General features: G+C 53.7%; 61 protein-coding genes (1 of these 61 cut by a window edge). 10 read left to right on the top strand and 51 right to left on the bottom strand.

Features of this window, described 5'->3' with window-relative positions; genetic code table 11:
• The 19 genes from KRAC_RS59955 to KRAC_RS59865 all read right to left on the bottom strand — a co-directional run.
• Positions 1-298, bottom strand: partial view of a hypothetical protein gene (locus KRAC_RS59955; RefSeq protein ID WP_007923650.1) — the 5' portion only. 218 nt of this gene lie to the left of the window's left edge; 298 of the gene's 516 nt are visible here — the first part of the coding sequence; its start codon is at positions 296-298; its stop codon lies off the left edge, out of view.
• Positions 299-691: 393 nt separating this feature from the next.
• Complete coding sequence (locus tag KRAC_RS59950) at positions 692-1879, bottom strand: coiled-coil domain-containing protein (RefSeq protein ID WP_007923637.1); 1188 nt, start codon at positions 1877-1879, stop codon at positions 692-694.
• Positions 1880-2436: 557 nt separating this feature from the next.
• The gene (locus KRAC_RS59945; protein WP_007923636.1) at positions 2437-3435 is read right to left on the bottom strand and encodes a hypothetical protein; all 999 of its coding nucleotides are present in this window, start codon (positions 3433-3435) and stop codon (positions 2437-2439) included.
• 389 nt (positions 3436-3824) lie between these two features.
• The gene (locus KRAC_RS64895; protein WP_007923635.1) at positions 3825-5402 is read right to left on the bottom strand and encodes a helix-turn-helix domain-containing protein; all 1578 of its coding nucleotides are present in this window, start codon (positions 5400-5402) and stop codon (positions 3825-3827) included.
• A gap of 151 nt (positions 5403-5553) precedes the next feature.
• A complete protein-coding gene (locus KRAC_RS59935) occupies positions 5554-5844 on the bottom strand; it encodes a hypothetical protein (RefSeq protein WP_007923634.1) in 291 nt (96 codons plus the stop codon).
• Between the two features lie 180 nt (positions 5845-6024).
• Positions 6025-6969 carry a phage antirepressor N-terminal domain-containing protein gene (locus KRAC_RS59930; RefSeq protein ID WP_040449010.1) on the bottom strand — a complete coding sequence of 315 codons (945 nt, stop codon included), beginning with the start codon at positions 6967-6969 and terminating at the stop codon, positions 6025-6027.
• A gap of 334 nt (positions 6970-7303) precedes the next feature.
• Positions 7304-7612, bottom strand: a complete 309-nt coding sequence (locus KRAC_RS59925; protein WP_007923632.1) for a hypothetical protein — start codon at positions 7610-7612, stop codon at positions 7304-7306.
• Positions 7613-7627: 15 nt separating this feature from the next.
• On the bottom strand, positions 7628-8065 hold the full coding sequence (locus tag KRAC_RS59920; protein ID WP_007923631.1) for a hypothetical protein: 438 nt from the start codon (positions 8063-8065) through the stop codon (positions 7628-7630).
• A gap of 14 nt (positions 8066-8079) precedes the next feature.
• Positions 8080-9183 (bottom strand): ParM/StbA family protein, encoded by a 1104-nt coding sequence (locus KRAC_RS59915; protein ID WP_157508438.1) that lies wholly within the window; start codon positions 9181-9183, stop codon positions 8080-8082.
• A 462-nt stretch (positions 9184-9645) separates the two neighbouring features.
• Positions 9646-9855 carry a hypothetical protein gene (locus tag KRAC_RS59910; RefSeq protein ID WP_007923625.1) on the bottom strand — a complete coding sequence of 70 codons (210 nt, stop codon included), beginning with the start codon at positions 9853-9855 and terminating at the stop codon, positions 9646-9648.
• Complete coding sequence (locus KRAC_RS59905) at positions 9852-10343, bottom strand: hypothetical protein (RefSeq protein WP_007923624.1); 492 nt, start codon at positions 10341-10343, stop codon at positions 9852-9854. Before KRAC_RS59905 ends, KRAC_RS59910 begins: the two co-directional genes overlap by 4 nt.
• Positions 10340-10846: a hypothetical protein gene (locus KRAC_RS59900; RefSeq protein WP_007923622.1), complete on the bottom strand. Its 507-nt coding sequence runs from the start codon at positions 10844-10846 to the stop codon at positions 10340-10342. Before KRAC_RS59900 ends, KRAC_RS59905 begins: the two co-directional genes overlap by 4 nt.
• On the bottom strand, positions 10843-11322 hold the full coding sequence (locus KRAC_RS59895; RefSeq protein ID WP_007923621.1) for a hypothetical protein: 480 nt from the start codon (positions 11320-11322) through the stop codon (positions 10843-10845). The genes KRAC_RS59900 and KRAC_RS59895 overlap by 4 nt, the downstream gene beginning before the upstream one ends.
• Positions 11322-11564 carry a hypothetical protein gene (locus KRAC_RS59890; RefSeq protein ID WP_007923620.1) on the bottom strand — a complete coding sequence of 81 codons (243 nt, stop codon included), beginning with the start codon at positions 11562-11564 and terminating at the stop codon, positions 11322-11324. The genes KRAC_RS59895 and KRAC_RS59890 overlap by 1 nt, the downstream gene beginning before the upstream one ends.
• Entirely contained in the window at positions 11561-12172 is a 612-nt protein-coding gene (locus KRAC_RS59885; protein ID WP_007923619.1) for a hypothetical protein, read from the bottom strand. Before KRAC_RS59885 ends, KRAC_RS59890 begins: the two co-directional genes overlap by 4 nt.
• A gap of 3 nt (positions 12173-12175) precedes the next feature.
• Positions 12176-13213: a hypothetical protein gene (locus KRAC_RS59880; RefSeq protein ID WP_007923618.1), complete on the bottom strand. Its 1038-nt coding sequence runs from the start codon at positions 13211-13213 to the stop codon at positions 12176-12178.
• Complete coding sequence (locus KRAC_RS59875; RefSeq protein ID WP_007923617.1) at positions 13213-13455, bottom strand: hypothetical protein; 243 nt, start codon at positions 13453-13455, stop codon at positions 13213-13215. Before KRAC_RS59875 ends, KRAC_RS59880 begins: the two co-directional genes overlap by 1 nt.
• 253 nt (positions 13456-13708) lie before the next feature.
• A complete protein-coding gene (locus tag KRAC_RS59870) occupies positions 13709-14494 on the bottom strand; it encodes a GntR family transcriptional regulator (protein ID WP_007923616.1) in 786 nt (261 codons plus the stop codon).
• Between the two features lie 237 nt (positions 14495-14731).
• Entirely contained in the window at positions 14732-15319 is a 588-nt protein-coding gene (locus tag KRAC_RS59865; protein WP_007923615.1) for a helix-turn-helix domain-containing protein, read from the bottom strand.
• A 566-nt stretch (positions 15320-15885) separates the two neighbouring features.
• Here KRAC_RS59865 and KRAC_RS59860 point away from each other — a divergent pair.
• Both KRAC_RS59860 and KRAC_RS59855 read left to right on the top strand, forming a co-directional pair.
• Positions 15886-16191, top strand: coding sequence for a hypothetical protein (locus KRAC_RS59860; RefSeq protein WP_007923614.1), 306 nt, complete (start codon positions 15886-15888; stop codon positions 16189-16191).
• A gap of 1229 nt (positions 16192-17420) precedes the next feature.
• Positions 17421-17603: a hypothetical protein gene (locus KRAC_RS59855; protein ID WP_007923612.1), complete on the top strand. Its 183-nt coding sequence runs from the start codon at positions 17421-17423 to the stop codon at positions 17601-17603.
• A gap of 39 nt (positions 17604-17642) precedes the next feature.
• On the opposite strand, the gene KRAC_RS59850 is transcribed toward KRAC_RS59855, so the two are convergent.
• The 19 genes from KRAC_RS59850 to KRAC_RS59775 form a co-directional block, all read right to left on the bottom strand.
• Positions 17643-18386, bottom strand: a complete 744-nt coding sequence (locus tag KRAC_RS59850; protein ID WP_169461088.1) for a nucleotidyltransferase domain-containing protein — start codon at positions 18384-18386, stop codon at positions 17643-17645.
• 353 nt (positions 18387-18739) lie between these two features.
• Complete coding sequence (locus tag KRAC_RS59845; RefSeq protein ID WP_007923595.1) at positions 18740-19789, bottom strand: hypothetical protein; 1050 nt, start codon at positions 19787-19789, stop codon at positions 18740-18742.
• 134 nt (positions 19790-19923) lie between these two features.
• The gene (locus KRAC_RS59840) at positions 19924-20676 is read right to left on the bottom strand and encodes a hypothetical protein (RefSeq protein WP_007923593.1); all 753 of its coding nucleotides are present in this window, start codon (positions 20674-20676) and stop codon (positions 19924-19926) included.
• Between the two features lie 248 nt (positions 20677-20924).
• Positions 20925-21413: a hypothetical protein gene (locus KRAC_RS59835; RefSeq protein WP_007923586.1), complete on the bottom strand. Its 489-nt coding sequence runs from the start codon at positions 21411-21413 to the stop codon at positions 20925-20927.
• Between the two features lie 110 nt (positions 21414-21523).
• Positions 21524-22123 carry a hypothetical protein gene (locus KRAC_RS59830; protein ID WP_007923585.1) on the bottom strand — a complete coding sequence of 200 codons (600 nt, stop codon included), beginning with the start codon at positions 22121-22123 and terminating at the stop codon, positions 21524-21526.
• Between the two features lie 619 nt (positions 22124-22742).
• Complete coding sequence (locus tag KRAC_RS73480; protein ID WP_157508436.1) at positions 22743-22952, bottom strand: hypothetical protein; 210 nt, start codon at positions 22950-22952, stop codon at positions 22743-22745.
• Positions 22953-22967: 15 nt separating this feature from the next.
• The gene (locus KRAC_RS59825; RefSeq protein WP_007923583.1) at positions 22968-23198 is read right to left on the bottom strand and encodes a hypothetical protein; all 231 of its coding nucleotides are present in this window, start codon (positions 23196-23198) and stop codon (positions 22968-22970) included.
• 15 nt (positions 23199-23213) lie between these two features.
• The gene (locus KRAC_RS59820) at positions 23214-24059 is read right to left on the bottom strand and encodes a hypothetical protein (protein WP_007923582.1); all 846 of its coding nucleotides are present in this window, start codon (positions 24057-24059) and stop codon (positions 23214-23216) included.
• Positions 24060-24152: 93 nt separating this feature from the next.
• Complete coding sequence (locus KRAC_RS59815; protein ID WP_007923581.1) at positions 24153-24617, bottom strand: ArdC family protein; 465 nt, start codon at positions 24615-24617, stop codon at positions 24153-24155.
• Between the two features lie 77 nt (positions 24618-24694).
• Entirely contained in the window at positions 24695-24949 is a 255-nt protein-coding gene (locus tag KRAC_RS59810; RefSeq protein WP_007923580.1) for a hypothetical protein, read from the bottom strand.
• Positions 24950-25074: 125 nt separating this feature from the next.
• Positions 25075-25497: a hypothetical protein gene (locus tag KRAC_RS73475; protein ID WP_157508434.1), complete on the bottom strand. Its 423-nt coding sequence runs from the start codon at positions 25495-25497 to the stop codon at positions 25075-25077.
• 47 nt (positions 25498-25544) lie between these two features.
• Complete coding sequence (locus tag KRAC_RS59805) at positions 25545-26603, bottom strand: hypothetical protein (protein WP_040449002.1); 1059 nt, start codon at positions 26601-26603, stop codon at positions 25545-25547.
• Positions 26604-26682: 79 nt separating this feature from the next.
• Complete coding sequence (locus tag KRAC_RS59800) at positions 26683-27198, bottom strand: hypothetical protein (RefSeq protein ID WP_007923578.1); 516 nt, start codon at positions 27196-27198, stop codon at positions 26683-26685.
• Between the two features lie 104 nt (positions 27199-27302).
• On the bottom strand, positions 27303-27551 hold the full coding sequence (locus tag KRAC_RS59795; protein ID WP_007923577.1) for a hypothetical protein: 249 nt from the start codon (positions 27549-27551) through the stop codon (positions 27303-27305).
• A gap of 119 nt (positions 27552-27670) precedes the next feature.
• Positions 27671-28075 (bottom strand): hypothetical protein, encoded by a 405-nt coding sequence (locus tag KRAC_RS59790; RefSeq protein WP_007923576.1) that lies wholly within the window; start codon positions 28073-28075, stop codon positions 27671-27673.
• A gap of 95 nt (positions 28076-28170) precedes the next feature.
• Positions 28171-28521, bottom strand: coding sequence for a hypothetical protein (locus tag KRAC_RS59785; protein ID WP_007923575.1), 351 nt, complete (start codon positions 28519-28521; stop codon positions 28171-28173).
• 95 nt (positions 28522-28616) lie between these two features.
• A complete protein-coding gene (locus tag KRAC_RS59780) occupies positions 28617-29246 on the bottom strand; it encodes a hypothetical protein (protein WP_169461087.1) in 630 nt (209 codons plus the stop codon).
• A 96-nt stretch (positions 29247-29342) separates the two neighbouring features.
• Entirely contained in the window at positions 29343-29861 is a 519-nt protein-coding gene (locus tag KRAC_RS73470) for a hypothetical protein (RefSeq protein WP_157508430.1), read from the bottom strand.
• 365 nt (positions 29862-30226) lie between these two features.
• On the bottom strand, positions 30227-30493 hold the full coding sequence (locus tag KRAC_RS59775) for a hypothetical protein (RefSeq protein WP_157508429.1): 267 nt from the start codon (positions 30491-30493) through the stop codon (positions 30227-30229).
• Positions 30494-30734: 241 nt separating this feature from the next.
• Between KRAC_RS59775 and KRAC_RS59770 the strand changes: the two genes are divergently transcribed.
• The 3 genes from KRAC_RS59770 to KRAC_RS59760 all read left to right on the top strand — a co-directional run bounded on the left by KRAC_RS59770 (position 30735) and on the right by KRAC_RS59760 (position 33450).
• Positions 30735-31061: a helix-turn-helix domain-containing protein gene (locus KRAC_RS59770; protein ID WP_040449000.1), complete on the top strand. Its 327-nt coding sequence runs from the start codon at positions 30735-30737 to the stop codon at positions 31059-31061.
• 85 nt (positions 31062-31146) lie between these two features.
• Complete coding sequence (locus KRAC_RS59765) at positions 31147-31686, top strand: hypothetical protein (RefSeq protein ID WP_007923569.1); 540 nt, start codon at positions 31147-31149, stop codon at positions 31684-31686.
• A gap of 348 nt (positions 31687-32034) precedes the next feature.
• Positions 32035-33450: a 3'-5' exonuclease gene (locus tag KRAC_RS59760; protein WP_007923568.1), complete on the top strand. Its 1416-nt coding sequence runs from the start codon at positions 32035-32037 to the stop codon at positions 33448-33450.
• Between the two features lie 547 nt (positions 33451-33997).
• Here the strand turns inward: KRAC_RS59760 and KRAC_RS59755 are convergent.
• From KRAC_RS59755 to KRAC_RS78970, 3 genes are all read right to left on the bottom strand, one after another.
• Positions 33998-34204, bottom strand: a complete 207-nt coding sequence (locus KRAC_RS59755) for a hypothetical protein (RefSeq protein WP_007923566.1) — start codon at positions 34202-34204, stop codon at positions 33998-34000.
• A 471-nt stretch (positions 34205-34675) separates the two neighbouring features.
• Positions 34676-37735: an Eco57I restriction-modification methylase domain-containing protein gene (locus tag KRAC_RS59750; protein ID WP_007923565.1), complete on the bottom strand. Its 3060-nt coding sequence runs from the start codon at positions 37733-37735 to the stop codon at positions 34676-34678.
• Positions 37736-37826: 91 nt separating this feature from the next.
• On the bottom strand, positions 37827-39530 hold the full coding sequence (locus KRAC_RS78970; RefSeq protein ID WP_007923564.1) for a DNA methyltransferase: 1704 nt from the start codon (positions 39528-39530) through the stop codon (positions 37827-37829).
• Positions 39531-39823: 293 nt separating this feature from the next.
• Between KRAC_RS78970 and KRAC_RS59740 the strand changes: the two genes are divergently transcribed.
• The gene (locus KRAC_RS59740; RefSeq protein WP_007923563.1) at positions 39824-40441 is read left to right on the top strand and encodes a hypothetical protein; all 618 of its coding nucleotides are present in this window, start codon (positions 39824-39826) and stop codon (positions 40439-40441) included.
• A gap of 24 nt (positions 40442-40465) precedes the next feature.
• On the opposite strand, the gene KRAC_RS59735 is transcribed toward KRAC_RS59740, so the two are convergent.
• On the bottom strand, positions 40466-40684 hold the full coding sequence (locus KRAC_RS59735) for a hypothetical protein (RefSeq protein WP_007923562.1): 219 nt from the start codon (positions 40682-40684) through the stop codon (positions 40466-40468).
• Positions 40685-41257: 573 nt separating this feature from the next.
• Here KRAC_RS59735 and KRAC_RS59725 point away from each other — a divergent pair.
• On the top strand, positions 41258-41539 hold the full coding sequence (locus KRAC_RS59725) for a hypothetical protein (RefSeq protein WP_169461086.1): 282 nt from the start codon (positions 41258-41260) through the stop codon (positions 41537-41539).
• Between the two features lie 230 nt (positions 41540-41769).
• Here the strand turns inward: KRAC_RS59725 and KRAC_RS59720 are convergent, their stop codons facing one another.
• Positions 41770-42351: a recombinase family protein gene (locus KRAC_RS59720; RefSeq protein WP_007923560.1), complete on the bottom strand. Its 582-nt coding sequence runs from the start codon at positions 42349-42351 to the stop codon at positions 41770-41772.
• A 175-nt stretch (positions 42352-42526) separates the two neighbouring features.
• Here KRAC_RS59720 and KRAC_RS59715 point away from each other — a divergent pair, with 175 nt between their 5' ends.
• Positions 42527-47596, top strand: a complete 5070-nt coding sequence (locus KRAC_RS59715; protein ID WP_083815307.1) for an SDR family NAD(P)-dependent oxidoreductase — start codon at positions 42527-42529, stop codon at positions 47594-47596.
• A 116-nt stretch (positions 47597-47712) separates the two neighbouring features.
• On the opposite strand, the gene KRAC_RS64890 is transcribed toward KRAC_RS59715, so the two are convergent.
• The 8 genes from KRAC_RS64890 to KRAC_RS59675 form a co-directional block, all read right to left on the bottom strand.
• On the bottom strand, positions 47713-48150 hold the full coding sequence (locus tag KRAC_RS64890; protein WP_007923556.1) for an ester cyclase: 438 nt from the start codon (positions 48148-48150) through the stop codon (positions 47713-47715).
• Between the two features lie 274 nt (positions 48151-48424).
• Complete coding sequence (locus tag KRAC_RS59705; protein WP_007923554.1) at positions 48425-48625, bottom strand: MarR family transcriptional regulator; 201 nt, start codon at positions 48623-48625, stop codon at positions 48425-48427.
• Between the two features lie 153 nt (positions 48626-48778).
• Positions 48779-49933 carry a hypothetical protein gene (locus KRAC_RS59700; protein ID WP_157508427.1) on the bottom strand — a complete coding sequence of 385 codons (1155 nt, stop codon included), beginning with the start codon at positions 49931-49933 and terminating at the stop codon, positions 48779-48781.
• A 28-nt stretch (positions 49934-49961) separates the two neighbouring features.
• Entirely contained in the window at positions 49962-50639 is a 678-nt protein-coding gene (locus KRAC_RS59695) for a hypothetical protein (protein ID WP_007923550.1), read from the bottom strand.
• A gap of 109 nt (positions 50640-50748) precedes the next feature.
• Positions 50749-51090: a YciI family protein gene (locus KRAC_RS59690; RefSeq protein ID WP_007923549.1), complete on the bottom strand. Its 342-nt coding sequence runs from the start codon at positions 51088-51090 to the stop codon at positions 50749-50751.
• 56 nt (positions 51091-51146) lie between these two features.
• The gene (locus KRAC_RS59685; RefSeq protein WP_007923548.1) at positions 51147-51476 is read right to left on the bottom strand and encodes a YciI family protein; all 330 of its coding nucleotides are present in this window, start codon (positions 51474-51476) and stop codon (positions 51147-51149) included.
• A gap of 81 nt (positions 51477-51557) precedes the next feature.
• A complete protein-coding gene (locus KRAC_RS59680) occupies positions 51558-52322 on the bottom strand; it encodes an SDR family NAD(P)-dependent oxidoreductase (RefSeq protein ID WP_007923546.1) in 765 nt (254 codons plus the stop codon).
• A 123-nt stretch (positions 52323-52445) separates the two neighbouring features.
• Positions 52446-53579 carry a hypothetical protein gene (locus KRAC_RS59675; RefSeq protein WP_007923545.1) on the bottom strand — a complete coding sequence of 378 codons (1134 nt, stop codon included), beginning with the start codon at positions 53577-53579 and terminating at the stop codon, positions 52446-52448.
• A gap of 649 nt (positions 53580-54228) precedes the next feature.
• Between KRAC_RS59675 and KRAC_RS59670 the strand changes: the two genes are divergently transcribed.
• Together KRAC_RS59670 and KRAC_RS64885 are read left to right on the top strand one after the other, a co-directional pair.
• A complete protein-coding gene (locus KRAC_RS59670) occupies positions 54229-55350 on the top strand; it encodes a hypothetical protein (RefSeq protein ID WP_007923543.1) in 1122 nt (373 codons plus the stop codon).
• A gap of 177 nt (positions 55351-55527) precedes the next feature.
• A complete protein-coding gene (locus tag KRAC_RS64885) occupies positions 55528-56736 on the top strand; it encodes a lytic transglycosylase domain-containing protein (protein WP_007923538.1) in 1209 nt (402 codons plus the stop codon).
• Positions 56737-56749: the final 13 nt, after the last annotated feature.

Genomic DNA, 56749 nt, shown 5'->3' with positions numbered 1-56749 from the left:
GGGCGGCTTTGACCGTAAGGGCTGCAAGCCGGTCGGTATCGCGGCGGCTGATCTGCTGCACATCCTGATGTATCTGCGCGGTCAACGTCTCCATACTTCGCTGCATCTCCTCACGGATCGCGGCGCGGATCACAGGGACGGTGCTCGCCTCAATGGTTGCGCCCTTATCCCTGGCAAGCCCTTCACTGATATAACGCTCAAGCACCTGTGTTAGCGGTTGCCCCGCCTCGTTTGCCCGGTCCTGCAACGCACGTTTTAACGTCGTGTCCAGGCGCACATTAAATTGTTCCTTTGGCATTCACTACCCCTTCAAAGGCAAGATAGAGGTAGTATAGCATTAGCTATACAGGCGCTTCTAGCCACTATACAATTTGCTAGCAGCATAGACCACTCTATAAGCTCACTCCCACATCAAAGCTATACATCCTGCTATACAGGCCATGCCCTCTTTATCTTGCCTTACCAGACGGGCCTCAGCCCGGAGGGGTCCCGCTGCCTGGGGTCGGTGGAGTGGGCCGTGTTGCCCGGTGCAACGTGGCGCTCTCTCCGCTCCCCCTCGGCGCGGGGAAGTCTCGTCGTAGCGTGTGACTGCGGATCGGGTGTCACATGGTGGCCGGCCAGGTGCATGTGTGACTCCTGGTATCCGTCACCTCGTCGGTGCTCCTGGTTGTGTCGGTGCGCTGGGCTAATGTCACGCCTGGGGATCGCCCGGTGTGGTCTTCTTGCCACCCCGCTGTTTGCGTGTAGTAGGGGATGGCTGGCTCGCCTGGGTGGCCTGAAGTTGCTTGAGGCGTTGCTCTAGCTCGGTACGGGCGGCCTGCTCGCGTTGGAGCTGTTGCTGCAAGCCCTCAACCTCCTGCACGGCGACGGCGGCGGCGGTCCTGGCCTTCTCCACAATGTCGAGCAGGGTCGTGTTTTCGCGGGTATGTTGGGCCTCTCGCGCCTGCATCCTGCGCTCAACCTCGGCAAGCAGGTCGCGCTGCAAGGCGGCAAGCGCCTGCTCCTGGCTCCGTTGGGCGGCCTCCTGGGCCTCCTGCACCTGAGCGTGTAGGCGCTGCTCCGCCTCTCGCGTCTGGGCACTGAGACGTTGCTCCGCCTGCTGCTGCTCCCGGTGCGCGGCCTCCTGGGCCTTCTCCCCCGCGTCAATGCGCTGGGCCTGCTGCTCAAGCCTCGCCTCTAGGTCGCTAAGCCGTTGGCTCTGCGCCTCAATGGTTGCTCTGGCCTCGTCCAGCATGGCACGCTGCTCCTCGGCCTGAGTCTGCAAGGTCCCTAGCTCCTGTGCGAACTGCTGGCCCTGCTGCTCAAGGCGTGCCTTCAGGGTGCCTAGCTCCTGCCGCTGCGCATCAAGGCGCTCGTTGGCCTGCTGCTGCTGGCGGGTGGCCTCCTCCGATACCTCGCGCAAGCGGATATCCTCCGCGATCAGGGCCTCTATGTTCTGCTTCGTTTGCAGTTCGTGCGTGATCAGTCTGATTGCTTCCTGCTCGGCCTGCTCGCGGGCCTGCTGCTGGCGGGTCTGCTGGGCCTCTAGCCCGCCCTGTATGACCTCCTGCCGGGTGCTGAGGGTGTCCAGGCTGGCCCGTAGCTCCTGGGCCTCCTGTTGGGCCTCTGCAAGTTGCTCAAGCAGGAGCTTGTACGCCTGGGCCGGGACAAGCTCAGGCTGGTGCTCCTCCTCTGACACCTGTGGCGGCCACGGTCGGCCATAAATTCGTGCCAGGTGCTCAAGCTGCTCATGGGTGAGATATTTGATGCGCTCGTCAGCGCGGCTGCGCTCCGGCTGCATGTTGGCGTCAGTGAGCCAGCGCCGGAAGGTCTTTGGGTGAATGTCAAGCGCGCTATAGCACTCTTCGAGCGTATAACGCGGCTTCCGCACGAATGCCACGGGTGCGACCTCCTATCAAGAAATAACAGGGAAGAACAGGTATAAACAGGACACAGTATACCAGAGAGATCTCCGGCCTGCAATCCGCGCCTGCCTTTGCCCGCTGACTTGTGACTGGAAAAGCTTAATAGTAACCCTAATTCGATACTTAGGGCTGATAAACATATTTTTAATCCCTTATATATCCCTGTTATTTACTGATATTCCCTGTTATTTAATGTGCTTATTTAGGGCTGTATATAGTATTTTTTAGCCCTAATTTATTGATGAGCTTATTTTGTGCCTATAAATACCTGCTATTCCCTGTTATTTAATGTGCTTATTTAGGGCTGTATAATTTATTTATTAGTCACAAGTATGGTAAAAATGGTCATTTTTTGGCCTTTTTTTGGGGTAAAGGCTCTGAGTTAGGGCTATATAGCTTATTTATCAGTCACAAGTAAGCGGGTAATGCGGGCGCGTGCTCTGCTGGGTGATAGGATCAATGCACCCTAAATAACAGGGATTGCGGATCGCCCTAAGCGTGCGTTTTCGTTCCATTAATACTCAGAGGCCCCCTAGAAGATGGGCGGCTCAGTGCTAAACTTGGAATCGTCGCCTCGCACGTGACCTAAGCCGATGCTATAGCGCTCCTTGCCCTCCCACCAACGGTACCGGAGATATGGCCCCCAGACGCCGGGTTCCTCCTCCTCCTCAAACTCCTGCATGCCCTCTGGTAGCGCCTCACCGCGTGCCAGAAGCTCAGCGGCCTCCCGCGTGCGCACCTTTGGCTTCGGGATGTAGTACCATTCAAAGGACCCGCGTGCATCCCCGATGGCGTTACGCATGATACGCGCCCGCTCCTCGTAGGCTGCCAGCGCGGCGCGGGTGGTCGTGGCGTCGTCTCCACCGCTCGCGCTCTGCATAAGCGCGTGGCGCTGCTCCGCCTGTGGGTCCGGCTGCTCCTCAGGTGGTGCGGCCTGCTCCTGGGCTTCCTTCTCGGTGGCCTCGCCCTCCTGGGTGCCTGGGGCTTCTCCTGGCACTGGTGGCGGCGGGCCATGCAACGCTAGGGCATGCGCCTGGGCCTGCGCGATGGTCTGCTGTAGGAGTGGCAAGAGTCCCGCGTCGGCAGTCAAAAAGGCGCGGGCCTGCTCTAGCGCGGCCTCGGCGGCCTGCAATCGTTGGAGCAGGCGACGGCGGCGCGCTGCAATAAAGGTAGCGAGAATGTGCTCACGGTGCTTGCGCGTGCCGTACATGCGCCAGAGTAGCTTGCTGATGGCCTGCTCCTCGCGGCTGATTGCGGCCCCTGGGTCGTCGAGCTGTGCCAGATCATGCACAAGGCCCTGGAGCTGCTCTAGCTGCTGGGTGATTGCCTCGCGCAACTGGCCCGCCTCCTCAATCTGGGCATCCATCGGGTGGGGGTCCCCTGGCTTAAAGGACATGCGGCCCTCGCCAACTGGCTCTATGCGCCGCTGCTCCCTGGTCCACTTCCGGGGCCTGCCCCGCTTGCGCGTGGTGGGTTGCTCCTCCTGCGGCGGCGGCTCCTGGCCCTGGTCGTCGATGGGTGGCTCATTCATGGCGGTTTCTCCTTCTCCTTACTCTTCGCCCCTTTTAGGACTGCTATACCTTATTATAAGTCACAAGTCAGCGGCGGCGGGTACGCGGCCTGCGATCACTCTCCTCGGTGCGCTGATCGCCGCCAGCGACGTGACGCGGAGCTGGATGTCACGCATGCGTCTGGCCGGCATCCACGTGACAATACCCAACAGTCACACGTCAGTGCTCCAGCTCGCGGTGTGACTGCCGGTCCGGGGTCACATCTCGCAGACCTGGCGGAGTGTGTGACATTGCTCGGGTGTCCCACATCGCAGTTGGAGGTCTCCACTGTGACGCCTACGGCCGGTCACATGCGCGGCGCCTGGCGCTGAGTGTGACTCTTGGCCACGCGTCACGCACTCCACCAGGATCACGCGCTACCACGGCGGCGCGCCCTGATGCGAGCTAGCACATCGGCAGCAACCGGGTTGATCTCGCGCAAGTCAACGCGCTGCGACTCCTGGCTTGGCTGGTATTCAACGGTGTAGCCTCCCTGGTAGGGTTGCTCCTGGGCCTCTGGCTCCTGATGCGGGGCTTCCTGCTCGGCCTCCTGGGCCTCTGGCTCCTGGCTTGGAGCTGGCGCGGTCGTTGGCTCTGGCTCCTGGGCCTCGGTGTCGTCCTGGCGTGGGCATTCCTGCTCCGGCTGGTAGGTTGGCTCTTGGGCCTCCGGCTCTGGCGCTAGCTGCTCGGCCTGGGCCTGGGATTGTAGGTCCTGGATCACGGCGTCATAGGCGGCGCGCTCCTGCTCGGCCTTTCCTACTAACCCCTCCAGGCAGGAGAAGAAGTACGGCATTGCAACCTTCCTGCCTTTGACCACTTTCGTTATGCCCGCCTCACCGGGACGCTGAAGCTTGGCAACGGTCGCGGCCTCGGCGGCTGCTATCCAGTAGGGTTCAGGGCTATCAGTGCTGCCCACGAACTCGTATTCGTCCAGGCATCCAGCAGCGCGGGCGCGGTGGTATAGCTTGGCGGCTCGCGTCCGGCTGGCTTTGGGTTGCAGGTCGTTAAACCGCTCGGAGAGCCGGGCTAGATAGGTTTCTACATAGATCGGGCAAGGCGGCGCGGCGGGCCTTTCCTGAGAGGCTACCGTATTTCGATTTTCGGGTTTCGGTTCCTGGGTTGCGGGTTCGGGTTCCCTCGTACCTGTTTCGGTGGTGATATCCTCATCTCTTCGTATAGTCTCGGGCCGGGTGTAAAACTCTTCCTTTTTTGGCTCTGCGCCTCTGGCGCTTCGAGAACTATCAAGAGTATGTTTCCCTTGAATATGGTTGCTTTTCGTATGTTTTGGGTGACATTCTGACACCTCCTGATGTGACATCGTGTCACTTCCAGAAGTGTCATTTTGACACATGCTTTGTAACATATGCTCTAGCGCAGGATCGGGCGCTGGTGGAAGCTGGGAAATATCCACACGGCGGGCCTGGTTGTCGGCTGCCAACACGGCAACACTTGGCTCCTCCCGATGGGTACGTCGGAAAGATCGGGCGAATGAGATAGGATTCACAAAATACACATTGGTACGACAGAGGCCGCGCCGCCACTTCTCGATATGCCCGCGCTGGTACAATTCCTCGCAGGCACGTATGACCGTGCGGCGGCTGATACCTAGCGCTTCGGCAATGGTGGTCTGCGAGGGCCAACATCGATCAGTCTTCAGCCACATATAGGAAAGTAGTTGCTCATAGACAAGCTTCGCGCTGTTACCGAGGTCTGGGTCATTTCTCACTGCGTCCGGCATCTGGCAATATCCGCCTATCCAGTTGGCAGATAGTTCACGGCGCAATGCTTCCGTGAACTCCGCATAGGCGCGCTGGTCGTCGCTCTGCTCATCGAGAGCGGGCTGCTGCTCATGGGAATGGGTTGTATTTTCGGTCGCTATAGGAAATTCAGCGACGGAAAAGAGTCTCCCCCCTTGCATGGTGCTAGGCAAGGCTGCTATACTAGACATGATAAATTAAACCTCACAGTCAATGAGTTTTAGAGAGCAGCGGCACCGTTTATGTTTGGCAGACTCGACGGTGTCGCTGTTCTTTTATTGTGATGTTGCTAATATACGCCCCTTCTGTAGCGGCGTCAAGATATCATTACTACTACTGTTTCTACTTGTCTGCTGCCCTGCTGACGAGTTCAACGATATCTGAGGCGTAGATCACGATGGGGAATCCCCCGAACCGGGGTAACACGTAAAAAGAGGTAGGATGTACCACACCTCCTCTGACCCCCTCGCCGGGTGCTCTCACAAAAATAAGCTTGCCCTGCTGTAGCTTGTCGCTCTGGCGGTTATGCGGATCAAGGTATTTTACGATGTCCCCTGCCTCATAATCAGCCTGCCCTGCTGGGCCGTACAGGGCGGCTTCTCGCTCTCTCTTCTGCTGCTCTTCATTGGTCATAGCTTCTACTCCTCGCTCTCCCTGTTTCGTTACGCATGGATGTAACGTTATTCTCGCCCCCTGCCGCGTCGGTGTGACTGTGGATCCACGGTCACGCTGTGAGCTGGAGCTGCAACCTGTGACTTGTCTCGGGCGTCACTCTTTCGCCTGGTGGCGTGGGTTGTGACCCTTGGTTGGGCGTCACGCTCGCCCTTTGCGTTGCTTTGCTGCTTCGATACGTTTCCTAAACCACTCAAACACGGCTGGGTACTGGCTCTCTAGAAGCTCCTCATAGCGGGGCGCTTGAAACGCCTGCGCAAGCTCCCAGTAGATGGTCTGGTACGGTGTGCCAGTAAGGTCACTCAGCCGCTTGACCATGCCTCGTATGGTGGTCTGATGCTCTGTGCTAAGCTTCTCCGGCCCTAACCGCTCTAGCACCTCTGGGATGAGTGATAGTAGCTCCTTCTCACTCTCCAGGCGGGCCTCAACTGAGCCGCGCCATGTGTCGATCTCTCCACGCCATTCCTCCGCGTGGTGGTCGGCCTGCCAACGATGCCACAAGGCCATAGCAGCATGATATGTTGCTAGCTCCGCGTGCGTCGCGTTTGGTGGTGGCGCGCTCGGCTGAACGGGTATAATGCTTGCTACACTGCTGCTACTAGGAAGTGGGAGAGCCGGGTGGCTGTGGCTTTCCGCTCTCTGCATAAAGTGAGAGTACAGTACATCTATCGCTTCCTGCTGGTAGGCTCTAATCATCTCACGTATATGCTCGGCCTGCGCTGGGTTGCCGGGGTCTTCTTCCACCTCGCCGGGGTTAATCCCTAGAATCCAGGGAGAGAACCCGCGCAACGTGAGCACAGGCATGATCTGCGCTCCACCGCCACGCCGGGGCTTTTCTGCCCTGGCACGGGGCTGCACCCTTACCCGAAGTAACTCGCCTGCGATGGTTGCCGTCCTCTGGATACGCTGTACCTGGCCGGAGGGGTCCAGATTCAGCGCTTCACACACCCAGCGCAAGACTACGGCATAACGCCCGTCTGCGAGCTTGACGGCTGTAATCGTATGATCTCGGAACGGTACTTCCTCTTGTAGCACTGGCTCTAGTGCCTGCTGTGGGGGCTGCCCGCCTTTGGTGCCTTCCTCCATACGGATCTCCTCTACATCCTCTCCTAAAAGGGGTCTGCAACGTACAGACTCCTTTTTCATATCCTTTCTCTCCATCGTCCGGGCGTCCGTGGCTATCCGCCTCAACGGTTACGCAGTTGCGCGGGTATCCGTGGCTATCCGCCTCAACGGTTACGCAGTTGCGCGGGTATCCGTGGCTATCCGTGCCTCCTGCTCACACTCCGCGTCGGTCGTCCGTGGCTGTCCGTGTGACCCGGAGCTGGATGTCACACCCGGCGCGCCTGGCGCTGGTTGTGACCGTTGGCCGGGCGTCACACTCGCGGGAGTGACCACCTCCGCTTCCCGCTCGCAGGTGCTACGATGGTTGCGGCTCTGGCTGGTCGCCCTGGCCCTGGCCTTCTTGTACCTCAATCATGGCGCGCAACTCCTGCAACCCCTGTGCTAGCTCCTCGGCTTCTCGCAGAAAGGCCGTGTACTGTCGGTCGATGCGGGTCCCCTCACCTTGCCAGCCTCGGTGCTTGCGCTGTACCTCCCGGCGCTGCAAGTAGGGCGCAACGACATCACAGGAGAAGCTTTCAACTGCGGCCCGGCGATGGTCAAGCCATGCCTGCAACTCGTCGGGCGTCATCACTGCGAGGGGTTTACGCTCCTTCCTCGTCGTCATCGGCTCCCTTTCCTACTAGTCCTCGTCCATGTCCCAGAAGTTCAACGCCTCTTCGGCGTTGGCGTCGGCGTTTTCTGACTCACCGATGGTTTCAATCTGTGGCTCTGGCTCGGCTTGAGCGAGAGGCACGGTGTTCGCGCTCTCTCGCCTGCCGTTCATTGGTTGAGAGGACTGCATCATAGCTCCGTTACCGTTGGCACCCATGAGGGGCAACGGTGCGGGTACTGCGGCCTGGATCGGTGGGTACTGTTGCTGCATCATGGCAGTCGCCCCTGGCATGATAACGCCGCGCTCGACGAGCTTATAGTACTCCGTGAGTCGGAGCACCATAAGCTTTGCCATCTGATCGGACATTTGATGCAGCTCTGCATCTTGTTCCAACTGTTTTAATGTCCAGCTATCCCACTCGATACCCGCAGTTAGGTAGCGATACTTCTTACTATCCTTGGGCATCTTGCCTTGCTCCTCTACGCTTGGGCCTGGGCGCTGCTGGTTTCTGTGGCCTTCTTCGCCATGTACTTCTCTGCCATCTTGGCGTAGCCTCTGGCATTGGCATACACCGGGTCATCCTCTGGCCTGATAAGATGGGGAATGCTCTTCTTCAACCGCTCATAGAAGTAGTAAGTCCCTCCGCCAATCATAAGCACCGGGCTAAACTGGGCCGCGATTTTCGAGGAGCTATCATTCTGCCGCCACGCTCCAGACACGAACGCTTCTAGCTCTTCGGCGGTCTGCATGGTTGCCTCGTTCATCAGGCGGTCTAACACCTCTGCCTCTACCGGCTTCCCAAAGATCGACAGGGGCGGGTACTTCTTCTTGCGTCCTGGTGCTGCCCATGCATGGAGAATGTTCCGGGCGTCCAGGTCCTCTAGAGGAAAGTCATAGGTCGCCTCAAATCCCTGCTTCAACATCTCCATCACAGACACGACACCTATAGGCTTGCCCTTACAGTATTCAATCCTGGGCTGCTGCCCACGGGCAACATACAGGTCTGTGGTTCTGCCTCCCACGTCAATCACGCCTGCACCCTGGGGGCTTCCGTCTTTTCCGCCGTAAGCGATAAGCGCACCCGCGCCTTCCATGATGACCGTAGCAACTGAGACATGCGCAACCCTCCATGTCTTGCCCTGGTCCAGCGTAAACTTGTGCGTCCCTTGAAGGGCGGCCTTGATCTCCTTGCGTAGTCCCTGATTCTTCATGTAGGTTTCTGCCGGGAGTCCAGTCACAACTTCAAGCTCATATTCCTTATCAGTGATGAGCGAGCCGCTAACCGCAAGCAGACCACGCAAGCTATAGCTTGTTGCGTAGCGCTGGATGTAGCCACGTCCCGTCCAGGGGTCTTTACTCTGCGCTAACGCAACTGGGCCAACTCCGTAGGACGTGGTTTCGCCGTCCATCTGGATGATAAGGCTTTCTGCCATTTCAACGCCTAGCCCTTTCATGGCATTGGTGTCGATCTTGGCGAATGCAGTAGGGATACTTCGCGTGAGAACTTGATTGCTGCTCTTTGTCAACACACCGCCAATCTCGGCATTACCAAAGTCGTGACCATACGCATATTTTTTGACCATTGCCTCGTTCTCTCCTTCTGCGGCTATTTCTATATCTGCTATACTATCCGAATTAGTACCTAACTGTTTCATTACTTGTTCCTCACTAGTCCCGTACTGATTTGCCCCCTCTGCTTTTAGTAACGAACTTATTAGGAACTTGTAACGTACTTTTCTAGAACTAGTTCTACCGTCTAGTAGGCCGGTAAAACCTGGATGTTTCGGGTGAGCGAGCATCCAGGTCAAACATCTGTGTACGCTGCGGATATCCGGGGCTGTCCGGCTTGCCCTCGCTATATCAATTTCGGGTGTCCGGGGCTGTCCGTCTTCCTCCTTTTGATCTCCAACACTGAGGCTGGCGGTCGTCCGGGGCTGTCCGCCTTGCCCTCGTTTCATCCCTGCGGCTCCTCCTCCTTCCTTGGTAGATCGGCGTCCAGGTCGGGCGGCTGGCTAGCTCGCCTGACCTGGCGCTGGCTGTTACCGCTATCTCGTAAGGTTTCGGTATAGCTTGGCGCGCATTCTAGTGCGCTCTTTACGCACTACGGGTAAGCACTTCTGACAACAGAGGGCCGTGTGTCCGTTGGGCAAGCCTACGCGCTGTAGGTTGGCTGTCTCCCGCTTGCACTGGGGGCAAGTCTCCAGGTCGAAGAGACTCCCCTGCTCTGGCTGCGGCTGCTCCTGGCTGCTGCTCATACCTGCCCTCCTTCCTCGGCGGCTGTCTCCGTGGTAGGGACAAGGCGCAAGTATGCGGGGCGCTCACGTCGTGGGCGCTGCGGCTGTGGTGTCTGGGTCGGCGTGTCGCCTGCCGCCTGCACCATGTCTTGCGCCGCTTTGGCAAAGTCTGCGTACTTCTTCGCCACATCCTGGCGCTGGCGGAGGTAGCGCCTAGCTGTGCGCTCACGGTTAGGTGCATAGACTGCAAGCCGCAAGCGTGCGTCCTCCCCCTGCTCTAAGGCGTAGTACAGTGGCACGCTCATTGCATCATGGATGATAGCGACGGGTCCTTGCTGCTCCATGATCGCCGCAACTGCTTCAAGCGCGCTCTCTAGTTCCTTTGCGGCATTCGTCGCCGCCTCACAATCCGTCGCACTCAGAGGATAATCAAAGGTTGCAAGGGTTCTGGCGGCCTGCTGAACGGCTGGCAGGGCCTTACGTACCGCCTCAATCGGGGCGCCTATCATAGCTGCACCTCCGGCTCTTGCAACTGAAGCAGCTCCGCAATGGTCGGCTTTGCCCATTCGGGGATATCAGGATCACAGCGCAAGTCCTCCAGGTCACTCACGAGAAACTGATTGACGATATGCAACCACCCATACGCACCGTCACACATGGGTGCATGCAACTGATGGTCAGCTTTGATCGCTGCTCTCACTTCCCGATAACCAGCATCGCTAAGCTTGATCTGCTTGACTTGGCGGCATAGGTCGCAATACCAGACTTGTTGAGGGTGGCGCATCCACCGCTCGACATGGTCGTAGCATAGGGGAAGGGTATAGGATGGTTCTCGGTGATGGTGTCGCTCTATCCAAAGCTGGATTGCCTCTTCAGGTGTGTTGCCTACCTGCCAGAGTCCAGATTGCGCGATAGGGTCGGCAAGCTCTGCGTACCATCTGGAACGGCGCTGTATGGTGATAAGCAACGGCTTGACGCTATTGGCGTCTCTGGTCTTCGTCCTGGTCGTCATGCCTGCACCTCGCCCTCTGCTTCGGCTCCGGCTGGCTCCTGGGTGTCCTTGTCCTCCTTGGGGACAGGACCAAGAAGGGCAACTAGGGCGCGGGCCTCCTCGTCTTCAACGCACCACCAGGCGCTTCGCAGCATGCCAACCTCTTCGGCATACTCATGCTTGAACGCTTCGGACAGACTGTTGATAATCGTAGTGGCGTGTTGAAGCTGATAGGCAAACAACAATATAGATTTCTCGGCGTCAGTAAAGCCACGAGCCTGCTGACGGTCGTACACCAGCAAGCCAACCTCGCCGGTCCCTGTATGCTCCGCCAATGTGGCCCACTCGTCGCCGCTCTCAAACAACATGCAAGGATCTTCCAGAATGTTGTAGCCATGTGGAATGGGTGGGGGCATGATCGCCCCCACGGCTTCGGCATCCGGCTCTTGCTTCTCCTGCTGCCTGGAACGACAACGAAACGAGGAGGTATGGTGCATTATGCGGTCGCCTCCTGCCTCTGCTGGCGCATGGCGCGCATGGCTGCGGCGCAGTCGGGACACATGGATGATGACCAAGACTGCGGGTATGCTTGGTTGGGGTGCCTTTGGGGCCAACACCACATACACCGTTCGCGGCGCTCGGCCTCGTTGGCTGGGAAGCTCGCCGATCGTGGCGAGCTCTCCAGCACGAGGGCGGCAACAGTGGAGGTAGAGGTTAGCGATGGCTGTGGCTGCGTCATGCCTGCGCCCTCCCTTCCTTCGGCTGGCATAGCTGGCGCATCCGGGCGTCATAGGCACGGAGGGTTGCGCGGGCGTTGCTGGTCGCAACTACAAGCCGTTTCAGGGCCTCCGCGCTGCACATGTGATAAAACCACCAGTCGTCAGACTCCGGGGTCCCTCTCATCTCCTCAAAGAGGGCTAGCTTGATTAGGGCCTCGGCGGCCCTCCCGGCTACCTCGTCTAAGAGAAGCATCACATTGCGCGGCTCTGGCTCGGACTGCAAGACATTGAGTACCTGGTAAATCTGGATAGCTCGGCGGCGCAACCATCGAACGCGCTTCTTGAGCTGAGCCAGTTTGTAGCGGGTAACGTTAGCGCGCCGGGATCGCTTCGCCTGCTGGGAAAACCAGTAAGAGGTACGCGCTACGGTGCGCGCTGGTAGGGCTAGGTCCTCCTGGGCGCGATGGAGAGCAAAGAGGGCAGCGGAGGTCGCATCAAAGTACACGGCTTCGCTGCGGCTGCTGCGCTGGTCCTGCTGGCTCTGCGGTAGTGCCGGGGCCTGGGCCACGCTTCGGGGGCGTGGCTCCTGGCTCTGGCGGCGCTGGTAGGGGAGAGAACGGTCAAGCATAGCCTACTTCCCTCCCTGGTCAATCGTGCTGGTGGTGCTGCTCCCAGCAAATTTCAATTCTTTGCCGTCATTGATGAGCGTCCAGCGCATCACCTGCGGATGAGGAGAGAAGAACGTACCCGGCGCGATTTGGACATTGATAAGCACATCGGGCTTGCCGTCGCCTTTCAGGTCCAGCACCTCAAGCGTGATGTCCTGATCGGTCACGTGCGCGGCGTCCTCGTAGCCGCTCTCGCGCAGGTCGGCAGTGGCGTACACATGCGATTTGCTGGGGTCGGCGGCGAACACTTCCGCAATCATCACTTTATGGTCCTGCACAAAGGCCGTGATCGTCTCATCCCCGCGCCCAAAGTTCGCATGGATCATATGACGCGCTTGATAGGTGTTCACGGCTGCGGTAGTGGTCTGCCCAACAACAAAAATGAGCACTGCTACCAGGATCAGGATAAAGGCAAGTGTAAGTGAACCAGCAAGTATCCAGAAACGCCTAGCTCGCGCCTTACGCTGTCGGGTCGGGTTGCGGGTGTCCTCCGCAAGCCAGATTTCAGCATGCGGGTTGCTGCGGTTCTGGAAGCTATAGGGATTCTCAGCAGGCACAACATTTTGTGTATAACGGCTGCTGCGGCGCTGGTCCTCGCGCTGCTGGGATCGGCGGCGCGCCGTCAAGGCTTGCTCTATATCGGCGTCAAACTCGGACTCGTCGCCGGTCGTGATCGCCTCATCCTCGGATGTCTCCGGGGCTGACGCTTCGGCCCGGCGCTGCTGCTCGGCTGCGATGAATTGGGCGTTCAGGCGCTTAGCACGCTGGGCGCGCTGCGAGGTAGAAGGGAGACCACCCGATGCTGCTATTAGTTCCTCTTTCGCTTCAGTGGCATAGGGGGCTTTTACCACATTGCTGCGGCTCTTGCGCGGTCCATCCTCTAGCAGTACTGGGACAGGTCCGGCGGTTGGGTCAATCGTGGCGGTCGCGTTCTTCCTGGTACGAGCTACGTTTTTCGTGGTGTCGGCTGCGGCTCCTGCGCGTGATTTGCTGTTTGCCATTACCGGGCCTCCTTTCGAGACGCTGAGGCCCATGCAACACTACGGCTGCGCTTCATCTGGCGCTCAATGCGGTCGGTCAGATTGCGATATACAGTACGCTGCCGGTTGGGGTCTTCGCCGGGACACAATACAAAAGTGGATGGGGGGAAATTGCCACGTCCGGCGCTGCCGGTCTGCGTGGCTGGTGCGCAGTTCGCGCTGCGGGGGCTGTCGGAGGACAGCATAAGAGTAGGACTTGTCACTGCAAGGACATCCTTTCCTTGACTTGTGACACCTCACCGCATATTATGCGGTAATGGGTGTCTAGGGTTGCTGTAAACGGTTCTAGACGCCTGTTAGTGGCCGGTGTTGGTAGCACTGGCCTCTTTCATCGGCGGTCGGTGTTGGTAGCATCGACCTTCTTTTATAAGTATAAACTACACTAGTGTACTCTGTCAAGTCATTAATGCTAGTGTAGTTTATCCGATGTTTGGAATGATAGAAACAGAGAGGGAACTACATGGAGATGGGATAATCAAATTCAAAGGTAAATTTATTTGCAACGGCCACAATACGGTTAAACATAATGAGCGTGTCATCGTCGGCATAGCACATCCTGTAGTGCTCAACTACTGGCGTTTGAAAGGTGATCTCAAGCAGACTTTGCTCGTCCGGGTTTGGAAAGCGGGTGATGAGTTCAGAATGAGCATGGGTAATCTGCTTCCCGGTCGCCTCCTTGATGGCGTCAATAAGCACAAATTTAGGATGTTGCCGGATAGCTTCCAGCCATTCATCACGTACTAACTCGCGGAGATAATAGGTTTCAGCGAGCCGATACCATGAGAGATGATTCTGTCGCTTGGCTCCTTGCAAGCGTAGACGCTTAATCGCCTGTGTTCCTGCTGGCAGGCGAAAGCGGGCGGCCTGACTCCCTTCAAGCGAGATAACTTCGGGTGTGCCAACGTTTGCCATCTCCGGGGTTAGCCCCTGCTCGGTCAGGTAGCGATCAAAGGATGATGTTACTCCTGGCAACTTGAGATTGAGCATACCAACAAGCACATGGCGGCCTTTGGGTTGTGCTTCAACTAAACCCATAGCACGCAAGTGGAGAATAGCGCGTCCTACTGTCTCAGGCGAGACGCTAAAGCGATCTTTAAGCTGGTTACGGGAGGGAATAATTCCTGCTCCGCTCTGCCCATACATTCCGGATTCAATCTCAGTCTTCAGCGTCTCTACAATATAGTTCACCTTGCTTGCAGTGTCTACTTTCTTTGCAGAGGTATCTTTCTTTTTCTCTGGCATTTATAAGCCTCCAATTAAACAATAAAACTACACTAGTGCGATTATACCATTGCAATCACACTAGTGTAAATACCTCAATGCAAATAAAAGTACTTCAGACTATTAAGGAATATAATGATAAGTGTGACCCGGAGCTGGGTGTCACATCTGCGCCTGGTCGCGCTGGTTGTGACTGCGGATCTCCGGTCACACTCGCGGGGATGATCGGCTGTGGAGGTAGTTTCTACCGGGCTCCTACTACTGTTGCCAGGGAAGCAACTTTATCCGGCGCGGTCCCTTTCCCTGGTCCTTCACCTCGGCCTTCAACTGGTCGCGCTCCTGCTCCAAGTGGGCCACGCGCTCGCGCAAGCGTGCCGCTTCTCGCTCTAGCTCTTCGTTGCGCCCTGCCTGTCGCCCGGCTTCAAGGGCCAAACGCTCAATAGTTGCCTGGGCCTCGGTCAATGCCTGGGAACGGCGTTCCAACTCAGCAGCGATAATTCCTACAGTGGTGGTGAGGGCTTGGCTCTCCTCGGCCCTTGTCAATCCGGCTTCCTGGCCCTCGGTTGCGGCGCGGTCCCGCTCCTGCTTAAACGCATCTAAGTCAGATTGATATATTTGCCATTCCTGGCCTCTGGCGCTCTTGACCTGCCGGGCTTTTAGTCGCCGCTCGGTAATGTAGCGTCGCACGGTACGAGCGTCCACATCCAACTGGGCAGCAGCTTGGGTCGTGGTCAGACTCACCTCACTCTGTGATGCCTGCACCTCGTTTGTGGTCTCCATCTCCGCCTCCTGAGCTGGGGCTGGCTGCTCTTCTACTATCGTCGGCTGTCCGGGGTCGTCCGTCATACTGCTGCCCTCCTTATCCTCTCGCGCCGTCTCTTACAAATAGTACCATAAATCTGCAACGCATCATACTCGCGGGCGTCCGTGGCTGTCCGTGTACACTGCCCGCGCTGGCCCTGGTCAATTGGAGGTAGGCCCGGAGTGGCAAATCTACCAATCTGATCTAGATGCGTTTAAGGGGGAGAGGGACCGCGACGCAGGTTATACCGTTGGATTCTAAAACAACGTAATCAGTAAACTGCTGCTTGCCAAATCATTATTGTTGTGTTATCATATCTTAACCGGTGCCCATCACCGAATCTTAGACAAATCTACTCGTTTCCGATGCTAAACCTACCATTGACACAATTAAATACATTGAGTTTGCTTTCAACGCAATTTTGCCGATTGCTTCTGTCTAAGGCCCACGCTAAGTGGGGAAAATAAGCGAGTAGATCAGAGAAAGAAACTCCTTTTGTTATCGAACTGAGTTCGTTACGAGAGCCAAAGGATACGCTATAGGCGTACCCTTATCCTTTATGGTGCTCTTTGATAACGATACTCTCTTCCTTAATTTGAAGGAGTTTTATATGGCACCCAAAAACTCAACTGTTGGGCCAAAGCGAAACAGCAAAACCTCACCACAACCAAAAACAGCAAACGTCGAACTCGCTCGTATGCGTGTTCTCATTCTCACAGCTTTTCTTTTCCTCACTCCAACATCGATGATCGTCGGTGTAGTGGTATTCTTCTTGAGTAAAAATATAGAAGCTGCTGCTGTCTTCCAGCTCCCCGTCTTTCTCTGCTTATACAAGGTCATAAGTTTTCTTTTCCCGACCTCAGAAAACCAGTCTCCATTTCTCGAATTCATACACCTCTTCTTAAAAAGAAAATGAGCAAGAAATTGCCCTCAGTTGCAGAGGTAGCGGAGAGAGGCCAGGATACGTGTAAAAACCTATCACTATGAGTGGTTTTTACACGTATCCTGGCCTCCCTCCAATTGGAGAAAAAGCGAGAAGAGTAGGCGCTGCGCATCCTGTGACTAGTACCGGTAGGTCACACACTCACCTGGCCGCGCGCAAAGTGACCGGGCGCTGGCGTCACGTTTGGGGATCGTAACACCTGCTGCCCGGTCGGCTATATCGTTACATGTTGTGATTTGCCATTGATCTTGACCAAGCTGATCTTTCGAGAAAAAAACGCAGAATCCGCTTCTATCCGTGCTTCTTCGTTCTTTCTGCTGGTTAAGAACGAAACGAGAATGCGCCTCGTTCAGCTTGAGAACGTTAACGTGACGTTTAACGTTCTCAAAAGAATAGTGAAAGAACGAATGTTTTAACGTCGTAACGTAAACGTTTCTTTCGTTTTTTACCGTGTGATTTTGTCTAAAAAGAACAAACTGGACAAGATATGTGTCATTAATACCATAACCTGTGCATTCTCATGATTGCTGTCGCCATCCAATCATATAAACGTTCATTAGTTTTGCGTAAGACAGCTTGTAGCGCTGCGTTAAGCCTTGCAAGTGGCACTCTCTTTTCTCAGATAAATTTTCCAGGTCGTGCGGGCGCATTTTGGCAGGCCCAAACAGACAATTTTTCTCAGATAAATTTTCGCTGACAGGGTTTCGCACCGCTCTACAGGCCAACGAAAATTTATGCGAGAAAGTTATTTGTCAGAAATGTAACAGTTTGCGCCAGCGCTGGATCGCGCCAAGAAAATTTATGCGAGAAAGTATGCTCGTTCTACTTGTATTGTATATCTACGCAACGAATTTTTATCTGAGAATGGCGACTGGAATTATGAGAATCCACATAACCTCGCCGAAACGGGCCTTTATGCGTCAGAAGTCAAAACTGGCGAAGATATGTGTCAGTCTCTCAATGAAGGACTGGCCTTGTTTCATGGCGTTTGTACCCGTTTGCCTTGCCTTTATGCCTATGTGTTGTCAGCACCGATCTGGAAAAGGTCGCCGCAGCCTTCCCGGCAATGATTCGTGGCAGAAAGGAGCGAAAGGACCATGTCATCGCCAGTTTGACTCATATCATCGCCCATTTTAGGCGATCTGCCATGATTTTACGTGGGATATCAACGTTTTTCTGTGCTCGCCTAAAAAGGCGGGGTTATGAGTCAATTTGTGATTCGGGCGAAGTTATGCGTCAGTAAATCAAAGAACAAGTATTCTAATCAAGCTCAATTAGCTGGCGATTTTATGGGTCAAAAGTGGCGATTTTATGCGCCTACTGACAATATGGGTCAAAAATCAGGTGGACAAGATATGGGTCAATATCTTGTTGTGCTTCATTGAGGCCTACTTTTGAGCCAGCATAATTGCGCAACCTGTGCTTTAAAAGCCATATCGCTGTAAGAGTGGAATCAATTCTTGACGTGAACAGTGTAAGCAGTGAAGCAATGCCTGTTTATTTGCTGTTGGCTGCACATATAAGGTGAAGAGATCGCAAATACGCTCTTTATATTCTGGTAGCGTGTGAAGAAGTTGCTTATGAATATTTTCTATGGTTTTCTCATATATCCCCTGCTCAACAATAAGAATATATCTAAGGCACCTCAGAAGATCTTTTCCGATGACTCGGCTCATTTGCCTTAGCGCCTCCTTGCTCTCAAGCAAGTGGATAGCGTCGGTATATTCCTGTACAAGAGCGGTAATATTTGGAGTGACCAATGAGGCTAAATGTTCTCTTTTGATCATCTGAACTTTTTTTGTGAACTCATCCTTTCCATAAATGCTCAAAGAGTCACTTGATAACACAAAGCGTTGAAATGGCGAGAGAGATGCCACGTCAAAGCAATCCAGATCAACCTGAGAAACAAAGAGATAGGTAGATTGAAGTCTTCGAGAAGATTCCTGTAGCAAGGAAAGAGAAGCCTCTCGTGATTTTTCTCGTATGAGGGCCATGAAATCAATATCAGAAGATCCTGGATGAGCTTCTCCCCTTGGAACTGAGCCGAGAAGCCGTATCTCAATGAGCGCATCCTGGAAGATTTCTTGATAGATTGACAGCGCTTCATCAATGAGGGGAAAATAGAGGCTCTCTATTTTCTCTGTAGACGTCTCATTGTTAATGATCATAGTCATCTATTTCTGCTCACTAGCCATTTGAGAACAACCAAAACAGGCTACTGTCCTTCACTTTATCATAGTACGTTTACGCAGGCTCATAATGTGTCCGCTTTGACGCATATCCGTGTTAGCTAGTTCACCACTGCAAGGTAAAAAGCTGCCGAAATCACCTTAAATGAACTGCTGGACACCTTATGCTTCTAATTATGGACTGCTGGTCATGATATGCGTCAAAAGCTGAACTTTAGTTTCTGAATACGGTGTGATGAGATGAGGTGTGAGGCTAAGTGCTGGACAACATATGGTTCACACTGGAGGACAGAAGCTTTGTCAAATCACACATGTGGCTGTAACGTTTCTGGCTAGCCCTGGTTGTCCGGCTGCTGGTAGGGGCGGCTCAATTCCTCCATCTTGCGGCGCGCCTGCTCGCGCTGGGCTTCGCGCTGCTGGAGGTCCCAAAGATAGAGTTTCAAATCTCGCAGAAAGTTCAAGGTTGCATTGCCGACAATGTTGGTCCATCCCTCAAACCCTGCGGGCACTCGAAAATCATCGTGTCGGATCTCAGGATAACCGATAGCCTCACCTCTCGATAGCACCTCATCTATCAACCTGAATTGCTCCTGACTCCCGGCCTCCTGCTGTGCTGCTAGAGCAACAAGTACGGCATCGGTCGCGGCGCGGGCTGCCTTCTTGCCATGCTGTAACAAGATTTCTTGCAGACGTGCCAACACCTCACCACGGATGTTATGAAGCTGCCAGTAGGCGCGTAGCTCGCCGTGATACCGTAAGGTTTCCTCCCGCTTGGCCTCTCGCTGGCGCTGGCGGTGGTGTGCTACTCGGCATTTATCGCTACAGTAACGCCGATCTCTCCCGCCTTCTGTTTCGATTAGGCCGATATCAACGGTGCATTCCGGGTTCTGGCAAGCCCCCGCATAGTATGACCGATATATGGTGTACTGGCGACGTTTGCGCTTGGATGGCTCCTGCTGGGCCTCCTCATTGCGAAACAGGTCAAGAAGGGTGCCCTGCCCTGTGTCTTCCGGCTGTGACGTGGGCGGCTCTGGCTCTGGCTCTGGTTCCTGGATGTTGAAAAGGTTTAGAGACTGGCGGTAAAATCCACGCTGCTCGTCGCGGATCTCCGCTATAAGGTCTGCGAGGTCAAAGAGCACAAAGCACCGCGTATCACCAACGCGGGTGACTAACATCTGGTCTGGTCTGATGGTCCTGGTCCGGTCCTCCTGGTCCTGCACCTTGCCTCCCTGCGCGCCGATCTGGGCATCATAGGTAGGCTGATGGGTTGTCATATGCCCGCCTGCAAGCTCTTCACGTGTCCAGCCCTCTATAACATAGTGCCTGATAAAGTCTTTCGCACACTCCCGCGCTGTGCTGGGTTGGTGGTTCTCCTGCTGCATCTTGCTCTCTCCTTCCTGGTCGTCCTGGTGACTGTGACGCGGAGCTGGGTGTCACACGTTGCACCTGGCGCTTCGATTGTGACCGCTGGCCGGGCGTCACATCGGTGGGGATGATCGGCCCGGCTCTGGTACGCTTACTCCTCCTCGTCGCGGTCCTCATCGCCCTCGTCGCTGTATTCCCCTAGCTCCTCGCCCTCTTCTTCTTCCTCCTCTTCCTGGCCTGTATAGGGCTTGATGTTGGCTTGAGCAAGAATAGACGGCACTCGCGCCCGGTCGGGGTCGCTCTCCTCCTCCTGTTCCTGGGGCGCTGGTCGCTCTTCTGGCTTCTGGGGGTCGGGCTGCTTCTCAAGTTGCCGTTCCGCGATACCATGGATGGTATTTTCAAGAGACTGATACAGCCTCAACTCCTCCTCTAGCTCCGCGATACGCTCTTTTAGCTGGCGTTCGCTCGCCTCCCTCTGCCGGTTGGCAAGCTTGGCGTAGGCTTCAAGCTGCGCGATGCGGTCATGCTTGCATCGCTTTTCTTCAATGACCTTCACCACCTGCTCCGCGATCTGGTGGCCTTCGTCATAACTGTAGTTCATGAGCAGATCACACATATCCATGACACTGCGGCGCTGGTCCATGGTAAGATGCTGTTCACAGTATTTCAACATCCTCTCGCGGGCGTTGGCGCGGTTCTGGCGCTTGCGCTCCGCGATATTTTGACGGCTCGCGGCCTTCCTGCACTTGTCTTTGCCGCAGTGATATTTCGGTTTGTCCCATGGGCCTAAGTTCTGGTTGATCTCCTCATGACAATGAGGGCATGTCTTGGGGGCAGTTTCGCGCTCCTTGGCGCGGCGCTGGGCCTCGCTCTCATAGCTTCTATAGCTGCTGTAATCTTCCATTGTGTTATACTCCTCTTCGTGGTTCGGGGTGGCTCTCACTCTGACGTTGCGGGGGCCTGCGTCTTGACGGTCTCAGGCTCCCGGCCTCTTCTTATTATAATGTCTCGAAACATTATTTTCAAGAGAGGAGATAGTACCGGGAAGATAGTACTATGCATGCTTTTACGGGGGAAAAGGCAAACAAAAAAGCGGGGCCGGTGGTCGGCGGCTCCGCTCTCTAACACTGCTCCTGCTGCTGATGGGGATTGCTATGCTATTCTTCTTCTACGTCCATGACGCCCGGTGTGCTCATATTTGTTGAGATAGGTACGATCTCCACAAAAAACATTATGCTTTGTGAACTTCTCCGGGGTTGTTTGGCGAAGTTCTTCCTGCACTTCAGGCAGGTCGGCACTAATATCATAATACCAGGGATAGTCTAGGGAATAGCGAGGGTCGTGTACCCAGTCGGGACAGGAAAGATCGTATTTCGCGCACAGATACTCAACCGAAGCTGCGCAAAAGGCTGCCCATTGACGCTGCTCCTGGTCCGGCTGCTCTGGCATCTCGATGGGATCTCTTACCAACTCATCCCGGCGATGTTTATAGTATCCAAAGAACTGATGCATAAAAATGCCAAGGGGCAACCACGGTTCCTCGCCTGCACATATCTGCGCGAACGAGCGCTGAAACGTCTGCAAAGGTACGCCCTCTTCATCCTGTTCAAGCATTGCCGCCTGATCTTCTTGCGTTATCATATTTGCTATCCCTCCTTTCCGCCTCAATTATACCATGAAAGAGGAACGAGCGAGACACACGAAAAGGCGACTTCTAAGAAGTCGCCCTATCTGGATGGAGGACAGTAGCCTTACTTACGGAATAAGCGTTTCAGCTTTTTGTCCACCTCCCAAAATTCTTGGGCATCTGGCAACAAAAACTTATCGAGAATAGCCTGTGCCTCTGCCCGCGTCTGGATATTCAATTCTTGTTTCAATACTTGAATATCTTTTATGTCTTTTTGGCGATATGCCGCAACCTTCGCTGCAAACATATATGCAAAAGAAGGTAAGTAGACATAAAGGACATTATTGAAATTACGCCAAAATCGCACCTCTGCGAAAGGAGCGTCGTCGTAATAGTACACGGCTGCCTCATCGTTCATCCAGTCCTCGGCCAAACCCTTATGCTGGCTCGCCACAAACTCTATGGCTCGCTTGAACTTTTTTCCATAAGGGGTTTTGGATACCTCGGTCCGTTGCACAGCGATCTGGAATGTTCCTTGTGTTGGTATCCGTAGAGGATTGGGATTTTCGATAAGAACAAAGTCAATGTCTAACGTGAGTTGACGTTTCCCTTGCAAGAGCATAAAAGCGCCCCCTGGTACGAGGATATGAATGCTAGGAGCACCCAGTTGACTCAATGCCTGGGACAACTCTTCAAGGTACTGCACGATTTGTTTGCTATTCATGTGGGGTCCTTCCTTTCTATCGCTTACTCTCCTAAGCAACCCTCCAAAAAACACACAGCGATAGAACGGTGGTTGCTCCCTACATGCGGGTTGACCTCCTTTCTATCGCTAACAAGCGACCGACTAAAAGATTGAATAAGTTTGATACGTTGGTTGCGATGACTTCCGGCGCAAATTCACAAGAGAAGGAATTCACAGCGGCGGCAAAGTCTTTTTTTGCTCTCCTCTACACGCTCTGAAGAACTCCCAGCGACAGATAAAGCAGGATAACCTACCTCCGGCGAAAGTCACAAAGACATATAAAAGAGAGCGGAATACCATAATAGTAGCATATATCAATCTTTCTCTCAGGAATTATTGGTACTATTCACTCATCACTTGGCGGCAGTGGTCACGCTCTCCGCCAGGTGCTTTGATTGTGACGGCTGCGGCTGGCCACGCTCACACCTCTCAGCTGCAAGGTGTGACGGTGCTCGGGTGTCACGTTCTCCACCTGGTGCGCAGGATGTGACGCGTGGCCAAGGGTCACACTCGCCGGGGTGATCGTCTCCCTCTCTCCCTCTTCGGTTCCGGGTCCTGGCTGCGGCTGGTGGTCCTGCTCGCCGTCCTGCAGAACGCATTATTTGCGAGGTGGGGCGTGGGTCGTGGGGCCTTCAACGGGGCGGCGCGTGGGCGGGTGGGAATCAGGCGTGAGCCTGCCGGGCGGTAGCCCGGTCGCGGCTCCACGCCTCGGCGGGTCTGCGCTTTCTGCTCCTGCTGCGGTCTCGCTCCCTCGCTGCGGGTCTCCTGCAAAGGGCGCGGGCGTGACGGTCTGCCTCGCAGTCGCCACGCTCGCGCCTTCCTGTTAGATTGAGTAAAAAACACGCCCGCTCTCGTCGCGGTCCCAGGAGGAAAGCTTGATAGCGATGCTCCAAGCGATTCCCCATACACATCGGTATTGCTCCTGATAGGTTTTCACTGCGTCTTGAAAGAGGGCATCAGGAACAATCAACCGGCCTCCGTGAAAACGATCATAGATGTATGCCTGCAAGTCACGATCATAATAAAGCTCTGGAACAACAGAGTACTGACTCATGTTAGGGTATCCTTTCTAGCGGCTCGCTGCTGCGCTGTGGGCTTCCTCGTTGGCTTCCTCGCTCTCCTCGTCTGCGCTGTGCTCGTCGGGGGCTTCGGTGTTACTCGTGGCCTCCTGCAAGATTTCGCCAACTTTGCGCGCAACCAATCGGTATACATCGCTCTCATAGATGCTATACTGCTCCTCACCATCTATTAAGTACATATTGCCTCTGCGCATACCTTCAAGCTCGGCGCGTGCTTCTGCCAGGAGGGCGCGGTGCATCGGCTTGCGTCGGCTGATCTGGATAGCTTGCCCGTGGCGCTTCACAATAAAAAGTATTTCGTCCTTGCGCCATGAGCTTCCATGCTGGATCATTACCACGTCATCCGTCCGGGGGGTGCCGTGGATCGTCCAATGCCAATGGCTCGCGTCAACGGTTTGCCCGTTCGACATGGCGGCTTGTACAGGGCGGGGAAAGTGCCAGTATTTGAGGGTTGCATTTTCATTTTGGGTTACGTCCTCCTTCTCTCCTGGGCCTCCCTTGGTGGTGTACACATGGCCCTGACCGTCTAAAAAGAAGTAGGCTTTGCTATCGTAGGGGGTGTATAGTCTCCTGGTTGGCTGCTCGCCCAAATCGGGGGTAAGTAACCCCTGATAGGTGAGTCCCTTTCTATCCTCTGCCAGAAAGCAATGCAGACAGAGCAAGCCTGCAACGTTGGGGGCCTCTTCGCTGTAACGCTGCCCACACTTGCGACAAACGGCTTCGGCCTGCACTATTTCAATGATGCGCCGATATGCCTCCGGGCCTACCTTGATTTCGTAATCATTCCACCCCAGATAGACATTGTGCATCTCCGGGCGCTCTTGCTGGCTTGGCATACTGTATTCTCCTTGGTGGTCTTCGTCGGGCCTGTGCCTCGGCTCGCTGCGTCGAGCGAGCGAGACACAAGCCCACATCGTAGTAAGGGCTATTTAATCAGCAGCAGGCGCGGGGGCTGGCTGGTTGTCCTGGTCCTGGGGTGCTGCTCCTGGCTCCGGGGTCTGCTCGTCGGTGGTGATGGGGTCAACCTGCGATTTATCAAAAACATACATACGATGAAAACCAACTGTACCGGCGTCCTCGCCCTGTGGGGCCTTCGCGTGTGGGGCACGTATTGCTATGCCCTTCTCACCCTTGCGTACCTGAAACCCCAAGTCCTTCCACTCCACATAGCCGTGTACTACTGTGACATGGGGGCATTGTGTAAGAATAAGAAGCTGATTGAGTGGACTATACCGGGCAATGCTCGTTGACTCCTGGCGCGCTTTCTTGAGGCGTTGTTCGTGCTTGCCTTCCTTCAACTCGCCATCTAACAGGGCCGCCATCTGGCGGAATGCTGCGGCCTGCTCGGCCTTCTTGGGGTCGTCCTGGAGGGTGCGTTTGGTGGTCTTGGTCATAGTAAAGACTCCTTTGCTGTCTGCTGGCTGGTGCGAGCTTGGGCCGGGTCTCAAGCGTCCCAAGCTCGCTACATCGTTTAGTGGGTGTTAATGGGGCGGGTCTCGATATCTCCGCCAAAGAGATGCTTTAGCACGCAGGTGTGATAAAAGATGATGTTAAGGGCGTGTTTCGTGTCGTGTGCGTAGATCAGCTCTCTCACGGTGCCGTGCTCATCCTTGAACACGACAACGAGCCTTGCCGCGCTTTGTGGGCAACATTCAGGTGCGGGGAAGATATAGCCTTCTCCGTCATCGGTTGGGGGAAAAGGGAGAGAAATGGTCACATCTGGCATGATAGTATCCTTCCTTGCGGCTCCTCGCCGCGCTCCGTGTACCACTCAACTGGTACACTTCAATTATAATGTCTCGAAGCATTATTTTCAAGTGAGATATTAGTACTGTCCCAGGCCATTATTTTTTAGTACTTTTGTTTTTGGGTGGGCACGCTCCGCTTCGGGTCCCCTCCGGCTCTGGCTGGTGTGTGACTCGCAGGGACCAAGTAATGCGCGGCGGCTGCGAGGTGGCGCGGCGGTGGCTGGGCGTCCCCGAAGGGGCCGGGCGTACTCGCCCGGCTCGCGCTCCTTCCCTGGTCCGGCTTCTGACTCGTGGCTTCTGGCTTGTGGTCGGGCAAGTGTGACTGTGAGCTGGGTGTCACATTGTCGGCCAGGCGGCGCGCCTGTGACGGCGGCGACTGGTCACGCCCGCGGGGGTGATCGGCTCGCAGTTGGGCGCATGCTGGCGCAGATATGCTATACTTGGTGTATCGCGGCGGGGTCTCCTTCTGGTGGCTCTGCTGTCTGCTGGGCGGGCATGCTGGCCGGGTCTCAAGCTTTAGCGTCAAGCATGCCCGTTCTCTCGTCTTCTTGCCTCCCTGCTCCTCGCTTTCGTCTATGCGGCTGCGGTCGCCTTCTCTCCTCCGCTCGGCTCCGGCTGGTCTGCTATTCGGTCGCATTGGCTGATGTCGAAAAGACACTGCGGCCTAAACTGTGGTGCGTGCGCTCCTCCTTCCATACTGGAGGCGGGTTTCGCAATTCTGATGGCCTTCTCTCCTTTGCGTACCTGATAACCGTGCTGTAGCCATACCTTATAGGTCGTAAGATGCGTAGCTCTGGGGCGCTGTGACAAGATACGCTTTCGGTTGCGGGCGCTAAATCGCTCTACCTTGATACTCTCCAACCATGCGGCGGCGCGCTCCTGCTCCTCCTGGCTCTGCTCCTCCTGCTCTGGATCGGGGGCGCTCGTCTTCTCCTCGGTCTCGCGCTCTTGGCTGGCGTCCTGGTCGGCGGCGCTCGGCTCTGTCTGGTCTTGGTCCTGGTCCTGGCGGGCGTTGGCGTCCAGTGCTGCCGGGGTCTCCTCCTCCGCTTCCTGGCTGGCGGTGCTGGTTGGCTCCGGCTCGCGCTCCTGGTCGTCCTGGTCGGCGGCTGGTCCTGGGGTCGGTTCCTCGGCTGGCTCCTCCTCCTGGTCCGGCTGGGCGTGTTCTGGCTCTGCCGGCTCGCGCTCCTGGTTCGGCTCCTCCCGCTCCGGCTGCACGCTCGGCTCTGCCTGCTCCTCCTGGGCCTCGGCGGCTGGTGAGTCGTCCAGCATAAGCGGCTGTTGTACGGCGGCGGGTGCTGGCTCGCGGCTGATGTCGGGTAGTTCTAGCTGCTTGTATCCGCTCCGCATGCGCGCTATAAAGTCGGCGCTCTCGTGTGCTCGGCGGGTGGTTGCGAACTCGGTAATTCCTGAGCCGGTGTACTCCCGGCTTCGCTCTATCCACCCTTTTGTATAGAGGGCCTTATACACATTTTTGGCTAGGCGGTGGTGCTCCTTGCCACGAAAAATGTATACCTCCGTGTCGATCTCTAGCACACGTGCGTCTGTCTCTAGCAGGCGGTACAGGGCTTGCACTTCGGGGCTTTGCCTCTGCTGGCTCTTGGTCTTCGTGCTGGTGGCGGTGCTGCTGCTCATGCTCTGGTCTCCTCTCTGCTGTCTGCCTGGGCGGAGCTGGGGGCCGGGTCTCACGCGTCCCTCCCGCTCCGCGCTCTCTTTAGATGGCTAATCCTGCTGTCCATGTGGCTGCTAGCGCGTCAACATATTCCGCGTCAACGGGCTTGTAGCATCGGCGGCTAATGGCTAGCATAAGTGCATTCTGAATATCTGGGGTGATGATGTGTCTAATTAGGCCGTCCTGGTCGAAGCTGGTAATCTGATAACCTCCTTCTCCTCTGCGCGTGTTCGGGTGAATGATGACGCCTTTCCCGGTCGCGCTTCGGGGGTCAATAAGCGCGTGTACCTCTTGCTGCTGCTGCTGGGCATGCTCTGCCAGATAGGCAGGGATAAAAATACGCGCTATGGCGGTTTCATCGCATGGGTAAAGGTGCTGTGCCTCCACCTGAGCAAGCTCTAACAGGTCGGGGCTATAGATAAAGCGCTTCGCGGTCGTGCTGTAATACGTCCAGGCTCCATCATGGATGGAAAAAGCGGCCTCTAGTGCCTCGTCTATCTGCTCGCTTGTGGGGGTGGTCGCGTTGGAGAACGCTTTCAGGTATGGGTGCTGCTTCATGCTTGGGTCTCCTCCTGCTCTGCTGTCAGCCTGCTGGGCGGGGCGGGGGTCCGGGTCTCAAGCGTTCCTCCGCTCCGCTTCTGTGTGCCTGCCTGCCAGGGTGTTTACTTGTGATACAAGATGTGGAATTTATGGCCGCATGATGGGCACTGGTACTGGTACTCTAGTGCATGCTCGTAGGGCTGCACGTCTTGCACGGTGGCGACGGCTTCGCATGGCTGGCGCTGGCTCTTGCCTGGGCAATTCACGGCCTCGCTTGTGGTGATGTCCAGGTAGTTATTAGGAGATACATAGACGGGTGTTCCCTGCTCGTCGATGATCTTACGCATGTACTTGTAGTGAAAGTGTGCCATGGGTGAAACTCCTTTCCCGCCCTCGCGGTCTCTGCTGTCTACTGAGGCGGGGCGGGGGTCCGGGTCTCAAGCGTCCCTCCGCTCCGCGCTCTGTCTGTCTGGGTGCTGCCTGGGTCCTGCTAGTCTTCCTCGTACCATTCGCGCTCTACAGAGAAGCAACCATCTATATAGGCGGGGTTGGTGGGCGCTCCGCTGTCTTCCTCGTTCGGATCGTCGAACATGTGGCAATATTGCTGAATGTAGGGGCCGCGCTCCTTGATCTTCTCCTCTGTAACTCCTATGCCTTTCAGGTACTCAAGCATATGCTCCATGCTGCGGATATGCTCATAAGCCGCCTCTCCTGCCTCATTGGCTGGATAGTTCAACTCGATTTCCACATAATAGCGGTCCTCCTGCTCCGCGTGTGGCTGGTAGTGGGGGTTCCAACGTGGAATGGCGGCGCAGTGGCGAATTACAATGCCTTTGGCGTCTCGGTCAAACATGCCGATAAGAAGTGCTATAAGCTCTGCTAAAAAGTGGTTCATCTGGTCTCCTCCTTCTGGTGGCTCTGCTGCCTGCTGTCGAGGTGGGGCGGGGGCCGGGTCTCAAGCGTCCCTCCGCTCCTCCTCCTGGTTATTCGTTAGGCTGCCGGGTTCGCTGCTGCTTCCTGGGCCTCCTGGGCCTCCTGGGCCTCCTGGCGTTGCTCCTCGCGTCTCCAGTGGGCATCATAGCGACCGTGGCAAGTTGGGCATAGTGCGCGTATGCGCTGGCCTCCGATTGGCTCTATAAGTAGAAAGTGCGGGTCAAGCCGGTGTACATGGGCGGCTTGCAAATAAATCAAGTACGGCGTGCCGCTCCTTCCCTGAGCTAGCGTGTATTGCGCTATGCCGCAATGCTCGCAACAATTCCCGGCGCGCTCCCTGCACTTCTGGGTGATGCGCTTCCACCCTGGCGGGTATAGGTCCGGGCGTTGCTTCCTGCGCTCCCGCATATGCTATACTCCTTGTACTCCGGCTTCGGTCGGGGTCTGGGCGCGCCTCCTGTCGGCTGTGGAAGGTTAGGCAGGTGGCGCGCTGGCTTTGGATCTTACATGATTCGGAATGGGCGGGCTTGATAACGCTGCATGTCGCGCTCGGCCTCTTCGCGGGTCGGGCGGGGTGAAACCTTGAACAAAAGGCGCTCGGCCTCTTCGCGGGTCGGGCGGCGTCCGTCGATGCGGTGGGCGTCCCTGAACCGCTCTAAAGCTTGCTCGCGGGTCGGCTCGTCTGCTGGCGCTGCCTGCTCCTGCTGGCGCTCCTGCTCCTTCTTCGCGGCCTCCTCGCGGCGTGCTTCCTGCTCGCGTGCGTCTGCATCCTGGCGGGTCTGAGCCTCGGCGCGAAACTCAAGCTCGCGCTTCACGCTGGCGCGAACATGCCAGTCAACGCCGCTCCAATGTTTCACATTAGCGAAACCCCACTGACCGCTCTTGCAGGTGCAATGGAAGCCGGTCTCCTCGTCGTACGTAACTTTGTACATTTGCTCGTTCTGCTCGTACTCTGAACTCTCCACCTGATAAAATACTTGCCCGGTGGCCTCGTCGATGGTGCGGTGGCACTTGTCGAGCTGGGCCTCGGTCAAGCCGTCGAGGTGGGCTGCTACGTGCTCAAAAGTGATAAGGGCCATAGTTCGGGTCTCCTCTCGGCTGTCTGCTAGGCGGTTCGGGGGTCCGGGTCTCAAGCGTCCCTCCCGCTCCGCGCTCCTCATCTCTTACTCTTATATTATAATGTCCTGAGACATTATTTTCAAGTGACGAAAAAGTACTACCCTGGGACATTATTTTCTAGTACTTTTGGCGGCTCGCGTGGCTCTGCGTGCGGCTTCGCGTGGTCGTGGCTGGTCATGATGCGGGGCGCTCCTGGCTCGCTGGCTCGCTGGCTCGCTGGCTGGGGTCGTGCGTCGAGGTCTGCGGCTGCTGGCGTTCAGGTGGTCCGGCTGCGGCTGCTGGCGTTCAGGTGGTCCGGCTGCGGCTGCTCCTGGCTGCGGGGGTTCGCTCGCGTTCGGTGTCGCCTTCTGCCTGGGCGGGTCCGGCTGGCTGGTGGGTTCGCTCGGCTGGTGGGTTCGCTCGGCTGGCGGTGGTCCGGCTGGCTCGCTGGGGGCGTGTCTCGTCGCCTTCTGCCTGGGTGGGTCCGGCTGCTCTGGCTGGCGTTCAGGTGGTCCGGCTGCGGCTGTGCGGCGTGTCGATGCCTGGCGCTCCTGGTTCGCGGTCGGTCGCTGGTGGCTGGCTGGTTTCGTTACGTCGAGGTGTAACGCTTCTAGCTGCGGCGCGTTGGTGGTGGCTGGGTCCGGGGGCAAGGATGGCGGAGCTGTGGGGCGCTAGGTCCCGCCGGAGGCAAATGTCGAGGTGTGACCATGTTTAAGCATCGGCGGAGACCGGAGAGGAGAGCGTGGCGAAGCCATAGGGAGCGCGGGCGGCTGATGGGTTGGGAAGGGAAAGCGCGGAACACCCTGCGCAGGTGTGGTAGGCTCGGAGGGATCTCAGCGCGGTACGGCGTGATGCCTTGGCATCGCCGTGTCCGCGCTGAGGTCACGGAGTGCCGTACCACGCCGGAGACAGGGCGCTTTCCTCGGAGGTCGTAGCCGTCGAGATACCTACAACGCTTTTAGCAAAAAAAAAGCCCCAGCCAAAGCCAGGGCTCACGCTGCATTCATAATAGTGTTTATGCTTTCATTTGCTTTTTGTGCCGGTCAAGTACGCTATGGTACTCACTGATGGGCACGACCTCAACGGTGTAGCCCTGCCGCTCCAGGTCACCCGTGATGGTGGCAAGCGCGTTCTGAATCTCGCTCTCCGGCCAATACTCTGTATTCTTGGGCTTAAACACTCTGAATTTGTCTTTATTCTCAGCGGCATCAGGGAATGTCCCAAATATCTGCTGCTCCTGCTTTTTGTTTGGGACTGATAGAGCTAGATATACTTTCTTCAAGATGTTCTCCTCGTTGCCTTTCAACAATCTTACTTGAGAGTATAGCATAGCAAAAGAAAAAGCCCTGGCTCTCCCCTACCAGGGCTACGCTTTGTAAGACAGCTTCGCATACACATGTAACCTTTGCGCTCTCCCTAGTACTCATAGGGGGTTGTTTTTAATGTCCCGAAACATTATACTAAGAAGACACGGGCATGCTCTGTCTGTGGTTTCTCTACAGGTGAAAGGAGTAGTGAGTGATATGGCACATGATGACCAGGAAGGAGTAAAGCCTCTCGATATGGTGCCCCTGAGTATTGATGGGGTACTGTACTATACCTCGGATCAGGCGGCTTCGGTTCTTAAAACGACGCCCAAGTATGTGCGCGTGCTTGCGGTGCAATATAAGAAGTTCCCGGCTCGGCAACTCAACCCAAAGTTGCTGGCGTATCCCAAGGAAGAGATTGATGCCTACGCTGAAAAAATGGCGCATGGCAAGCCAGGGCGGCCTGCTGGGGCAAAAGACCGTACGCCTCGCCGATATACCCCAAAGGGGAGCAAACAGCAGAAGCAAGAGAATGCGGCATAGCTCGGCTGTACGTCGCGGCAACATTCCGACCAAAGAAGCAAGCGACGACGCACAGCCCTACTACGTAAAAAGGAGTTTACCACACATGGCAGGATTCAGACAGGGAGCACGCTGCTCCTGGATCAATGACAACGGCACCGTCGAAGTTGCAACCATTATCAATCCACGAGGGTTATGGGAGTGCGACGTGTGCCTCGAAGATGGCACGATCATGTACAATGCTGGTGGGTCCGGTCGCATTCGCTATGAGGTTCCCTCCGTCGTGGTGCCAGTTGCGAGCGTTCCCGACCTGGAAGGAACAAACGGCGGGCCGCTACCTCCTGAAGTGTTGAAAAAGTATGCGGTCATTGAGTGTTACTACTCTAACCATGATGATCTTTATTGGAAGGTGTGGCAAGAGTACTTCCCTGACAGTGCGCCTCTCCTCCTGCTCTGGCATCCTGGGAGTCGTGAAGATGGCTTGTTGACAGAACAAGAGCGGACATGGCGCGCTGACGCAGTTGCGCAAACTGACGCGTGGCGGGCAAGGCGTGATGCCAGAGAAAAAGTAGATGATCTTGACCTGCCCTCATCACCCTATGGCGAGCAGAAACGTTCGCCTGTGTACGCAGATAGCCCGTTTTAGCGCGATCACCTGAGCATGTGTGACGGCTGCTCGGGTGTCACATCTTCCGCCTGGCGCGGTGGGTGTGACACGGAGCTGACCGTCACAAGCCAAGAAGATTACTAACCCTCTCCACGTATAGTATCGGCGCTGCCCCTCCAGGGTGCGGCGCTTTTTTGTGTGGCCTCGACGGTCAATGATTTTTTCCTGCTCGTCGCACCTCCTCTGCGTCTTGACCTATACCTTACCTATGTACATACAAACTGATGTCTTGACAAATTTTTCCAGCATCGTGTATGCTTTCTGGCAAATGTCCATCTTTTACCTTTTTCACTTTCTATTACCTGTTTTTGGTAGAGGATAAGAATAATGAGCGAAATACTTGCAACGACTAGGCAACGGGTGTTGTATAAAGCTCGCCAACTGTGGGAGCAAGGATTCAACACGTTTGACAGCGAGACAACTGGCTTAGACAGTGAGGATCAGATTATCCAGTGGGCTGTCTGCAACCAGGAGGGTCAACTCCTGGGTAGTGGCTATATCAAGCCGACTGTCCCGATTAGTGAGGGGGCGTTTGAGATACACGGCATTACTGAGGCACAGCTCGCCAATGCGCCCTTGTTCGCGGAGTCCTGGCCCACAATCCGCGACCTGCTTACTGCCAGTGGGAAAACGGTCGTCATCTATAACTCCAACTTTGACATAGGTATGCTCTGGTCCTCGGCGCGTGCTCATGGTATCCCTATGCGTTGGGACGAGATTAAAGCAGAGTGCGCGATGCAACTCTTCGCAAGTTTCTATGGTGAGTACCACGAATACTGGGGATCTTACACATGGCAGAAACTCACAACTGCCATTAGTCACCTCAACATTACCGTCCCCGGTGAAGCTCACAATGCAGAGCACGACGCTGCGGCGACCGCTCACATTATCAGGCAGCTCGCCGAACTGGCAGACAAAGAACTCCCTGCGGGTTGGCATCCTCCGGTGCTTGTCCCCTGCGCTGGTGGATGTCGCCAAGCTGTGAAAGAGTGCGCTGAAGCTGACGAGGTGTGGTACTGTCGGAGCTGCGGCGTCGAGCATGGTGTGTATCACCGTTGCCCTGGCTGCGGTGGTGTGGTCGAGACGCCTTCGCGTGATACTATCCCTGATGACCTCTGCAAGTATTGTCATCAAGCACTGCACCAGGAAACGATGCTGCTGATAGGGGCTTGGCATCGCTGTCCTGACCCTCGCTGCCCTCACATCACCTACAATATTGTCCAGTCTCCCGATTTGGGGGAACGGTGCCCCGACTGCCAGCGCCGTTATGAATGGCGGCGTCAGGTAGAAGAAGCAGAGCGAGAACGTCAAGAACGGATCGCCCGCGAACGGAAAGAGCACAGGCGTGCCTATGCAAAAGCCTACCGTCAGCGGAGGAAAGAACGTGAGCAAGAGAATCGCCGCCGTGCTGAGCTAGGTCTGCCTCCCTTGGAGGACCCAAAGCCCGCGCCTGCTGATAAGATTATTAAGCACCTGAAGCATGAATTCGAGCGTGTGAAGTATGACGATGGCAGCTCTGGCTTGCATTGCCGCATCTGTGATGCTTCGTGGAGTCGCCTGCCGCGCTGTTGGTGCGCAGGCATCAAAACATATCGGTCGTGGATATACATTCCCAAGCATCTCAAGACTCGCACCCAACTTCTCAAGCTCAGGCTCAAGCCTGCCAAAAACCAGAAACCTGCCGCCGTCGTTGATGGTGCCTTTGATCGCTATAACCTCTACGACGAAACTGCTGGTAAATGACATCCGAAGTGAGCAGGTTTTGCCCACCCACTTGAGCACTTGCCCTCCAATGTGAGCAGCGTGGCTATCAAGCGCAAATGAAGCCGCTCTATAAGCCAATAGTCGTGTGCCGTTTCTGTACATTCAGTGCTCAAGATTCGGCGTCATGCGGGTACTGAATGTTCAGACAGACTTCCAGCACCAGCAGAATTCAAGCCAAACGCTGAAGATCCGGCTCATGCGGGCTCACGATTGGGCTCAAGTACCCTGTCTGGAATTTACAACACCTGCTGCTGGTTGACCGCCTCTGAGGCGGATTCTCTGTCAGGCAGTGGCGCTGTTGCTCACATTGGAGGGCAAGTGCTACCATCGGAGGGCAAAACCTGCTCACTTCGGATGTCATTTACCAACTGCCTGTGAGCCTATACGGGCTAAGGTGAGGAAAAAGATTTGACTGTTCTTTCGCGCTCCACTCTACCAGGATCGCCGTCGTGAGTGTGACGCGTGGCCACGCGTCACACTTTGCACCTGGCGCGCCGGGTGTGACTCTGGATCGGGAGTCACGCCCTCATACATCTTGCGTGTCTCCTATGTCGTCGGTCTGCCTGCCTGGGTCCTGTTCCTGCGTCAATAAGGCACGCAAGGCACGTAGCTCTTTTACGACTTGCAATAGGGCGAACGCGATAAGATAGGGGCCGTCCGGGTCCTGCTCCTCGTCGCGCTCCTCTCCGTAATATTTTTTGTCAATGATCGCCTCCAGGTCTTCAAGCTCCATACGAATGTACCTCCTATCGCGCTGCCTCTCCTCTATCGTTTCGGCTCTCTCTGGGGTATGCGGACATAAGGATCACATGGATGGTGGTAGCCCATTACAGTGTAGACCGACAGCCAAGCTGGGCGAGCTAGTTGGCTATCGGTCTACATGTGACCCAGAGCTGGCAGTCACACCTTGCACCAGGCGCGCCGGGTGTGACCATAGATCTCCGGTCACACCGTGAGCTGGAGCTGTGGTGGGTAACACAGCTCGGGCGTCACACAGGCGCGATCTGGCCCGCCTGTAAATTTGGGAAATAAGCTGGTGATTTCTTTGCAATTTCTCTGTTGAAAGCCTCTTCCCTTCTTTTGCCTGTGGAGCCATTCTCTCGGCAAATGAAAGAGACAGTGAACCGAGAGTCACGCGCATCATTGGTAAGTTTTCACCAGCTTATTTCCCAAATTTACAAATAGGCATGTGTTTAGTTTGCAGCTATCCCTCCATTATGTTGATTTCCTCCTCAGTTAATCCATATAGTTCATATACCATTTTATCAATTCGCTTTTCTATGATAGTAATGCGTTGTTGAAGCATTGTCTTATCTTGAGCCATTCTTACATCTGCCAGCCGCTTGTACAGAGTTGTTATTTGTTCAACTAACTCCACTAGTTGATCATGACGAGCTTTGTCTGTGGGGTCAGAGAAGTTGATAGTGCGGATGGGAAGTTGTTCAATAAATTGAGTAAAGTAGCGAAAGAAACCACCCCTCATTTGGGTGCTAACACATTTAAGATAGAAGTCTAAAACATTACTGTTTAACAAGCCCAAGATATATTTAGGTGATTCCACAACTGTATTTAGTAGTGTGATGCCATAACCACTAGTAAAGGCATAACTACCATTTTCATCAAAGGCAAATGAAGCATGATCTGCAATATCAGGAACAAGTATCTTAGGCTGAAGCATCAGATCAATGTTTTGTACTCTGCCATAGCCGTACCATCCTACTCCATTGAATTTTCCCTTTTCTCTTTCGCTTAGGTAACGTTTGTTTAAGAGTAAATACTCATATACCTTTGGGTAGAACTTAGTCAAATAATCCTCTGTAACTAAATGCATGCTTCCGTTGGTTAATTTGTATGGAAAAAGAACAACTTTTCCCGATGGTTGGAGCATATAGGGTTTAATTTCTCGACCTTGTAAAAAGAGCAATACAGCTTGCCGTTCCAACGGGATAGTACAATTAAGTTGCTTAGAATGAGCTAGAATCAAATCACCATCATTAGAAACCAAGTCCAATACATACACTTCGTTAGCACTAGTACGAATACCTTGCCCAATCCTACTGACTATGTCTTTCAACTTTGTCGGCATACTACTTAGCTTTTCAAACAAAATTGAACTATTTCCAATCGCAAAGTTCCAATCTTCATTTGTGATGCTGCTAGACGGAATAATGCCTTCGACTACCTCACCATTGTTACGCCAGGATACAAGGTCATTCACTTTCGATATATGGCACTGATTACTCCCTGTCTTATTTAGAAACAGGAGGCAGGTATATGTAGTAGCCTGGTCAAAGATTTGTTTATCTCCAAAGTGGACAACATCAGAGAGATATTTGCCTTCGGCGATAAGGTTACGCAATGGTTCCCCGTATTGAGAGTTAAAAAATTTATGAGGTAGGATATATCCAAGTAGACCGTGTTTGTTAAGCAGCGAAAGTCCATGTTCAACAAACACTACATAGAGATCATAGTTTCCTTTTCCTGCTGCTTTATAGACTTTTTTATAGTATTCAACCTCTAAAGGTGCCCACTCTTTCAATGATTGAATACGAATATAAGGAGGATTGCCTATAACAGCATCAAAGCCCGGCGCGTCACTAGAAAAAACTTGAGGAAACGCACTTTTCCAATCGAATGCATTGATACGATACTGCGTTTCCTCATCCAAAAAAAGAGGTAGTTGCTGTATTTCGTTATAAAAACTTGAGTCGATTAGTGAGTTACCGCATTTAATGTTGTGGTCTAAGTCAGGAAGCGCACGCTCTTGAAATAAACTAAGCTGAGAAGTAAGCGATTGATTTGACTCACCCTCCAGCACCTTGAGTAGCAGAGATAATTTTGTTACCTCAACCGCCTGGCTATCAATATCCACACCATAAATATTGTTAAGAAGAATTCTCTTTTTCTCTTGAGTAGTTAATAGCCATTGACCGCCTGGACCTTGAAATAACTCTTTACGGTGCTTTTCAGGCCCATCTTCAACGTAGCGGTCTCGATGCCAATCAAGTAAGTATTGGTAGGCAACAATGAGAAACGAGCCTGACCCACACGAAGGGTCAACAATTTTGATTTTACTTGCGCTTCCTCGTGCTCCTGGCTTTTTCCCCTCAAGCAATTTACTCAATGTATGATGAACGATATAGGTAACAATAAAGTCAGGCGTGTAGTAAACACCGCCAGCTTTTCTGACTTCGAGCTTTTCCTCAACCGTTACCTTATGAGAAGGGGAAAGACGAATAACCTTCCCAAGAAACTGCTCATAGACCTTGCCGAGAACGTCAGCGGGAAGTGCTGAGAACTCATACGGACTTTCAGGATAGTAGAGCCGCTTAACAATATCTTTGAGTGGTTTATCGTCAATAACAAGATTCTGCGTTAACGTATCAGGTGCTTCATCCCAGTTCTTCTCTTTTTGAAAATGAAACAGTCCAGAATTGTAGCGTGCATCTGCTTCAAGAAAGAGATCACAAAGACGCTTATAAACACTCGTTCCTTTGAGTAGAAATTTTAACCGTTCGTATTCTTCAATACCTCGATCTTCACAGATACGAAGGAAAATAATGCGATCTATCGTCATTTGTACCGCAAAGTTTAATTCGCGCTGCGTCAGCGTTTTATTTCGCAGAGCTATTTGATGAGCAAGTATCTCTCGCCAGGACTCAATCTCTTGCAGAAATGCAACATCAACTTCTGCCGTTCCTCGCTTTCCTTTCGTTGCCTCTGCATAGGTATCAAAAGAGCCTTTTAAAATTGCGTCCCGCGAGAAAACAGAGGTAATTTCTTCCCAACGATTTACATACTCGGTATAAGGGAAATACATAACGCGGGCGGTTGTAGCCTTGTCGTTTTGGTCGGGTTTAATACGACAGTCATAAATAGCAAACTCTTCAAAATCTGTGAGAATACTTAGTGGCAATTTTGCAGACCAGGCATAGCGGCGGAGCTGGAACGCGGGTTCGCTAGCATCTTTGAGATTAATAACGGGTTTTTTTGCTTCGACAAAGAACTTACGTGTACCACCAATACGGAAACAATAATCAGGGGCTTTGGTGGCTTTTCCTATTTTGATGGCATCCTCGTAAATAACGTCTTTATATGCCTCTGCGTATCCTTGCCTATTGTTGATATCCCATCCCAGAGCTTCAAAAAAGGGATTAAGAAACTCAATACGAAGTCGGGCTTCGTTATATTGTTCGGAGCGGTAAGCAGTACGATTGCGGTCAAAGCGTTCAATAAGTTCAAGTACTGAATGTGGTGCTGCCATATGTCTACTTCCTTGTATTTCCTCTATATGATTTCCTTCACGGATTGATGCCTATTAGGGGTTTTATGTCAGGACCCCGTAACGTTACACGCTACCCCCTATATGAGTATGAGCTGTCGTTTTTATTGTCGCTCATACTCTCGTCTTGAAATTCGAACTCAATCTGCTCAGCTTGTGGCTTTGCTTGCTGTACCCGTTGGGCTGCCTTGAATGTCCCAGACTGGGGAGGCATATGCACCTCTTTCCGTTGTAAGAGATCGGCAATGGAGAGAATTTGAAGGCGTGGATAGTCTTTGCCCCAACCAGGTGAGTGATAAAATCCTGCACTGGCGGCCTCGGTTTTCATATCCTTCGTAGCAGGCTCTAGTGTGATAAACACGCCAATTGCGGCCTGCTCCCGCTGCATGGTTCCTACCAGATCACGGATATCGCCTGATTTGACGTGACCAGACTTCACCTGAACGATCACGCGCTTGGGTTTTCCACTCGCGTCATCCACAAAATTAATGATGCCATCAATTCCCTTATCGCTTCCCTTCTTGCCTGTTTTGCTTCCCTCCAGGCCGCCAAGTGGTTTGGCACGAACTAATGATAAAGCCCACCATTGGAATTGATAGCGGTCATCCTTTGCAAGCTGGTAAGCTGCCGACATATCCTCCGGCTCTCCGACGATCTTAAACTTAATACCAGGGAACATCGCTTCCAACCGGTATTTCTGTAAGGCAATGCTTAAGTGAGTGACATCAATACCGATCCACTTTCTTTCTAACTTCTGAGCTGCCGCGATTGCGGTCCCGCAACCACAGAATGGGTCAAGAATGACACAGCCAGGATTACTGCTTGCTGCAATAATACGCTCTAAGAGAGCCAAGGGTTTTTGCGTTGGGTAGCCGAGGCGTTCTGCTGCCTGAGAACTAATAGGAGGAATATCATCCCATAGATTTTGAACGCGATGTCCAGGCGACTCATCCAAATACCTCTTGAGACGAATACGGCCATCTTTATTAGACGGGAACCAGAGCCTACCTTGACGGTCATACTCCTCCATTTTCTCTCGACTAACCGCCCAACCATTAGGGTGAGGCTTATACCCTTTGTAATCATAGATGAGGTTTGGTCGGTATCCTGGGTTACGAAGATCGCTGGTCGTATAGCGCCGACCGTCTGAATCTACATGCGTAAATGAACTCTCTATATGTTTTTGGGTGTAGGGTATATAAACTTGGTTCCACACTGGCTTACCCCCACGAGAATAGTAGAGGATCGTATCTGTTACATCTCCATATGTAGTAGTAACATTCCCGTGAGAACTTGTTCTTTTCCAAATTATTTCGTTGCGAAAGTTCTGCGCCCCAAAAATAGTATCCAGAATGATCTTGAGATAATGACTCGCCGTCGGGTCGCAGTGTAAGTAGAGGCTACCAGTAGGTTTCAACACTCGATGGAGTTCAATGAGTCTTGCTGTCATCATCACTAAATACGCCATCATCTGATTGGTTCCGATAAAGGCGCGTAAGGCAGTGATCATTTCAACAACTTTATCTGAGCTATGATTGAGGATGTGGTAATACGTATGTTCTGTGGCAACTGTCCAGTGCCAGGTATCCTCAAACGCAGTAATTTGCGCTTCACTATCTGAGCCATGCTCGTCCTTAAACAGGACATTATAATTGCGGTTTGAGTTAAAGGGTGGGTCAAGGTAGATGAGATCAACACATTCGTCAATAAAATACTCACGGAGGATATCAAAGTTATCGCCATAAAATAAGGTGTTCTCGGTAATTGCACGGGCCATCCGAATTCCCTTTCAGCCTGACATCTGCGGCACAAATTAATTTATTCTCTGCAATTGTACAATATATAGGCATATGAGAATATGACATTTGATTTTAAAATGGCGAATTTGTGTCAGTAAGGCAGCTTGGCCTGCGTCACCTGTGCCGGAGCACCCAAATGAGAAAGGGAGCAGCAGCGTACATAGAACATCTGTACGTAGCATTTGATACACGTTGCACGTATACTAATATATATCTCTTGTTGCTTCCATTGTTGCAGGATGTCTAAAAAGAAAAGAAAGGATTCTATTTCGTGGGGATATTTCTATCGAGAGAAGAGGTACGCCAAGAGCTGGAGCAAGTCAAAGTACAGTTCGACGCCCGTGTAGCACAGATGGAGAGCACTCTGCTTGCAGAGATACGGCAGACATTTGCGGTAGAGGCATCGGTGAAAGATGCGCTACTTCAGCACACGCATTCAGTACCGCGATTTCCACAAGAGATCTACCAGACTCCCGTGAATGTTATTCACTTACAGAACCGTATCGAGAGCTTTTCAAAGCAACTTGCAGTCCTTACTGATGTTGCTGAGAATCTGGGGCAACTCACTAGCCAAGTAGAGCAAATGAAACAGACAGTTGCTCAACTCTCTCCAATAGCGCCAGATGGTGAGCCGAAACCGATACACGAGGTCATCGGCGCGCATACTCAGAGGATCTCTGATGCTATTGGGAACATCCATACTGCTCACTCTCTCTGGCTGGCAGAGCGCATGGGTGAATTGGAAGAGGCGGGACGGACTACTGCTAACTTGCATGAGCTATTGAACCGATCCAGACAGAACATCTCTCCTAAGCCTAATATAGTTGAGTTGGTGCCAGAACCAGCCGTGCCAGCACAGGAGAATCACACGTCTGAAGTGGTTGAATAGCACGAAGGCCCGGACTACCGGGCCTTACTGCATCTCGATAGAGATAAACCGCGACCGATTCCACACCACGATCTCATAACCCATGTGCCCAGCGAGCCTATGCTTCAGCGTGAAGATCCACATGCGTATCGGCAGATTCTCAGGCAGCGTGATCTCGCCTTCAGAAAGGCGCTCGTCAATATACCAATCGCCCCCACGGCTAGCCCTGGCTGCTTGTGCCGCTAGCTTGTGCATCTCGTTCATTACTCATCCTCCGCAATTTCCACCCAGGCGTAGGACACGGTATCATGTATAAGCTCGTGAACCTGCTGTAAGATAGAGGACTTTCCACATGTTTCGCACCAACGTATCACGGGGCTTCCGATGGCTATGCGGTACACATGCCGATGGCTTGCACCGTTTGTCTCGCCCTTGGCTCCGGGGCGCTGTCTTTGGCTAGAGGAATGGTAGGGGGCTTGCTCCTCACTCGTGGTAAGCTGCTCCTTCACAAAATTGTCGCTTCACCCCCATTGTACCCTATTCCTACCCTTTTGCCGTGGTCACATCCTCAGCCAGGTGCAAGCCTTGTGACTTTTGGCGGCTGTCACTCGAACGAGCTGGAGCTGCAAGTGAGACCATGCTCGGGTGTCACGCATTGACCTGACTGTGCGGGGCGTGACTCACGGCAAGGGGTCACACTCGCCGGGGTGATCGGCGCTCTCTCATTTCGCTGCTGACTGGCACCAGAGGCAGCAAGCGGCTATAATGGTGCTGCACTTCTACTACAAACTGACAAGGGGATAAGTGATGGGTGCTTTGGGCATAAGAGAGTCCGTCGTGCTGCCACTTCCTAAACGCATTGATGATATTCGCCGCGCAGCACTGCTCTACACTGAACAATATGGGGTGGTCGTGCATATCCAGGTGCGCGGCCAAGTAATGCTCCAAGACAATACTATTTGCGTCATCCCTCGCTGGGTAACAGTGGCTCAATTCGACGCGGAGCTTGACTTCCTCGCCCTGGGGGATAACGATATGACAGAGGATGATGAGAATTTGCTGTGGGTTGCCCCTTTGGAGGGAGAAATCCGCCTCTCTGAGCTAGAGGCTGAAGGATAAGCAGAAATCGAGAGAGCAAGCGCAAAATACGACGCGCTGAGAGCCACGAGAAAGCCCCTATTTCAACCTTCCCGGTATCCATAAGGGGGTCCGTTTCTAAAATCGCATCCTGGCGCGATTCTGGGCAAATTGCGCTTCTCAGGCTGATTTTTGAGCACAGACAACAACGTGACAAGCCGATCGCGTCACACTTCGACCTGGCCGGCGCAGGTGTGACAGCGGATCGGGTGTCACACCTGTGGGTCTTGTGATTTGGCACTATCTACCACGTACTTATAATAAGTAGCCCGGCTTTTAAATCCGGTTAGGGCCATAATCTCGGCAACGGTGTTCTGCCTCGCGGCGTGAAGCTTGCGCGCTCGCTCTAGCTGGTCGGGGCGTATCTTGGCCTTTGGTCTTCCTCCCTGGCGACCTCTGGCTCTGGCTGCCTCAAGTCCTGCCTGGGTCCTCTCGCTGATGATATCCCTCTCGAACTCTGCCAACGCTCCAATGATATGAAACATCAACTTGCCTGTTGGTGTTGAGGTATCGATATTCTCTTTTAGGCTCTTTAACTCAACCCCGCGCTCTGATAGCACATTCACGGTCTCAATCAGCTCTTTAAGAGAACGTCCCAGCCTATCAAGTCTCCACACCACAATCACGTCCCCTGGCCGCGCAATGTCGAGCATGCGCAAGAATTCCGGGCGGTCGAACCGCTTCCCACTCATCTTATCTGTAAATGTCCTATCGCACTGCTCGCGCTTCATAGCATCTTCTTGCAGTGCGGTCGTTTGCTTGTCACGACTGACGCGGATATAGCCTAGTTTCATCCTGGTTGGCTCCTTCCTGGTCTATTGCTGACTTTATAGTACAGTAACTCGTCTCTGCCTCTCTATTCTTAGACGTTGTTTTGCAGACGGGTATACAGACACTATTATAGCATAAATTGGAGGTTTCGAGGTGCATTTCTGGCGGTGTGGGAAGTGTCTGTAAAACGGTACCTTTATCGGCATCCTGACCGGAGATTTCTGGGACCGGCAATTTAAGAATGCCGCAAGTCTGGATGTGTACGGAACGACCGGCAGCGCGCGTAGTGGCGCTGCCGGTCGCATTTCGTATACGCAAGATCTCATGGGGACCAGTTTCGCGATCGATGCCGCCTGTTCGTCTTCGCTGATCGCCGTCGACCAGGCGGTACACAATCTGCGCGCTGGAGCCTGTCGCATCGCCGTTGCGGGCGGAGTGAATGTCATCCTGAATCCCGATCACACCATTGGTTTCTCGCAGGGCAAAATGATGGCCCCCGATGGGCATTGTAAGACCTACGATGCGGCTGCCGATGGCTATGTGCGTAGCGAAGGCGCAGGCGTGGTCATCCTCAAGCTCCTTTCACAAGCACAAACCGATGGCGATCAGATCTATGCCATTATTCGCGGCAGCGCCTCCAACAATGACGGTCATTGTGATTCCTTTATGGCTCCCAGCACCCAGGGGCAGCAAGCCGGGTTAAAGAAGGCGCTAGAAAACGCCAGCGTTGACCCGCTGACTATTGACTATGTCGAGGCACACGGCCCAGGGACCAAAGCAGGTGATCCCGTCGAAATTGAGACATTGGGAGAGGTCCTCTGCAACAATCGTCCTGCAGAACATGCCTTGCTCGTGGGTTCGGTGAAGACGAACATCGGCCATACCGAGGGAGCAGCAGGCGTCACTGGCTTGATGAAGGCGGCACTCAGCCTCCGGTACGGTATGATCCCAGGAAACCTGCATTTCCATACGCCTAGCCCCGCCATCCCGTGGGAGAGATATGCGCTGACCATTCCTACAGCGCTCACGCCCTGGCCACACTCCGTCGGTACCCCACATCGTGCGGCGGTATGCTCTTACGGTATCGCCGGGACAAACTCCTATGTCATCCTCGAAGAAGCCCCACATGCTGTGGCTGCGGAGACGGAACCGGACGAGGAACCCTCCACCACCTATCTGCTGCCCTTGTCCGCGCAGACTGACAAAGCCCTTCAGGAACTGACTCAGCGGTATGTAGCGCACCTGGAGCAGGAGGAATACAAAGCGCAAACCCTGCGCGATATCTGTTACACGGCAAGCCTGGGCCGGCTGCCCCGCGAGGAGCGCCTGGCCGTCACGAGTTCTTCAAAATCCGAACTACACAGAAAACTCAGCGCCTTCGGACAAGGGGAGGCAAGCGTCGAGTTGCTTCGTGGTCGACACATCGCAACCAAAAAGCACAAAATTGCCTGGATCTTTCCTGGTCAGGGATCACAGTGGCTGGGCATGGGACGCGATTTACTGGCCCAGGAGCCTGCATTCCGCGCTGCTATTGAGGACTGTGATCGGGTCATGCGCAACTACGTAGACTGGTCGCTACTCGACCTCTTGCAAACCAATGAGGACTCAGCACGCCTGGATGAAATCGATGTGATCCAGCCGACACTCTTCGCGATTGAGATTGCCTTGGCGGCGCTCTGGCGCTCCTGGGGGGTCGAGCCAGACGCGGTGGTAGGGCACTCCATGGGTGAAACAGCGGCAGCCTATATCGCTGGAGCGCTCAGTTTGGAAGACGCGGCCTGGATTATTTGCTCTCGCAGCAAACTGGCACTGCGCCAACGAGGTAAAGGGGCGATGGCAGCAGTAGAGCTCTCGCTGGAGCAAGCCACCGCGCTCGTCAAAGATAACAAGTACGAGGAGCGTGTATCGGTAGCTGTCAGCAATAGCCCAAACTCGACGGTCCTCTCGGGTGACGCTGAAGCCGTGAAAGAAATTCTCGCTGTCCTTGAGGAGAAGGGCATCTTTGGCCGCCTCGTCAGAGTGGATTTTGCCTCGCATAGTCCGCAGATGGACCTGCTGCGCGAGGATCTGCTCAGCCTGATGCAGCGTGTTCAGCCGCGTCGGGCCAGTGTGCCGATGTTTTCGACGGTCAATGGCACATATATAGAAGGGGGAGAATTAACCGCGCAGTATTGGGTGGATAACCTCCGTAAACCGGTCCTCTTCCTCAATGCGACGCAGGAATTACTGGAGGAGGGCTTCGATATCTTTATGGAGATGAGTCCCCATCCGATCCTGGTCGGCGCGATCAGGCAAACCATTGAACAATCGGATAAGCCTGCGATGGCCCTGGCCTCGCTGCGGCGTGATGAAGGGCGCAACGCTTTGCTGACCACGCTGGGCACGCTGTACGCTCATGGTTATGAAGTGGAGTGGTCTCGCCTCTATCCCGATGGAGGACGACGGGTGTCCTTGCCCACCTACCCCTGGCAACGGCAACGCCACTGGAACGACGGCGGCGATCGCTCACAATCCCGTGCCATTTCCACATGGAGGAGCGACGGAACCATCGCCCATCCCATCCTCAATGTCGGCACGCCACTGGCGCTCCAGAAGCAGACGTATCTCTGGACGACGGAGATCGACGCGGAACTGTTCCCCTATCTGGAGGAACACCGTGTTCATGACATGCCGGTCCTTGCCGGAGCAGCCTATATCGAATTAGCCCTGGCCGCCGCAACTGATATTTTTGGCGCCCGTCACTTTTGCATCGAAGATCTTCAACTTAAAAAAGTGCTCTTCTTCCCCCAAGGTATCAGGCAAACCTTGCAAGTTACCCTGACACCCCACGAAGCAGAGGAAGGAAGCTGGGTATTGCAGTTTTATAGTACCCAGGCTGAGCAGGACAAGCAAGCCGTCTCCTGGACCCATCACGCGACGGCAATGGTGCGCAGGGTGGAAGAATTCCTGACGAATGAAGCGCATCCTCATCTCCTCCCTGAGCAGGTGCCAGACCAATGGACCCTGACGATGGAAGCGCCTGCGTTCTACGATGGCATCCGGGCGCGCGGCATTCAACACGGCCCACGCTTCCAGGGCGTCACCCACATCTGGCGGAGATCAGGCGAGGTGATGGCGCAGATCGCCGTTCCTCAGGAAGTCATAGATGAGCGGTCCGGCTACCAGGTCCACCCCGCGCTGATGGATGCCATTCTGCAAGGCATTATTCCCTTTCTGCCGGAAGAGAATGAGGACAGCTATGTACCCGTCGTGGTAAAACAGGTGAGACTCTATCAGCAGCCAGAGGGTACAGGAAGACTCTGGAGCCACGCGATACTCCGCTCAGACAATACGAGCACCATCGATGGTGATATCATTCTGCTTGACGACGAAGGGCACGTGCTCCTGGAGGTGCTTGGTTTCCGCTTGCAATCGCTTGAGGATAACACACAGGGATTAATGCGCCAACGCCTCAACCAGCTCTTATACAGTATCCAGTGGGAGCAACAGGTTTCCACCGAACAGCAGGTGCAAGAGTCGCGCAAACGGTGGCTCATCTTTGGTGCGCACGAGGGTCCTGCTCAGAAACTGGTTGAATATTTGCAGGCAAATGGCGCTGAGTGTATCGTTGTTACCCCAGGCAACACCTATAAACAGGTCCAGGTACAGCATTACGAACTGAATCCTACGTCTCCTGAGGAGTTTCATCACCTCTTTAGTGAGTTGTACCAGGGAGGACAAACCATCGATGGCATCGTCTACTTGTGGAGTCTGCTGACACAACCAGTCAACGAAGCGAGTACGGTGCACGCATTGTTTGAGGATCAGGAGTTGGTGAGTATCGGCACGCTCCACTTGCTCCAGGCATTGACAGCAACAAAGCAGGAAACCACTCCGCGACTCTATCTCGTGACCAGCGGCGTCCATGCTATTGAGGAGCAAGAAGGGACTACTGCGCTGTCGCAGGCTCCGTTGTGGGGCCTGGGTCGCGTCATCGTCTACGAGCATCAGGATTTGCACGCCACCTTGATTGATCTCGATCCAACGCCTTCAGAGGAGAGCATCAAGGCCCTTTGCAAGGAAATATCCTCCAACGATGAAGCCGATGAAGTGGCTCTACGCGGAAAGAGGCGCTATGCTGCCCGGCTTGCTCATCACACCTTACCAAATGAGCAGGAATCATCCGAAACCTTATTCCGTCAGGATGGCACCTACTTGATTACCGGTGGCCTGGGCGGGGTTGGGTTACGCACAGCTCAATGGATGATAGAACAAGGCGCGCGCTCCCTCGTCCTCATGGGCCGCCGAGGTCCCTCAGAGGAGGCTCAGGCCACGCTGCACATGATGCGCGACACGGGAGCGACGGTGCATCTCATGTTGGCCGATGTTTCCCAGGAAGAGCAACTCGCTCTTGCTCTGGATGAAATACGGCGCAGGATGCCTCCCTTACGCGGAATCTTCCACTCAGCCGTTGTGCTGGATGACAGTACCCTGCTTCAATTGGATCGTGAGCGTTTCCAGGGTGTCATGCCCCCCAAGGTCGATGGAGCATGGAATCTGCATCGCCTGACGCTGAATGATCCCCTGGACTACTTTGTGCTCTTCTCGTCGGCAGCCTCACTGATCGGCTCACCCGGCCAGGGCAACTACGCAGCAGCCAATGCCTTTATGGATATGTTGGCGTTCTACCGCAGGCAGCAAGGGTTACCTGCCCTCTGCATCAACTGGGGGCGCTGGGGCGAGGTTGGACAGGCGATGAAGGGAGACCGCGGCGAACGCCTGGATGTGCGCGGCTTTGCCAGTATGAAGCCGAAGGAAGGCCTGGCTATCCTGGGTGAACTCTTGCGGCAGAGTCCACCACAAGTTGGAGTCATGTCGTTTCATCTACCAAAATGGAGCCAATTCTATCCAAATTTGACCAGTTCCTCGCTCTTTGCGGATCTGGTGGAGGAAACGAGGGCACAGGAGAAGGCAGGAGCAGCAGAGCCACGCCTGACAGGGGACATGCTGGTAACGCTGGACGAAGAGGCACGCCACCAGGCGCTGAGCCAGTATCTCAACGCTCACATTGCGAGCGTTCTGGGGCACGCCTCACTCAATCTTGATGCGTACCAACCGCTCAACCGGCTGGGCATCGATTCGCTCATGTCCGTGGAACTGAGGAACCGCATCCGCGCGGACCTGGACGTGACCATCGCAGTGACAACATTCCTCAAGGGCGTGACATTTGAGCAGCTTATCGGGGAGATCCTGGAGGGACTCTTGGTGCACAGTGTAGAACAGGCCTAGAGCTTGTTGTAGCGTGTCAACAAACCCGTAGCTGTCTTCGTTGACAGAGGTAGCAAAAAAAACAGGGCAACCACAGCATGTTCCGCGTGGTTGCCCTGTTGCTCGCAGATGAAACGCTATGAGGCGCTCTCGTTTTTCAACGAAAGCTGCTGAAAAAGCGTGAAGAGATCGGGATGATAGATCCACTCCACGATCTTTCCCTCGGTGTTTAGGCGAAAGGTAACCATTTCGCGGTAGGCGACCTGTTTGTAGGTCGCCGGAATCCCCTCCCACTGGTCCCCAGTATGGGTGCCATAATTGAGGACGCGAATCGCCACGTGGTCTCCCTCCGCCATCTCGTGTTCAACGGTGATAATCATGTCGGGGAAGGCCGCCGAAGCCGTGCTCATGAGATTTTTGAAGTCATCTCTGGTGAGCGGGGAGTCGTAACTTTGGACGACGCGGAAAACACACTCGGAAGCAAAACCATCGAAAAAAGCTTCCAGGTCTTTTTTGTTCCATTGCTCCATCAAGAGGCGAATGATGGCTTTGTTGGTTTCTTCTCTCATCGCCATGTAGCTCTCCTTACTCCTATTTACACACCAAACATGAAAATAATACCGCCCCCTTGCGCTACCTGTCAAGCAAGCGCACCGTCACCATTGCGCAGCCCTTTGAGGTATGTCTAAGATTCTGGCAAAAATGTGCATTAGCGAAGCTTTGTTCTACAACCATTAGAGAGGTTTTTACGCCTCATGCCCGCTATCTTGCACTTCATAAAACCTTACGTAATTGCTCGTATTGCCCGATGTAGTGCCCGTAGTAACAGTAACCTTCACTCTGGGCCTCTTACTCTTGGATCACGCGAATAACACGCGCACGTCGGTCGTGTGGATCAATGATTCGTTGAATTTTTCCCTGGCCTTCTAGGCGCGAGAACATTTTCGAGACTGCGGCGACGGAAATACCAAGATGCTTGGCAAATGTGCTTGTTGTCCAGTTTCGCTTGCTGCGAAGAGCCTCAAGAATTTCTTGTTGGCGATTGGTCATGGAAGAGTCCCTTTCCGCTTCATTTCTACATTCTACTATGCACACACATCGCATGACAGTTTACAGTCTGCCATAAAAAAAGAGAAGGTTGCCGATGCCTGGCAACCGTCCCTAAAGCTATGTCTTGTCCTTTACTGCTCTTTCCCTCCCGAATTATCGATCAAATGGCGGCATATCAAATGGTTGTAATTCTCCCTGGATCGGTTGTTGTGGTTGGGTTGGCTGTAGCGGCACCTGTGCAGCAGACACGTATCTATCAGCAACAGAGGCAGGTGCCCCGCCTTTCCCGCGAAGAATTTCCTGCCTTTTTAGAGCTGCCACAAGTGGGTCTAGTATCGTTCCGGTAGGCCGATCTACCGGGAATCGTCCCTGATTTGCGAGAGTGGTGGCGCGCAAAATTATTTGCTGAAGCTGACTATATTGATTCTCGCTCAAGCGCGCCCGTTGCGCACGAGCCTGAAGCATGTTAAAGACGTTAATCAGAGGCCATAACTGTGTAGGATATTCGCCTGCGGGTATCTTTGATATTTCTCCCTTGTTCATCGCAGTAGCATGGTCATTGACGATCCGCGTGATAAATTCCTCGACACGTCTCTTTTCCTCGTTGCGCTCCTCTTCCAACTCGCGCATCTGCACCTCTAGCTGGGTACGCATCTCAGCTCTGTCGGCGCGTTCAATCGCACCTGTGGCACCTTTCACCCATAGATACGTCACACCAGCGGTCACGAACTGCACGGCAACGGGGCGTACTAAGATGGCCCAAAACTGCGTTTGCAACTCAGAGATGAGAGCCGCATCTTTGTATTCCTGAAAGAAAAGGCTCCAAATGATAAAGCTAATGTTGTAGAGAGCAACGACCCATACGGCCTCGGGTGTAATAAGGGAAACAGCTAGCACTTCCCCAAACACAAACAGCTCGTATTGCTGCAAGGTGGGGGGATCGAAGGGAATACTGGTCAGGACGACCATCGTAAGCGCTGCCTCAAACGCTATCGTCAGCAGAATGCCCGCCACGATGGGCTTGCGGAGCTTGTTGAGCACAAGCGCAATGATACAGATAGGCATCATGCCCACATCTGCGACAATGACGTAGTGATTTGGGAGCACAAGACAGCCAGGGATAAAGAAAACAAACGATATGAGCAAACAGCCAACAATCACGCTCAAAAAGCGCGATTTGCGAACCGTTTCACGCTGGGCAAAGGTTGCTCTTCCCTGTGGTGGTTCGGGAATGGCAGTGAGTTGATACCACCAACTCAATAGAGAGGGCTTCTTCTCTGTGAATGTGGACGTGGTTTGTTGCATCATGCACTCCAATTGAATGATCTAGTAAGCACTACTCATACTTAAAAGTAGCGAAATGGGTTGCCATCAGGAAAATAATGGTTTGCTCAATCTTGTCATCCGACACATGAGGGAACTTTGCTTTAATTTCTGCAACAGATCGCTGTCCATTAATAAAGTTAAACACTGCTCTTAATAGGATCTGTTGCGGTCTGCCCATTGACGAAAGCCAGCTCAGATCTAATTCTTGTCGTAGCCGTATGGGAATAGCGTCTTTATTGATCGACGGCGTAACTGAAGGGAAAAGGTTATTATGGGATGGCTGCGATAGTTGGGAGGGGCTATAGAGTTGTGGCAGTTGCGATTGCGTATAGGTATACTGCGACGCTTGCGGCGGCATGTCTGGTGGCATGTCTGGTAGCATGTCCGACTGCTGTGGCTGTGGCTGTGGCTGTTTTACAGGCTCCAACGACCAATCAAAGGGTCCTCGTTTTGTGTCGGCTGCTTGAACCAAATCCAAATCCACACTCTGGCGCTTTCCATCCTTCTTCACGATATAGCAAGAGATGGGCCTTCCATCGCGGAGATGGATGCAACACAGACATCGTTCCCTTACACCGGGAATGGTGCGACTCGGCACCTTGGCCTGTAAGATTGCCTCATCTTTATAATATTCGGCTAACAGGGGTAGTGCTCTCTGCAAACCGATACTTACATCGACTGGCGGCATTACTCCCTCCTCTCTGCTCTCTGCTTGCTTGCTGCTTCTATGCTAAAACGACCACAGAGGAGGCTTTCCTCTGTGGTCGCTTCCTTTGTGCTCCTTGTTGTCCCCCTAACTAACTGGCAGGCGAGGGCACATAATTTTCAGCTTGGAATGCCGCTCTAAGCAATGGCATCCATGGCCGGACCTTATAGACACAAATTCCATCCCGAATAGCCGGATCTGCGTTCATAATCCGGCATGCATCTTCCAGGTTGTTGGCGGCGATGATATTCAGGCCCCCTGCTTCAGCCGAAAACGATCCGCCCGTAAACGCTCCACCCCAGGCAAGAATTCCCTGCGCATGCAGTTGGAGCATATAACCAACATGTCCTTGAAGGGGCTGCTCCATGACTGGCTTGCCCTGAATCCAGTTGGGTCCAGGCAGATACTCAAATGGAAAGTAAATAGGTGGCATGTTTTTTTCTCTTCTAACTAATTATGCTTAACAATAAACAACGGGACAGGAGAGAGCTAAAAACTCCCGCTTCGCTGTATGACGACGTTGTTGAAATCCCCGATGCTGTGCGATATCAAGGGATTAAAGCTCTGCGCCTCTGCGCGGAAAATACCGCTTTGAATTGCCGGATCTTCACTCATGATCTGCTCAACTTTCTCTTTCGAGGGAACGTTGAGTACATATATAACCCCCCCCTCTCCCCATTCTCCTGCCAGGACCAGGACACCCTCTCGGTCTAATTTCACCATGAATCTGGTAAAGACCTCCATGGTCTGTTTCGTTACCGGGCTTTCCGGGTTCCAATTGGGGCCGGGGTGGCAAACCACTGCTACTTTGTAGTACACCTGCCTCTCCTCCTCTTGCAATGTCATACAATGTTGAGCACACAACCTGTTGTTGTGTTAACTTTGTATGACAGATAACAGCTAACTGATGGTATAGCCGCTGTCAATCAAAATCTCCTGCCCCCGAATGGTGGGCGTTTTCGCCATGTGGAGCACAGTACTTGCGACCAGTTGAGGATCGCCAAACTCTCCCGTGAGCAGTCTTGGTAGAATCTTGCCTCCCATATGCTCAAGCGCATCTTTAGGCAATGCCCTCGGCCACATCTCCGTCTGGGTGGGGCCTGGGGCCACCGCGTTGACCGCTATGCCCTGGGGAGCTAATTCTACCGCCATGCACTGCATGAAGCATTTGAGTGCCCCTTTACTGGCTGCGTAGGCCGCAAGCATGGGGAAGCCGCCGTTCGTGATGCTTGTCGTGATATAAATGATGCTCCCCCCACTGTGGATATGGGGGACAATGCGCTGGGTAAGAGATACGGCGCTGTAAAAGTTTGTTTTGAGGTGATAATCTAACACCTCTTCCGTGGTGTGTTGCAAGTCCGCGAAGTGTACCACACCAGCGTTGCTGACAAATACATCAATCCGCCCAAAGCGCTCAATGGCGGTCTTGACGAGCTGATGCTGGAAATTATCATCGTTGATATCCCCTGCCAGCACCAACGCCTGGCCTACTCTCTCATGGGTAAAGCTTGCCACTTCATGAAGGAGCTGAGTAGAAGATTCGCGTGCGGTAAGAACCACCTTTGCCCCTGCTTCCAGGGCTTGGCGTGCAATGGCCGCGCCAATGCCTCGGCTAGCCCCAGTGATAAGGAATACCTTACCTACTAATGAGTTGTCGTCTGACATTTCATCCTCCTTGGTCATGGTTCGATAGATCAAAAACCATCTATATAGTACTCAAAATAAGAGAGGTTTTGTTGACAAACATGCAGATAGGGCTTTTTGGGCCATACCTGCTTGGCTACTTGGTTATATGTTTTTGAGATTGCCCTCGTCAAATATCTTCGCCGCAAGCCGTCTCAACACATCCTTGGCCTGCGCTTGAATCGAGGATGCACTAGAGTCTATCGCTGTCTGTGGCAGGAACGACCATTCAATATGGCCCCGTTTCCCCTCAAGGTCGATAAAGTCATTTATCCTCAAAGGGTGCCGCTGTCCTGATTGATCCACTACTGAGCAATCCTTCACCTTACCATCTACGAGCTGAATTTCGCCTCGTCCCTTTCCAATCCCTCGCACAGACACAAACGCATGGAGCAAGCCACTATGTTGATATTGCTCCAAAATTTGGAGGGCGACCGTCAAGCCAAGGCTTGCATCTATGGCTGGAGCTGCACGCTTAGTTTTTTTTCCCTTCATGCTGCTAGGACTCCACACCTCTAAATCAGAGTGAGCCAGCATAGGCATTCCGTGACGCTTCTCCCAGATAAGCCCTGCAAACGTCACAGCGCCTATCGTACCTATCTTGTACCACACATCTTCGCCCCATGATGCTCCTGCAAACCCAGTCCACAAAAGCGTCTTAGGGTTCAAGTTGATGGGAATCTGAGGATACGGACATGGGACAATGGGTGCTCCCGGCTGCTCCTGGGACCATACCCAATACCACTCTTCGTCAGAAGGGATAATTGAGGGATACCAATTCCGTTCGCGTTCCTGATGAACCTTTCTCAGCACCAAGGCACTAGCCACCGATTGGGGATCGTATATCCCCCAGCTCTCCTTACGCAGTACATTGCTCTCAACAATGTTCATGAGCGTCGGCTTCGATATCTCTTTTGCTTGAAATGAGGCGGGGGCCTCCTCGGCAAGTCGCCGTCTCACCCATGAAGCAGAAATTTTTTTGTGGCGGGCGGAGCGCACCTTATCAAAGTCAACAATGGTATCCATCTCTTGCACCACACTCTGTCTGGCTGCTCGAACACGTTCAAGATAGCTCGTCAAAACCCAATCAAGTTGTTGAACTTTGAATGACTGTCCTCGCTGCGCAATTTCACTTTGCCAATACTGCGTTAACGAGTGTTCTACCTCAGTGCTGGATAGCGGGGCAAAATAGGGTAAATATGGTGGTAATAGGCTCCCTTGTAACGTGGTAGTTGGCACCTCGCGCTCCTCCTGTTTCCTTCCGTCCTTACCGCCTCTACTAGCACATTTCGCGCATCGTCGCGCATCGCCGCTTACACATCCATACAACTGTAGTCTGCCAGTACAGCTTTATGGCTGGCTGCTGGGGCTTCTTGTACTCTTACCCTCCTGCAATGAGGAGGAAAGCGGTCGGTGTATCTGGGGTCCACACAAAAGTTACCATACCTATGATATTTGTGTCAACGGAAAGGAAAACATTAAACATTGTTTAATAACATATAATGCATGTTTTCTGTTATTTTTACGCAATGTTTTGCACGTAACAAATTTTATGCATGCAAAATTATTTCGCTTTTTGCTCCAATTTCTACAGGCAAAGTTAACTTATATTGACCATTTCAACACTCTTATGCTACAGTTACTACTACATCAGTAGCTACTACGTTCAATACAGTTTTTCATCAATGGTCAGAGGTCTATCCTGAAACAATCCACTTACACCACATCAGCAACCAATCAAGAACAAGTTCGCATTCCTAACTGACTGACCGCGATCAGGGCCGTGAGTGTGACATGCAGCTCCGGGTCACAACTGGCGCGCCTGGTCGTGGCTGTGACGCGTGGCCACGCGTCACACTTCTTTCTATCGCATCGAAAGGATTTATACATGTTTTACTACTGGCGGTCTACTCCGCCCTCTTTTCGTCGCGTCGTCCTGTCGGTGCTATGTGCGTGCCTGTTGCTGCTCATTCTGGCCCCCTCAGTGGCCTCTCCTGCTGAGGCTGCAAGCACGGCTCATAGTACATCGATCACGAGCACCGTTCAGACACACAGCAATCACCTCCAGCAAGCACAGGATGAGGGTTGTGGTGCTATGCAATGGCTGTGTGATGGGATAAAACAGACATTCAATCAGGCATGGCTGGATGCGGTTACCAAGGTAGCGGTTGCCATCAACAAGTGGACACTCGATCAGGTCAAATCGGTTGGCCGGGTCGTCTATACCACGCCGCCCGAAATGACCTATCAGTTCCCGCCACATCAGTCGGCCAAATATGGACCCAGCAAGGAGAGTCCTATTGAGTCGATCTATAACGATAATCTCGTGATTGCTGAGGGCCTGCTCACTATCGCGCTCCTCTGGGCGGCTATTCGCCTAATGCTGTCAGGGACCGGGCGTTGGATCGTTTACGCTCGGATCGTTGACATCTTGCCCCGCGTCGTCCTGGGATACCTGGCGGCGAACTTCTCGCTACAATTTATGACCTTACTCATCACGGGCAACAATGCTATTTGCTCCATTTATGCCCCCACGTTCACTGGGGGCAATATCCATGCAGCATGGTTTAACTACCAACTGTTTGATTCTGCCGCGAAGACCGATATCTTCATAGCGTGGCTCACGGTAGTGTATAGCGTCCTGACACTGTGCCTCCTCGTCTTTGCGTACCTGCGCATGGCGGGGATCATCGTGCTGCTGGTGACGGCTCCTCTGTGGATGATTATGTGGATCGCCCCACAAACACAATCCATCGCTCGCCGTTGTATGGCTGCGGCCATCGTGTTGATCTTCACCCAAGCAATCCAGGTCATCATCATGGGACTTTCAACCGATATGTTAGCGGTCTTGTCTGAGGGCAAATCGGGCCTTGCAAATTACTTGATAGCGATTGCCATTAATGCGGTCATTCTGATGATTCCCCGATGGACCATCTCCTGGATCAATGTTCCTACGGACGGTGGCATGGGCAAGATTGCGAGCGCGATAGCGTCGATGGCTGCTGGGTAAGACAAAGAGAGGCAACAACCATGTTTTTCGATCCGTTTTCCGGCTGTCGCACTGTCTACGGGTGCGTGGTCATGGCTGCCTTCGGTGTGCTCTTTGTCGTTGGTCTGCTCTTGCTGCTGCTCTCACACCTTGTTCATTAGCATACCAGGATCACAGAGATGGTAAGGAGGCCATACATTGAACTTTTTCAATCCTTTGGAGTGGTTGCTCAACCCATTCAAGCTCATCGGTTGTCTGCTCGGTGTCTTCGTGGTGATGGGGCTTTGCTCACTGATGTTCATAAGCACGACAGTAGCAGCCGTGAGCGGGGCATTTCAATCTGACTCTGGTACTAGCTCGGTCAACGGCTTCACAATTGGCGGGGATAATAGCGTCACGCTGGCCGCCAAAGAGATTGCGGCACATCTACACGACTGCCATGGAATGAACACGAGCTACGCCAAAGACAATGGCTGCAACGCAATAAAATTCCCGGTGTATGCCGCCTATGATGCGGGCTTTCCACAAGACATCTTAAAGAGGTACAGCGCCCCCATGTACCAACCGTTTTGGGCAAGTGGCACCTTTCAATGCGTGTCGTTTGTGGTCGCTAGCTATGAGCGGCTACATCCGCTTGAAACGTCCAGCGATGCGAAGTACTTACTGGGTGCCTTCACTGGCTACCCAAACTATCAGATCATTGCTAGTGGGGATTATTCGGACCCTGACACCGCGCCCCCTGTTCGCAAGCTCCCGATCAGTCCAGGGGATATCTTTGTGATGAGTGGCGGCGTATCCGGGCATACTGGCATTGTGCTGGGCTGGCAACCTCCCCACAATGGCAAGCCGGGGGAGATGACCATAGCCAACGCCAACGCTCAATCCCCTATAGATAAGTTCGTCATCAATCCAGATAACTCGATTGCACAGGTTGGCTATTGGAGTGATCGTAAGATGATCGGCTACATTCATCCTAAGTACCTGCCAGTTGTGCCTCCATACCAGACAAATATCACCAAACTTCAGTATGTTGATGTGGCTCGTCAGGCAGCACAAGACAACGGTGTTCGCACTGATATCTATCTCAACATCATTGAGACAGAAAGCCATTTTGACCCCAATGCAGTTTCGCCTGCCGGGGCTATCGGCATCGCACAACTCATACCTTCCACGGCCTCGGATCTAGGTGTTGACCCACATGACCCGATTGCCTCACTCAAGGGAGGGGCCAAATATCTCAAGCAGCTTCTTAACCATTATGGTGGGAATTATCAACAGGCCGTCGCGGCCTACAACGCTGGCCCTGGTACGGTAGATGATGCCATCAATCATCACCATGATGACTGGCTCTCAGCGCTTCCACAAGAGACACAAAATTATGTACGCAAAGTCCTTGGCAACTTATAGACAAACAAAAGGA

It is taken from the genome of Ktedonobacter racemifer DSM 44963 (genome assembly GCF_000178855.1).
Lineage (GTDB): Bacteria > Chloroflexota > Ktedonobacteria > Ktedonobacterales > Ktedonobacteraceae > Ktedonobacter > Ktedonobacter racemifer.
Note: the sequence above shows the minus strand (reverse complement) of the source record. Positions and strands in the feature narration are given on the sequence as shown.

Coding starts and splice junctions, on each gene's coding strand:
- KRAC_RS59945 (WP_007923636.1), bottom strand. CDS start 3,435: ATGAATGAGCCACCCATCGACGACCAGGGCCAGGAGCCGCCGCCGCAG.
- KRAC_RS64895 (WP_007923635.1), bottom strand. CDS start 5,402: ATGTCTAGTATAGCAGCCTTGCCTAGCACCATGCAAGGGGGGAGACTC.
- KRAC_RS59935 (WP_007923634.1), bottom strand. CDS start 5,844: ATGACCAATGAAGAGCAGCAGAAGAGAGAGCGAGAAGCCGCCCTGTAC.
- KRAC_RS59930 (WP_040449010.1), bottom strand. CDS start 6,969: ATGGAGGAAGGCACCAAAGGCGGGCAGCCCCCACAGCAGGCACTAGAG.
- KRAC_RS59925 (WP_007923632.1), bottom strand. CDS start 7,612: ATGACGACGAGGAAGGAGCGTAAACCCCTCGCAGTGATGACGCCCGAC.
- KRAC_RS59920 (WP_007923631.1), bottom strand. CDS start 8,065: ATGCCCAAGGATAGTAAGAAGTATCGCTACCTAACTGCGGGTATCGAG.
- KRAC_RS59915 (WP_157508438.1), bottom strand. CDS start 9,183: ATGGTCAAAAAATATGCGTATGGTCACGACTTTGGTAATGCCGAGATT.
- KRAC_RS59910 (WP_007923625.1), bottom strand. CDS start 9,855: ATGAGCAGCAGCCAGGAGCAGCCGCAGCCAGAGCAGGGGAGTCTCTTC.
- KRAC_RS59905 (WP_007923624.1), bottom strand. CDS start 10,343: ATGATAGGCGCCCCGATTGAGGCGGTACGTAAGGCCCTGCCAGCCGTT.
- KRAC_RS59900 (WP_007923622.1), bottom strand. CDS start 10,846: ATGACGACCAGGACGAAGACCAGAGACGCCAATAGCGTCAAGCCGTTG.
- KRAC_RS59895 (WP_007923621.1), bottom strand. CDS start 11,322: ATGCACCATACCTCCTCGTTTCGTTGTCGTTCCAGGCAGCAGGAGAAG.
- KRAC_RS59890 (WP_007923620.1), bottom strand. CDS start 11,564: ATGACGCAGCCACAGCCATCGCTAACCTCTACCTCCACTGTTGCCGCC.
- KRAC_RS59885 (WP_007923619.1), bottom strand. CDS start 12,172: ATGCTTGACCGTTCTCTCCCCTACCAGCGCCGCCAGAGCCAGGAGCCA.
- KRAC_RS59880 (WP_007923618.1), bottom strand. CDS start 13,213: ATGGCAAACAGCAAATCACGCGCAGGAGCCGCAGCCGACACCACGAAA.
- KRAC_RS59870 (WP_007923616.1), bottom strand. CDS start 14,494: ATGCCAGAGAAAAAGAAAGATACCTCTGCAAAGAAAGTAGACACTGCA.
- KRAC_RS59865 (WP_007923615.1), bottom strand. CDS start 15,319: ATGACGGACGACCCCGGACAGCCGACGATAGTAGAAGAGCAGCCAGCC.
- KRAC_RS59860 (WP_007923614.1), top strand. CDS start 15,886: ATGGCACCCAAAAACTCAACTGTTGGGCCAAAGCGAAACAGCAAAACC.
- KRAC_RS59855 (WP_007923612.1), top strand. CDS start 17,421: ATGAGTCAATTTGTGATTCGGGCGAAGTTATGCGTCAGTAAATCAAAG.
- KRAC_RS59850 (WP_169461088.1), bottom strand. CDS start 18,386: ATGATCATTAACAATGAGACGTCTACAGAGAAAATAGAGAGCCTCTAT.
- KRAC_RS59845 (WP_007923595.1), bottom strand. CDS start 19,789: ATGCAGCAGGAGAACCACCAACCCAGCACAGCGCGGGAGTGTGCGAAA.
- KRAC_RS59840 (WP_007923593.1), bottom strand. CDS start 20,676: ATGGAAGATTACAGCAGCTATAGAAGCTATGAGAGCGAGGCCCAGCGC.
- KRAC_RS59835 (WP_007923586.1), bottom strand. CDS start 21,413: ATGATAACGCAAGAAGATCAGGCGGCAATGCTTGAACAGGATGAAGAG.
- KRAC_RS59830 (WP_007923585.1), bottom strand. CDS start 22,123: ATGAATAGCAAACAAATCGTGCAGTACCTTGAAGAGTTGTCCCAGGCA.
- KRAC_RS59825 (WP_007923583.1), bottom strand. CDS start 23,198: ATGAGTCAGTACTCTGTTGTTCCAGAGCTTTATTATGATCGTGACTTG.
- KRAC_RS59820 (WP_007923582.1), bottom strand. CDS start 24,059: ATGCCAAGCCAGCAAGAGCGCCCGGAGATGCACAATGTCTATCTGGGG.
- KRAC_RS59815 (WP_007923581.1), bottom strand. CDS start 24,617: ATGACCAAGACCACCAAACGCACCCTCCAGGACGACCCCAAGAAGGCC.
- KRAC_RS59810 (WP_007923580.1), bottom strand. CDS start 24,949: ATGCCAGATGTGACCATTTCTCTCCCTTTTCCCCCAACCGATGACGGA.
- KRAC_RS59805 (WP_040449002.1), bottom strand. CDS start 26,603: ATGAGCAGCAGCACCGCCACCAGCACGAAGACCAAGAGCCAGCAGAGG.
- KRAC_RS59800 (WP_007923578.1), bottom strand. CDS start 27,198: ATGAAGCAGCACCCATACCTGAAAGCGTTCTCCAACGCGACCACCCCC.
- KRAC_RS59795 (WP_007923577.1), bottom strand. CDS start 27,551: ATGGCACACTTTCACTACAAGTACATGCGTAAGATCATCGACGAGCAG.
- KRAC_RS59790 (WP_007923576.1), bottom strand. CDS start 28,075: ATGAACCACTTTTTAGCAGAGCTTATAGCACTTCTTATCGGCATGTTT.
- KRAC_RS59785 (WP_007923575.1), bottom strand. CDS start 28,521: ATGCGGGAGCGCAGGAAGCAACGCCCGGACCTATACCCGCCAGGGTGG.
- KRAC_RS59770 (WP_040449000.1), top strand. CDS start 30,735: ATGGCACATGATGACCAGGAAGGAGTAAAGCCTCTCGATATGGTGCCC.
- KRAC_RS59765 (WP_007923569.1), top strand. CDS start 31,147: ATGGCAGGATTCAGACAGGGAGCACGCTGCTCCTGGATCAATGACAAC.
- KRAC_RS59760 (WP_007923568.1), top strand. CDS start 32,035: ATGAGCGAAATACTTGCAACGACTAGGCAACGGGTGTTGTATAAAGCT.
- KRAC_RS59755 (WP_007923566.1), bottom strand. CDS start 34,204: ATGGAGCTTGAAGACCTGGAGGCGATCATTGACAAAAAATATTACGGA.
- KRAC_RS59750 (WP_007923565.1), bottom strand. CDS start 37,735: ATGGCAGCACCACATTCAGTACTTGAACTTATTGAACGCTTTGACCGC.
- KRAC_RS78970 (WP_007923564.1), bottom strand. CDS start 39,530: ATGGCCCGTGCAATTACCGAGAACACCTTATTTTATGGCGATAACTTT.
- KRAC_RS59735 (WP_007923562.1), bottom strand. CDS start 40,684: ATGAACGAGATGCACAAGCTAGCGGCACAAGCAGCCAGGGCTAGCCGT.
- KRAC_RS59720 (WP_007923560.1), bottom strand. CDS start 42,351: ATGAAACTAGGCTATATCCGCGTCAGTCGTGACAAGCAAACGACCGCA.
- KRAC_RS64890 (WP_007923556.1), bottom strand. CDS start 48,150: ATGGCGATGAGAGAAGAAACCAACAAAGCCATCATTCGCCTCTTGATG.
- KRAC_RS59705 (WP_007923554.1), bottom strand. CDS start 48,625: ATGACCAATCGCCAACAAGAAATTCTTGAGGCTCTTCGCAGCAAGCGA.
- KRAC_RS59700 (WP_157508427.1), bottom strand. CDS start 49,933: ATGATGCAACAAACCACGTCCACATTCACAGAGAAGAAGCCCTCTCTA.
- KRAC_RS59695 (WP_007923550.1), bottom strand. CDS start 50,639: ATGCCGCCAGTCGATGTAAGTATCGGTTTGCAGAGAGCACTACCCCTG.
- KRAC_RS59690 (WP_007923549.1), bottom strand. CDS start 51,090: ATGCCACCTATTTACTTTCCATTTGAGTATCTGCCTGGACCCAACTGG.
- KRAC_RS59680 (WP_007923546.1), bottom strand. CDS start 52,322: ATGTCAGACGACAACTCATTAGTAGGTAAGGTATTCCTTATCACTGGG.
- KRAC_RS59670 (WP_007923543.1), top strand. CDS start 54,229: ATGTTTTACTACTGGCGGTCTACTCCGCCCTCTTTTCGTCGCGTCGTC.